Genomic DNA, 57264 nt, shown 5'->3' on the forward strand with positions numbered 1-57264 from the left:
GGTGGCGCCGTGTGCCCCGAACTGGGGGCCGAGGACGAGGGGTTCGCAGGTGTCGGTGGCGGCGTTGGGGTCGCCGGTGAAGCCGTACGCGGGGAAGCCGGACTTCAGCACGAGCTGGGGTTTGGCGCCGAAGTACTCGGGCCGCCACAGGACGATGTCGGCGAGCTTGCCGGGCTCGATGGAGCCGATCTCGTGGGAGAGGCCGTGCGCGATGGCGGGGTTGATCGTCAGTTTGGCGAGGTAGCGCAGGACGCGTTCGTTGTCGTGGTCCCCGGGTGCGCCGAACTGGGCCTTCATCTTCCCGGCCATGGCGAGGGTGCGGCGGACCGTCTCCCCCGCGCGGCCCATGCCCTGCGCGTCGGAGGAGGTGATGCCGATGGCGCCCAGGTCGTGCAGGACGTCCTCGGCGCCCATGGTCCCGGCGCGGATGCGGTCGCGGGCCATGGCGGCGTCGCCGGGCAGGTCGGTCTTGAGGTCGTGGACGGAGACGATCATGCCGTAGTGCTCGGCGACGGCGTCCCGGCCGAAGGGCAGGGTGGGGTTGGTGGAGGAGCCGATGACGTTCGGGACGCCCGCCATCTTCAGCACGTTGGGGACGTGTCCGCCGCCGCAGCCCTCGATGTGGAAGGCGTGGATGGTGCGGCCCTCCAGGACGCGCAGGGTGTCCTCGACGGACAGGCACTCGTTCAGTCCGTCGCTGTGCAGGGCGACCTGCACGTCGTGCTCCTCGGCGACGCGCAGCGCCGTGTCCAGCGCCCGGGTGTGGGCGCCCATGTCCTCGTGCACCTTGAAGCCGGAGGCCCCGCCCTCGGCCAGCGCCTCGACCAGTGGCGCCGGGCGGGAGGAGGAACCCCGGGCGAGGAAGCCGATGTTGACCGGCCAGGCGTCGAAGGCGCCGAACGCGTGCCGGAGCGCCCAGGGCGAGTTGACGCCGACGCCCCACACCGGCCCGAACTCCTGCCCGATGACCGTGGTCACCCCGGAGGCGAGCGACGCCTCCATGATCCGCGGCGACAGCAGGTGGACGTGGGTGTCGACGGCCCCGGCGGTGGCGATCAGCCCCTCACCGGAGACGATCGAGGTGCCCGTGCCGACGACGACGTCCACCCCGTCGAGGGTGTCCGGGTTGCCCGCGCGCCCGATCCCGCTGATCCGGCCCTCGCGGATGCCGATGGAGACCTTGCGGATGCCCTGCACCGCGTCGACGACGACGACGTTGCTGATGACGACGTCGCAGGTGTCGCGGACGGCGGCGGCCTTGAGGTGCAGGCCGTCGCGGGCCGTCTTGCCGAAGCCGGCGAGGAACTCGTCGCCGTGGCGCTGGGAGTCGGACTCGACCCGGATCACCAGTCCCGAGTCGCCGAGCCGGACGCGGTCGCCCGCGCGCGGGCCGTGCGCTCCGGCGTACGCGTACGGATTCACCGCCGCACCCCCAGGTATCCGCAGGCGGCGGCCCTGCGCAGGGCCTCCTCCTTCGCTCCCGGCGCGTCCAGTTCCCCGTCGACCAGTCCGGCGAAGCCGATCACGACGCGGTCGCCCCCGATCGGCACCAGACCGACCTCGACGCTCTGCCCCGGGCCGAAGCGCACCGAGGACCCGGCGGGTACGGCGAGCCGCATGCCGTAGGCCGTGGAGCGGTCGAAGTCGAGCCGCGGGTTCGCCTCGAAGAAGTGGAAGTGCGAGGTCACGGAGACCGGCACGGTCGCGGTGTTGGTGACGGTCAGCCGGACGTCCGGCTCGGGCTCGGTGTGTGCGGGCCCCGGAAGCAGCGCGCCCGGGCCCCGCTCCCCCAGTCCGCCGCCGATGGGGTCCGAAACCACCGCGAGCCGGGAGCCGTCGTCGAAGACGGCCTCGACATGGACCTCGGTGACGACGTCGGCGACGCCCGGAAGGACGTCGTCCGGGCCGAGCACCGACCGCGCGCGCTCGATCGCCTCGGCCAGGCGGGCGCCGTCGCGGGCTGCCTCGCACACCGTGTCGGCGACGAGCGCGGTGGCCTCCGGCACATTGAGCCGCAGTCCGCGCGCCCGGCGGGCCCGGGCCAGTTCGGCGGCCGAGAACAGCAGCAGCCGGTCGCGCTCGGTGGGGGTCAGTCGCACGGGGCCCTCCTCGCCCGGGACGATATTTGAGCACCACTCTAAACACGCTGGGGAAAGATGCAAATATGCGGCGCTGAACCTCTTGAGCGACACTCAATTGACCAGGTGCGCGCAGAACGCCGTCAGGGCCGCCCCGACACGGAAGTCGGGAACGGCCCTGACGGACGAGCGCTGCGGTGCGGCGCGGTGTGGCGCGGCGCGGTGTGGCGCGGCGCGGTGTGGCGCGGCGCGGTGTGGCGCGGCGCGGTGTGGCGCGGCGCGGTGTGGCGCGGCGCGGTGTGGCGCGGCGCGGTGTGGCGCGGCGCGGTGTGGCGCGGCGCGGTGTGGCGCGGCGCGGACTAGCCGAGGCGGTGCATCCAGCCGTGCTTGTCCTCGGCGGTGCCGCGCTGGATGTCGAGGAGGGCCTGGCGCAGCCGGACGGTGACCTCGCCGGGCTCGCCGCCGCTCTGCCGCCACTCGGCGCCGGCCCGCTTGACCGTGCCGACCGGAGTGATGACGGCCGCCGTGCCGCAGGCGAACACCTCGGTGAGGGTGCCGTTCTCCGAGTCGCGCTGCCACTGGTCGACGGAGACCCGGTCCTCGACGGCCTCGTAGCCGAGGTCGCGGGCGACGCCCAGCAGGGAGTCACGGGTGACACCCTCCAGGATGGAGCCGCTGAGAGCCGGGGTGACGATCTTGTCGCCGTACACGAAGTACAGGTTCATGCCGCCCAGTTCCTCGACCCAGGTGTGCTCCACGGCGTCGAGGTAGCAGACCTGGTCGCAGCCCTTGGTGGCGGCCTCGGCCTGGGCGAGCAGGGAGGCGGCGTAGTTGCCGCCGGTCTTGGCGTCGCCCATGCCGCCGGGGACGGCGCGGACCCGGTCCTCGGAGACCCAGATGGAGACCGGCTTCACACCGCCCGGGAAGTAGGCGCCGGCCGGGGAGGCGATCACCAGGAACAGGTACTCGTTGGCGGGCTTGACGCCGAGGCCGACCTCGGTGGCGATCATGAAGGGGCGCAGGTAGAGGGACTCCTCGCCGCCGTGCGCCGGCACCCACGCCTTGTCCTGGGCGACCAGGGCGTCGCACGCCTCGATGAAGGTCTCGACCGGCAGTTCGGGCATGGCGAGGCGCCGGGCGGAGCGCTGGAAACGCTCGGCGTTCTTCTCCGGGCGGAAGGTGGCGACGGAGCCGTCGGGCTGCCGGTAGGCCTTCAGGCCCTCGAAGATCTCCTGCGCGTAGTGCAGGACGGTGGTGGCGGGGTCGAGGGAGATCGGCGCGTACGGGACGAGCTGGCCGTCGTGCCAGCCGCGGCCCTCGGTCCACTTGATCGTCACCATGTGATCGGTGAAGTGGCGGCCGAAGCCGGGGCTGGCCAGGATCGCCTCGCGCTCTGCGTCCGAGAGCGGGTTCGCCGAGGGCTTGAGCTCGATCGTGGGCGTCGTCATGAGTGGTTGTCCTTCACCGGTTGTAGTGACGGGCCGCGCACACGCCCGCACGGCCGGTGGCCAGTACTAGGACGTCCGAGCATTCCCTCATTCCGCGGCTCCGTGTCCGATTATCGCCCGGGGGCGACGGCGGAAGAAACAGGGTGAATGCGGCCCGTTGGTCGATGGTGGCACCCGGCGGGGACATGCGGAAGCCGCCGGGAGCGGATGCGGCCCGGCGGCTTCGAGTGGTGTCGAGTGAGCGCGCCGGGTCAGCCGGCTACTCGTGCGGCGAGCGCGTCGCCGATCTGAGAGGTGCTGCGGGCGGGCAGGTCGCCGCGCTCCGCGAGGTCGGCGGAGACGGCGTCCTCGATACGGGCCGCCTCGGCGTCGTGGCCGAGGTGGCGCAGCAGGAGGGCGACGGACAGGACCGTGGCGCTGGGGTCGGCCTTGCCCTGGCCGGCGATGTCCGGGGCCGAGCCGTGCACGGGCTCGAACATGGACGGGTACACGCGGTCCGGGTTGATGTTCCCGGAGGCCGCGACGCCGATGCCGCCGGAGACGGCCGCGGCGAGGTCGGTGATGATGTCGCCGAAGAGGTTGTCGGTGACGATCACGTCGAAGCGGGCCGGGTCGGTGACGAGGTAGATCGTCGCGGCGTCGACGTGGATGTAGTCGGTGGTGACCTCGGGGAACTCCTCGGCCACCTGGTTGAAGATGTTCGTCCACAGGTGGCCGGCGAAGGTCAGCACGTTGTTCTTGTGGACCAGCGTGAGCTTCTTGCGCGGGCGGGCCTGGGCGCGGGCGAAGGCGTCGCGGACCACGCGCTCGACACCGAAGGCGGTGTTGACCGACACCTCGGTGGCGACCTCGTGCGGCGTGCCCTTCCTGATGGTGCCGCCGTTGCCCGTGTACGGGCCCTCGGTGCCCTCGCGGACCACGACGAAGTCGATCTCCGGCTGCCCGGCGAGCGGGGTGGCGACGCCCGGGAGGAGCTTCGACGGACGCAGGTTGACGTGGTGGTCGAAGGCGAAGCGGAGCTTGAGCAGGAAGCCGCGCTCGAGCACGCCGGACGGCACCGACGGGTCGCCGATGGCGCCGAGCAGGATGGCGTCGTGCCGCTTGAGGTCGTCGAGGTCGGCGTCGGTGAGGGTCTCACCGGTGGCGTGGTAGCGCCTGGCGCCGAAGTCGTACTCCCTGGTCTCCAGCTTCACATCCTGCGGAAGGACGGCGGAGAGGACCTTCAGGCCTTCGGCCACGACCTCCTGGCCGATGCCGTCACCGGGGATCACTGCGAGATTGATGCTGCGAGACATGCGGGCACCCTACTCCTCGTCCCACGGGATGACATGCACCGTCCGGCATACGGACGCCGTGATCGGTTCAGTGGCCGGTCGAGCCGCCGTTGTCCCTGCGGTCGAGGGCGCGCTGGAGGGCGGCGGCGGCATTCTTGCGGTCGGACTCGCTCGTGCGGGGGGTGTGGCGGACGCGGCGGCGGACGGTCGTCTCGGCCATGGGTCATCGGCTCCTTCGGCATGCGGGGCGCACGGGAAAAGGGAGGTGTGCGAGATGCCGGATGGGACGGGGAGCCCCGGGCCGCAGGGGTTGCCTGCGCGGGCCCGGCCCACTACCGCCCTTCGCCCGGTCGAGCGAGACGTTCGGCTCCTACAAAACTAAGGGAGCGTGGAGCGCCTGTCTCCACAATTACTCGGACTTCCTACTATCTGAGACGGCGGCCCCGGCCGCACCCGTCCCGCCTGCGGAAACGCCGGACGGGCCAGGTCGGGGGGAGACCTGGCCCGTCCGGGGTCGGGTGGGCGTCAGCCCATGTGCGGGTAGGTGTAGTCGGTCGGCGGGACCAGCGTCTCCTTGATGGCGCGGGTCAGGGTCCAGCGCATCAGGTTCTGCGGGGCGCCGGCCTTGTCGTTGGTGCCGGAGGCACGGCCGCCGCCGAAGGGCTGCTGGCCGACGACGGCGCCGGTCGACTTGTCGTTGATGTAGAAGTTGCCGGCCGCGTAGCGCAGCTTGTCCATCGTGTACGCCGCCGCCGCGCGGTCGTTCGCGATGACGGAGCCGGTCAGCGCGTAGTCGGAGACGGACTCCATCTGGGTCAGCATCTCGTCGTACTTGTCGTCCTCGTAGACGTGCACCGCGAGGATCGGGCCGAAGTACTCGGTGCGGAACACCTCGTTCTCCGGGTCGGTGCACTCGATGACGGTCGGGCGGACGAACCAGCCCTCGGAGTCGTCGTAGGTGCCGCCCGCGACGACGGTGCAGGAGGCGTCCTCCTTGGCGCGGTCGATGGCGGCCTTGTTCTTGGCGAAGGACCGCTCGTCGATGACGGCGCCGATGAAGTTGGACAGGTCGGTGACGTCACCCATCCTGATGCCGTCGACCTCCGCCGCGAACTCCTCCTTGAAGCCGGAGTTCCAGATCGACGCCGGGATGTACGCCCGGGAGGTCGCCGAGCACTTCTGGCCCTGGTACTCGAAGGCACCGCGGGTCAGCGCGGTCTTGAGGATCGCGGGGTCGGCGCTCGGGTGGGCGACGACGAAGTCCTTGCCGCCGGTCTCACCGACCAGGCGCGGGTAGGTGCGGTACTTCTCGATGTTGTTGCCGACCGTCTTCCACAGGTGCTGGAAGGTCTTGGTCGAGCCGGTGAAGTGGATGCCGGCCAGGTCGCGGTGGGCCAGGGCGACCTCGGAGACGGCGATGCCGTCACCGGTGAGCAGGTTGATGACGCCCTTGGGCAGACCGGCCTCCTCCAGCAGCCGCATCAGCAGCACGGCGGCGTGGGTCTGCGTCGGAGACGGCTTCCACACGACGACGTTGCCCATCAGCGCGGGCGCGGTCGGCAGGTTGGCCGCGATCGCCGAGAAGTTGAACGGCGTGATCGCGTAGACGAAGCCCTCCAGCGGGCGGTGGTCCAGGCGGTTCCACACGCCCGGCGAGTTGGCCGGGGGCTGCTCGGCCAGGATGCCGCGCGCGTAGTGGACGTTGAAGCGCCAGAAGTCGACCAGCTCGCAGGGGCTGTCGATCTCGGCCTGCTGGGCGGTCTTGGACTGGCCCAGCATGGTGGAGGCGGCGATGGTCTCGCGCCAGGGACCGGCCAGCAGCTCGGCGGCGCGCAGGATGATCGCCGCGCGGTCGTCGAAGGACATCGCGCGCCAGGCGGGCGCGGCGGCCAGCGCCGCGTCGATGGCGTCCTGGGCGTCCTGCTGCGTGGCGTTGCGGTAGGTGCCGAGCACGGCCCTGTGGTTGTGCGGCTGGACGACCTGGAAGGCCTCGCCGCCGCCCATCCGGCGCTCCCCGCCGATGGTGCAGGTGAGGTCGATCGGGTTGTCGGCCAGCTCCTTGAGCTTGGCCTCCAGCCGGGCGCGCTCGGGCGTCCCGGGGGCGTAGCCGTGCACCGGCTCGTTGACGGGGGTGGGGACCTGGGTCACAGCGTCCATGGGTTCCGTAACTCCTTGACTTGAGCGGTGTGGTGTCAGCCCTTGGTGATCATGCTGCGGACGAAGAAGCGCAGGTTGGCCGGCTTCTCCGCGAGGCGGCGCATGAAGTAGCCGTACCAGTCGGTGCCGTAGGCCGTGTAGACGCGCATGCGGTGGCCCTCGGCGGCCAGCCGCAGGTGCTCGTCGCTGCGGATGCCGTACAGCATCTGGAACTCGTACTCGTCGGGCTTGCGTCCGGCGCGGTGGGCGAGCTCCTGGGCGATGGAGATCAGGCGCGGGTCGTGGGACCCGATCATCGGGTAGCCCTCGCCGTCCATCAGCGTCCGCAGGACGCGCACGTACGCCTTGTCGATCTCGTGCTTCTGCTGGTAGGCGACCTCGGCGGGTTCCTTGTAGGCCCCCTTCACCAACCGTACGCGACTGCCGTTCGCGGCGAGGCGGCGCGCGTCCTCCTCGGTGCGGAAGAGGTAGGCCTGGATGACGCAGCCGGTCTGGGGGACGTCCTTGCGCAGCTCCTCGTGGATGGCGAACATCGAGTCGAGGGTGGTGTGGTCCTCGGCGTCCAGCGTGACCGTGGTGCCGATCTCGGCGGCGGCCTCGACGACCGGGCGGACGTTGGCGAGGGCCAGCTCGTGGCCGCCGTCCAGTGCCTGGCCGAACATCGACAGCTTCACCGACATCTCGGCGCGGGTGCCGAGCTCCAGCGGCTTCAGCCGGTCGATCAGCTCCAGGTAGGCGTCGCGGGCGGCGGCGGCCTGCCCGGGGGTGGTGATGTCCTCGCCGACGACGTCCATGGTGAGTTCCAGGCCGTCGCCCGTGAGCTCCCGGATGATCGGCAGGATCTCGTCCACGGTCTCGCCGGGGATGAAGCGGTCGACGACCGGCCTGGTCACCGGGGCCGCCGAGACCAGGCGTCGCATACGGTCGCTGCGCGACGCGGCAAGAATCACGGGACCCAGCACGGGGCACCTCCACAAGCTGCATGAGGCCGTCACCCGACCATTCGGGTACGGCACGGAGAACCACCGTGAAACCTAAGGATCCCCCCGATCGTCGGCCATCGACAGCTGTCACGCATCCCTGCCGAAGATCTCAGACAGATGTATGAAGGGCTCCCGGTTTTGCGGCAGAATGCCCGGGTGACGTCGGAATACAGGGATGACTACCAGGAGCTGGTGGACGAGATCTCGGAGCTGCTCGGCGCTCCGGCGACCCTGGAGAACCGTGACTTCGAGCTGATCGCCTTCGGCGCGTACGACAGCGAGGGCGACCTCGATCCGTCCGCGCTGGACCCGGTGCGCGCCCGCTCGATCCTGACCCGCCGTTCGACGGCCGCCGTCCGCTCCTGGTTCGAGGGCTTCGGCATCACCCGCGCCACCGGCCCGGTCCGCATCCCGCGCACCCCGGAGGCGGGAGTGCACCGGGGACGGATCTGCCTTCCGGTACGCCATCGGGGGGTCGCCCTCGGCTACGTCTGGCTGCTGGAGGACGAGCCGGGCCCCTCGGAGCAGCAGCTCGGCGCGGCCATGGGGGTGACGGCGCGGATCGGGGCGCTGCTCGCGGACGAGGCGCAGCACGGCGCCGACCTCACCCGGGAACTGCGGGCGGTGCTCACGGCCGACCGGGACTGGCAGCGGGAGATGGCGGTCGCCGAGCTGCGCACCGCCCTCGGCGGCCGCGCCGAGGGCCTGCACACGGTGGTCTGTGTCGCCCCCTGGCCCTCCGCCGACCCCGACGACGCCCCGTCGGTGCGTACGGTCCCGGGCGCGACGGCGCTGTGCACCCTGCCCTGGGGCGCCACCTCCCTGTCGCTCGCCCTGCTGCTGCGGCTGCGCGCGACGGACGTACTGGCCCCGGCGACGACGGCGGCCTCACGGCTGCTGGAGCGGGCGGGACACCGGAACGGCCCCCCGGTGGCCGCCGGGATCGCCGCGCCCCGCGCGGGCCTCGCCGACCTGGGCACGGCGTGGGAGGAGGCGTCGGCGTCGGCGCGGGCGGCGCTGGCCGAACCCCGGCTCGGACCGGTCGCCCGGTGGGCGTCGATCGGCCCCTTCCGGCTGCTGACCGCGCTGCCGCCGGGGGCCGCCCACGACCCCGCCGTCGGCCCCCTGCTCTCCCCCGCGCAGACCGAACTCGCCCGCACCGCCGAGGTCTACCTGGACTGCGCGGGCCAGGCCGGCCGGACCGCCGCCGAGCTGGGCATCCACCGGCAGACGCTGTACTACCGCCTGTCCCGCGTCGAGCGGCTCACCGGCCTGGACCTGGACGACGGGGAGGACCGCCTGCTGCTGCACATGGCGCTCAAGGCGCACCGCCTGTAGCGGCGGCGGCCTCGATCAGGGGGCCGCGGTCGCCGGGGCGGCGGGGCTGGCGGTGGCCGGGCTGCGGCGGGTGCGGGTGCAGGCGCCCACGGAAAACGCCGGACGGGCTGATCCGCTCAGCCCGTCCGGCGTGTGAGTCCGTTCGGCCGGGGGCGGGGCCCCCGGTCGCCTCAGACCAGGTTGACGGAGCGCGCCGAGGTCGCCCCGACCTCCGCGGCCAGCTCGCCCAGCACCGCGGGGTTCACCGTGTCGTCGACCGTCAGCACGGCGAGCGCCTCGCCGCCGACCGCCGCCCGGGCGACCTGCATGCCGGCGATGTTGATGCCCGCCTCGCCGAGGATGCGGCCCACGGTGCCGACGACACCCGGACGGTCCTCGTAGCGCAGGACGACCATGTGGTCGGCGAGGGCGAGGTCCACGTCGTAGTCGCCGACGGCGACGATCTTCTGGACGTGCTTGGGGCCGGCCAGCGTGCCGGAGACGGAGATCTCCTCGCCGTCGGAGAGGGTGCCGCGCACGGTGACCACGTTGCGGTGGTCGGCCGACTCCGAGCTGGTGGTCAGCCGCACCTCGACGCCGCGCTCCTGGGCGAACAGCGGGGCGTTGACGTAGGACACGGTCTCGTCGACGACGTCCTCGAAGACACCCTTGAGGGCGGACAGCTCCAGCACCTTCACATCGTGCTGGGTGATCTCGCCGTACACCTCGACGTCCAGGCGGACCGCGACCTCACCGGCGAGCGCGGTGAAGATCCGGCCGAGGCGCTCGGCGAGCGGCAGACCCGGCTTGACGTCCTCGGCGATGACCCCGCCCTGCACGTTCACCGCGTCCGGGACCAGCTCGCCGGCGAGCGCGAGGCGCACCGAGCGGGCGACGGCGATACCGGCCTTCTCCTGCGCCTCGTCGGTGGAGGCACCGAGGTGCGGGGTGCAGACGACCTGGTCGAACTCGAAGAGCGGGGAGTCGGTGCACGGCTCCTTGGCGTACACGTCCAGGCCGGCGCCGGCGACCCGGCCCTCCTTGAGCGCCGAGTACAGCGCCTCCTCGTCGACGATGCCGCCGCGCGCGGCGTTGATGACGCGCACGCTCGGCTTGACCTTGCGCAGCGCCTCGTCGCCGATGAGGCCGACGGTCTCGGGGGTCTTCGGCAGGTGGACGGTGATGAAGTCGGAGACCTCGAGCAGCTCGTCCAGCGACAGGACCTTGACGCCCATCTGCGCGGCCCGCGCGGGCTGGATGTAGGGGTCGTAGGCGACGACCTTCATGCCGAAGCCGGACATCCGCTGCGCGACGAGGGCGCCGATCCGCCCCAGGCCCACGACACCGAGGGTCTTCTCGGCGAGCTCGACGCCCGTGTACTTGCTGCGCTTCCACTCGCCGTTCTTCAGCGCGGCGTTGGCCTGCGGGATGTGGCGGGCGGTGGCGACGATCAGACCGCAGGCCAGCTCGGCGGCGGTCACGATGTTCGAGGTGGGGGCGTTGACGACCATCACGCCGGCCTTGGTGGCGGCGGAGACGTCGACGTTGTCGAGGCCGACGCCGGCGCGGGCGACGACCTTGAGCCTGTTCGCGGCGGCGATCGCCTCGGCGTCGACCTTGGTGGCCGAGCGGATCAGGATCGCGTCCACGTCGGCGATGGCCGGGAGCAGTTCCGCGCGGTCCGCGCCGTTGCACTGGCGGATCTCGAAGTCCGGCCCGAGTGCGTCGACGGTGGCGGGCGACAGCTCTTCAGCGATGAGTACGACGGGTTTCGAGCTCACGTGAGTCCTCACAAGTCCAATGCGGACGGCCGTCCCGACGGCCGCAGGCGGTGAAGAAGTGCTAGCCGCGTGGAAGACGCACGACGCTGTGGGCCTGACGCGTATGTAGTGCAGCAGTCTAGTGGCGCCGGGGGCGTCGTCTTACGCCGCTTCGGAAGGATCACCCGTCCGTGGCAGGACGGGATGGACAACGCCGTACCACCGACGTTACCCCGGGTTCGGCCGAGGGGCCGGAGCATGCCGCTCCGGCCCCTCGGCCATGAGGCTTACGCCTCCTCGTCGACCCAGCTCATGAGCTTGCGCAGCTCCTTGCCGGTGGTCTCCAGCAGGTGCTCGGAGTCCTGCTGCTTGTACTCGTTGTACTTCTTCAGACCGCCGTGGTACTCGTCCATCCAGTTCTTGGCGAAGGTGCCGTCCTGGATCTCGGCGAGGACCTTCTTCATCTCCGCCTTGGTGGCGTCGGTGATGATCCGCGGACCGGTGACGTAGTCGCCCCACTCGGCGGTCTCGGAGATCGACCAGCGCATCTTCTCCAGGCCGCCCTCGTACATGAGGTCCACGATCAGCTTCAGCTCGTGCAGGCACTCGAAGTAGGCGATCTCCGGCTGGTAACCGGCCTCGGTCAGCGTCTCGAAGCCCGCCTTGACCAGCGCCGCGGTGCCACCGCAGAGGACGGCCTGCTCACCGAACAGGTCGGTCTCGGTCTCCTCGGTGAAGGTCGTCTTGATGACGCCCGCGCGGGTGCCGCCGATGCCCTTGGCGTACGACAGGGCCAGCGCGAACGCGCTGCCGGTGGCGTCCTGCTCGACGGCCGCGATGCAGGGGACGCCGCGGCCCTCCTCGTACTGACGGCGCACCAGGTGGCCCGGGCCCTTGGGGGCGACCATGCAGACGTCCACGCCGGCCGGGGGCTTGATGAAGCCGTAGCGGATGTTCAGGCCGTGGCCGAAGAACAGCGCGTCGCCGTCCTTCAGGTTGTCCTTGATGTGCTCCTCGTAGACCTGCGCCTGGATCGGGTCCGGGACCAGGATCATGATGACGTCGGCCTCGGCGGCGGCCTCGGACGGGGTCACCACGCGCAGGCCCTGCTCCTCGGCCTTGGCCTTGGACTTGGAGCCCTCGTGCAGACCGACGCGCACGTCGACACCCGAGTCACGGAGCGACAGGGCGTGGGCGTGGCCCTGGCTGCCGTACCCGATGACCGCGACCTTGCGGCCCTGGATGATGGACAGGTCGGCGTCGGCGTCGTAGAACAGCTCGGCCACTTTGGGTTCTCTCCTTGAGTGCAGGTGTTGCGTCCCACCGTATGACGGTGGGGGGAGGGGAAGGTTTCGGGTCTCGGCATACGGGCGGCCGGCCGGGTGTTACGCCGACCGGTCCAGGGCGCGCAGCGACCGGTCCGTGATCGAGCGGGCACCGCGGCCGATCGCGATCGTGCCGGACTGGACGAGCTCCTTGATGCCGAACGGCTCCAGCATCTTGAGCATGGCGGACAGCTTGTCGCTGCTTCCGGTGGCCTCGATGGTCACGGCCTCCGGCGAGACGTCCACGGTCTTGGCGCGGAACAGCTGGACGATCTCGACGATCTGGGAGCGCGTCTCGTTGTCCGCGCGCACCTTCACCAGAACGAGTTCGCGCTGGACCGCCTGCCCGGGTTCGAGTTCGACGATCTTCAGCACGTTGACGAGCTTGTTGAGCTGCTTGGTGACCTGCTCCAGCGGGAACTCCTCGACGCTCACCACGATGGTGATGCGGGAGATGTCGGGGTGTTCGGTGACGCCGACCGCGAGCGAGTCGATGTTGAAGCCGCGGCGCGAGAACAGGGCGGCGATCCGGGCCAGGATGCCCGGGGTGTTCTCCACCAGGACGGAGAGCGTGTGCTTGGACATGATCTGCTTCCTCTGCTCCTGAAAGTCCTGACGGCTGTCAGTCGTCTTCGTTGTCGCCGAAGTCGGGGCGGACGTCCCGGGCGGCCATGATCTCGTCGTTGGAGGTGCCGGCGGCGACCATCGGCCACACCATCGCGTCCTCGTGGACGATGAAGTCCACGACGACCGGACGGTCGTTGACGGAGTTCGCCTCCTCGATGACCTTGTCGAGGTCGGCCGGGTCCTCGCAGCGGATCGCGTAACAGCCCATGGCCTCCGACAGCTTCACGAAGTCGGGGACGCGGGTGCCCCTGGCCTCCGGGTTGACGTCGTCGGGACCGGAGTGCAGCACCGTGTTGGAGTACCGCTGGTTGTAGAAGAGGGTCTGCCACTGGCGGACCATCCCGAGGGCGCCGTTGTTGATGATGGCGACCTTGATCGGGATGTTGTTCAGGGCGCAGGTGGTGAGTTCCTGGTTGGTCATCTGGAAGCAGCCGTCGCCGTCGATCGCCCAGACGGTGCGGTCGGGCGCGCCGGTCTTGGCGCCCATGGCGGCCGGGACGGCGTAGCCCATGGTTCCGGCGCCGCCGGAGTTCAGCCAGGTGGCGGGCTTGTCGTACGCGATGAAGTGCGCGGCCCACATCTGGTGCTGGCCGACGCCCGCCGCGAACACCGTGCCCTCGGGCGCGAGCTGCCCGATGCGCTCGATGACCTGCTGCGGGGAGAGCGAGCCGTCCTGGGGCAGGTCGTAGCCGAGGGGGTAGGTCTCGCGCCAGCGGTTCAGGTCGTTCCACCAGGCGGTGTAGTCGCCGTGGTGACCCTCGGCGTGCTCCTTCTGGACGGCCTGGACGAGGTCGGCGATGACCTCGCGGGCGTCACCGACGATCGGCACGTCGGCGGCGCGGTTCTTGCCGATCTCGGCGGGGTCGATGTCGGCGTGGACGATCTTGGCGTGCGGGGCGAAGCTGTCCAGCTTGCCGGTGACGCGGTCGTCGAAGCGGGCTCCGAGGGCGACGATCAGGTCGGCCTTCTGCAGCGCGGTGACGGCGGTGACCGAACCGTGCATGCCCGGCATTCCCACGTGCAGCGGGTGGCTGTCGGGGAACGCGCCGAGCGCCATCAGGGTGGTGGTGACGGGCGCTCCGGTGAGTTCGGCGAGGACCTTCAGCTCGGCGGTGGCCCGCGCCTTGAGGACGCCGCCGCCGACGTAGAGGACCGGCCGCTTCGCGGCGGTGATCAGCTTGGCGGCCTCGCGGATCTGCTTGGCGTGCGGCTTGGTGACGGGCCGGTAGCCGGGCAGGTCCATGGTGGGCGGCCAGGAGAAGGTGGTCTTCGCCTGGAGGACGTCCTTGGGGATGTCGACCAGCACCGGGCCGGGGCGGCCGGTGGAGGCGATGTGGAACGCCTGGGCGATCACCCGCGGGATGTCCTCGGCCTTGGTGACCAGGAAGCTGTGCTTGGTGATCGGCATGGTGATGCCGACGATGTCCGCCTCCTGGAAGGCGTCCGTGCCGATCGACTTGGAGACGACCTGGCCGGTGATCGCGACCAGCGGCACGGAGTCCATGTGCGCGTCGCCGATCGGCGTGACCAGGTTGGTGGCGCCGGGGCCGGAGGTCGCCATGCAGACGCCGACCTTGCCGGTGGCCTGCGCGTAACCGGTGGCCGCGTGGCCGGCGCCCTGCTCGTGCCGGACCAGCACGTGGCGCACCCGGGTGGAGTCCATCAGCGGGTCGTAGGCCGGAAGGATCGTGCCGCCGGGAATGCCGAATACCGTGTCGGCGCCGACCTCCTCGAGAGAGCGGATGAGGGACTGCGCGCCCGTGACGTGCTCGACGGGGGCGGACTGTCCTCCGGATCGGGGCCGCGGCTGAGGGTGAGGGGCCCCGGAGGCCTGCTCGGTCATCGGCATTCTCTTCTCGATGCTGAGGGTTTTTGCGAGGTTTGTACGGGTTACGCGTGCTGCTCGACAGGTGCCTGTGCAACAAAAAACCCCTCGTGCCGTAAGGCAAGCGAGGGGAGCGCGCCGGGAGGTGGGTCGCTGAGCGATCGGGGCTCAGCGTCAGCCGACGCGCTGTCCAAGTACGAGAATTCGGGTGCGCATGGCACTGACCCTCCCCCCGGCGCGCACCCACTGTCAAGTGGGTGGGACGGGAGTCTCATTATGTGAGCGCAGTGCCGTACCGCCCTGGAGTACGGCGGTCACTCCGCCGGAGTACGCCCCGGCCCCACCGCCCGCGAAGGCCGGTTCGGCCGGCCCGTGCGGCAGCGGATAGTGCCCGGCGGTCAGCGCCCTGCGCAGCCGGTACTCGTCGAGCGGTCCGGAGAAGGCCATGCCCTGCCCGTGGGTGCAGCCCATCGCGCGCAGGGCCGCGGCCTGCTCGGGCAGGTCCACGCCGTCGGCCACGGACTGCATCCCGAGGTCGGCGGCGATCCGCAGCAGCCCACTGGTGATCTTGTGCAGCCGCGCGGACTCCACCACGCCGTCGACCAGGCTGCGGTCCAGCTTCAGCACGTCGACGGGGAGCCGCCTGAGGGCCGTGATCGCGGCGAGTCCGCTGCCGAAGCCGTCGAGGGCGATCCGGACGCCGACCCGCTTGAGCACGGCCAGCCGGCGCTCCAACTCGTCCAGGGGGACCCTGGGGTCGGCGTCGGCCAGCTCGACGACCAGCGAACCCGACGGCAGCCCGTGCCGGGTGAGCAGCGCCTCGATCGAGCCCAGCGGCAGCGACCGGTCCAGCAGGCGGCGTGCGCTCAGCCGGACGGCGACGGGCACGGGCAGACCGGTCGCGTGCCGCTCGGCGGCCTGCTCCACGGCCTCCTCCAGTACCCACCGGCCCAGCTCGGCCGTCTTCTCGCTGTCCTCGGCCACCCGCAGGAACTCCGCGGGGGTGAAGAGCACCCCCTGGGACGAGCGCCAGCGGGCCTGGGCGCAGACCGACGTGATCCGGCCGTCCGCGAGGCACACCACCGGCTGGTGCAGCAGCGCGAACTCGCCGTGGTGCAGCGCCGCGCGCAGCCGGGTGGCCAGCTCGGCCCGGCGCGCGACGTCCTGCTGCATCTGCGGCTTGTACAGCTCCACCCGGCCCTTGCCGGCCGCCTTGGCCCGGTACATGGCGAGGTCGGCGTTGCGCAGCAGCTCACCCGCGCCGAGACCGGGTTCGGCGAAGGCGACACCGATGGAGGCGTTGACGCGGACATCGTTGCCGTCGATGGCGTACGGCTGGGAGAGCGTGACTCTGAGACGGTCGGCCAGCTCCAGGATGTGCCGCTCCCGGGCGTCCCGGTCCCGCACCCCGTCCCCGACGATCAGGGCGGCGAACTCGTCGCCGCCGAGCCGGGAGGCGGTGTCGCCCTTGCGGACGGCGTCCTGGAGCCGGCGGGCGGCCTGGACGAGCAGTTCGTCCCCGGCCTGGTGCCCGATCGTGTCGTTGACCCCCTTGAAGCCGTCGAGGTCGATGAAGAGCACGGCCGTGCCCAGGAGGGCGGCCCCGCGGTCCGAGGCGCGGCGGCCGGACAGGGCCTGCTGGACGCGCCGGGTGAACAGGGCGCGGTTGGGCAGGTCGGTGAGCGGGTCGTGTTCCGCGTTGTGCTGGAGCTGCGCCTGGAGCCGCACTCTCTCGGTCACGTCGCGGCTGTTGAAGATGAGGCCGCCGTGGTGCCGGTTGACGGTCGACTCGACGTTCAGCCAGCCGCCGTCGCCGGAGCGGAAGCGGCACTCGATGCGGGTGGTGGGCTCCTCGACCGGGTTGGCGGCGAGGAAGCGGCGCACCTCGTGGACCACGCAGCCCAGGTCCTCCGGGTGGATGAGACCGGCCAGCTCCGTGCCGACCAGGTCCTCCGCGGGACGGCCGTACACCCCGGCGGCGGCCGGGGAGACGTAGCGGAGGATGCCGGTGGGCGCGGCGATCATGATGACGTCGCTGGAGCCCTGCACCAGGGAGCGGAAGTGGTTCTCCTTCTGCGCCAGTTCCTGGGTGAGCGTGATGTTGTCGAGCAGCATGATGCCCTGGCGCACGACCAGGGCGAGCACCACGGTGCCGCCGGTGAGCAGGACGACGCGGTCGACGCTGCGGCCGTTGAGGACGTTGTAGAGGATGCCCAGGGTGCACACGGCCGCGGCGAGGTAGGGCGTGAGCGCGGCGAGGGAGCCGGCGATGGGCCGGGAGACCGGATACCGGCCGTGCTCGCCGCCGGGCGCGGGCGGGTGGTGGTCGTGGTGGGGCACGCCGGGCCGCCCCGGCAGGTGCTCGCGGACCACGCGCGAGTGCCCCTCGCCCTCGGGCGGGCCGCCGCGGGGCGCCGTCCACGGGGCGTACGCGAGGAGCAGCGAGCCGGCGAACCAGCCCGCGTCGAGCAGTTGTCCCGAGCGGTAGCTGTCGTGCAGCAGCGGGGAGGTGAACAGGGCGTCGCACATCACGGTCAGCGCGAGCGCGCCGATCGCGGTGTTGACCGCGGACCGGTTCACCGCCGAGCGCCGGAAGTGCAGCGCGAGCACCATGCTCACCAGCGCGATGTCGAGCAGCGGGTACGCCAGTGACAGCGCGGTGTGCGCGACGCCCGGGCCCTCGGCCTGCGCCGCCTGGGCGAGCGCCAGACTCCAGGCGAGGGTGAGCAGGGAGCCGCCGATCAGCCAGGCGTCCAGGGCGAGACAGACCCAGCCGGCCTTGGTCACGGGCCGTTTGGCGAGCACCAGCAGTCCCACGATGGCGGGCGGCGCGAAGCACAGGAAGAACAGGTCGGCGTAGCTGGGGCTGGGCACGGGAAGTCCGAGGACGACCTCGTACCACCCCCAGACCAGGTTGCCCAGGGCGGCCATGGCCGAGGAGAGGCCGAACAGCAGCCAGGCGGGTCGAAACCGGGTGCGCGGGCTGCGGGCGTAGACGCAGCAGGAGACGGCGGCGGCCGCGGCCGCGGCGCTCAGGCCGAAGTCGCCCATGATCAGCGCGAGTTGTTCCGAGCCCCAGCCGAACGCGGCGCCGACGGCGTACGCCGCGCAGACGAGGGCGAGAACGAGTTGCGCGACCGGGCCGGGCCGGCGGCAGGCGGCCGGCGCACCGGTCAGCGGGGACCGCGGAGCGGGCCGCGGTCGCAGGGCTCCCTCGAGCGTGGGGGTGGGGGTGGGCGCGCTCACCGGGGCCTCCCGGTCCGCGCCGCTCCCGGATCCCCCGGTCCCCGGAGCGCCGGGCGGGCCTGCCGCCCGCGGCCCGCGTGCCGGAGGTCGTGGCCGCGGCCGCCGTCACGGCAGCGGTGCCGGAGGTGGTGGCCGCCGTGCTGGCCGCGGCTGCGCGCGGCCGTGCACCAGGGTCGTCGCCGACGGCTCCGCCGCGTGGGATCGCTCGTCCTTAGGCCGTGCATCGCCCGTCGCCCCCCTCACAGTCTGCGTTCCATCCCTCGCGCCGGTGGTCAACGGCGCAGCCCCTTTCGGGACGATACACCAGTCTCGTCACTCAGGGACATAGGTTCTCTACGCTCCGTGACGATCAACTGATATACGAGTACCCACCGCTCCCGTGAAGTCGCGGACGGTACTCGAAACGGACTAGTTGCTTTCCACTCCCGTCACCAGGATCACGTTGCCGAGCTCCTCCTGGTTCAGGAAACGGCGCAATTGGTCCACCAGCAATCGCTTCGCGCGCGGCAGGAAGGCGGACGTGGGGCCCCCGACGTGCGGGCTGATGAGCACACCCGGCGCCCGCCACAAGGGGTGTTCAGCGGGCAGCGGCTCGGGATCGGTGACGTCGAGGGCCGCGGTGATCCGGCCGCTCTCCAGCTCGCTGAGCAGTGCCTTGGTGTCGACGACGCCCCCGCGGGCCACGTTCACGAGCAGCGCGCCGTCCTTCATCCGGGCCAGGAAACCGGCGTCCACGAGGTGCCGGGTGGTCTCGGTGAGCGGAGTGGAGAGGACGACGACGTCCGCCTCCGGCAGCAGGGAGGACAGGTCGGTGAGCGGAAGCACCGGGCCGCGCTCCGTGGTGCGCGCGGAGCGCGCGACGCGCGCCACCCGCGCGAGTTCGAACGGCGCGAGCCGGTCCTCGATGGCCGCGCCGATCGATCCGTAGCCCACGATGAGCACGTTCTTGTCCGCGAGCGCGGGCCGGAACCCGCCGCGCCACTCCCCCTTGTCCTGCGCCCGCACGAAGTCGGGGATGCCGCGCAGCGAGGCCAGGATCAGCGCGAGGGTCAGCTCGGCGGTGCTGGCCTCGTGCACACCGCGCGCGTTGCACAGCCGCACGCCGGGGGGCAGGTGCCGCAGACCGGGCTGCACGTGGTCGACGCCGGCCGACAGGGTCTGCACGACCCGGACCGAGCGCATCAGCGGCAGCGGGCGCACACCGATGCCGACGGGCTTCATGTACGGCACGACGTAGAAGACGCAGTCGGCCGGGTCGGCGGGGAACTCCTCCTCACCGTCCCAGTGGCGGTAGCGCGGCCCCTCGGGGAGCCCCTCGATCTCGTCCGGCGGAAGGGGAAGCCATACGTCAGCAGTCATGCCCGGGAGGCTAGTTCAAGCACGCGGGACGGCAGAGGTTAGGTTGGGGGCCACAGAGGGAGGGTCACGAGCAGGTGGAGCGCAGGACGATCGGCGCGGCGGCGCTCGCGGTGGGGGCCGTCGGACTCGGATGCATGCCGATGAGCTGGGCCTACAGCACGTCCCGGCAGCGCGGCGAGGAATCGCTCAGGACGGTGCACCGGGCGCTGGACGCCGGTGCGACGCTCCTCGACACCGCCGACATGTACGGCCCGTTCACCAACGAGCTGCTGCTCGGGCGGGTGCTGAAGGAGCGGCGCCGGGACGCCTTCGTCTCCACGAAGGTCGGTCTGCTGGTGGGCGACCAGCACATCGTGGCCAACGGCCGCCCCGGATACGTGCGCAGGGCCTGCGACGCGTCGCTGCGCCGGCTCCAGACCGATGTCATCGACCTCTACCAGCTGCACCGCGCCGACCCGGAGGTCCCGGTCGAGGAGACCTGGGGCGCGATGGCGGACCTCGTACGGGCGGGCAAGGTACGGGCGTTGGGGCTGTGCGCGGTGGGGGCGCGCGCGTCCCGGCGGGCGGGGGCGCGGCTGCACGACACGACGGTCCGGCAGCTGGAGCGGGTGCAGCAGGTCTTCCCGGTGAGCGCGGTGGAGGCGGAGCTGTCCGTGTGGTCGCCGGAGGCGCTGGAGACGCTGCTGCCGTGGTGCGAGCAGCGGGGCATCGGGTTCCTGGCGGCGATGCCCCTGGGCAACGGCTTCCTGACCGGGACGCTGACGCCCGGCGTGGGCTTCGAGGCGGACGACCTGCGCGCCCGGCACCCCCGGTTCACGGCCGAGATGATGGCCGCGAACCAGCCGATCGTGGCCGGCCTGCGCCGCGTCGCGCGCCGGCACGGCGAGCACGTCACCCCGGCCCAGGTGGCGCTGGCCTGGGTGCTGTCCCGGGGCCGCCAGGTGATCCCGGTCCCGGGCGCCAAGCGGGAGCGGTGGGTCGTGGAGAACGCGGCGGCGGTGGACCTGCGCCTGACGGAGCACGACCTGGCGGAGATCGCGGACCTGCCGGCGGCGCTGGGGTCGTGGGACTGAGCCCGGCGCCGGAGCCCCACGCGGGGCGGCGGGGGTGGCGCGGTTCCCCGCTTCCTGGGTTCGGTACCGGCCGATCGGGAACCTGGCAGGCGCGAGCGGTGTATGACAGGGAGAACCCGCCGCGTCGAAGGGACGACATCGTGCGACATCGAGCCGTGACGGCCGTGCTGGCCGCCGCCGCGCTCCTGCTGACGGCCGGATGCTCCTCCGACGGCGGGGGATCCCCGGGCGATGGCGGCAGCGCCTCCCCGAGTGATCCGTCCGCGCGGTCGTCGTCCCCGGGACCGACCGCGCGGGAGACCCCGCCCGCCAAGGGCTCGGTGAAGGTGGTGCGCACGGTCGCCACGGGCCTGAGCACCCCCTGGGGCCTGGCCCCCCTGCCGGGCGGCGACCTCCTGGTGTCCTCCCGGGACGAGGCGACGATCACCCGGGTCGACGGGGAGACCGGCGAGAGGACCGAGCTGGGCGAGGTGCCCGGGGTGTCGCCGGCCGGTGAGGGCGGCCTCCTCGGCATAGCCCTCTCCCCGCGGTACGCCTCGGACCACATGATCTACGCCTACTTCACCTCCGCCTCGGACAACCGGATCGTCCGCATGATCCACGACGAGGACAAGCCCGCCGGCGAACGGCTGGGCGCGCCCGACACGGTCCTCCGGGGCATCCCCAAGGGCGTGATCCACAACGGCGGCCGGATCGCCTTCGGCCCGGACGGCATGCTGTACGCGGGCACGGGCGAGAGCGGTGACACCGGGCTGTCCCAGGACCGGGAGTCGCTGGGCGGCAAGATCCTGCGGCTGACCCCCGAGGGCGAGCCGGCCCCGGGCAACCCGTTCGCCGGCTCCCCGGTGTACTCGTACGGCCACCGCAATGTGCAGGGCCTGGCCTGGGACGGCGAACAGCGGCTGTTCGCCTCGGAGTTCGGCCAGAACACGTGGGACGAGCTGAACGCGATCACGCCGGGCGACAACTACGGCTGGCCTCGGGCCGAGGGCAGGTCCGACGACGGCGGCTTCCACGACCCGGTCGGCCAGTGGACCACCGACGAGGCCTCCCCCAGCGGCATCGCCCACGCCGGGGGCTCGGTCTGGATGGCGGGCCTGCGCGGCGAGCGGCTGTGGCGCGTCCCCCTGAAGGGCACCGAGGCGGCGGCGGACCCGCAGGCCTTCCTGGAGGGCGAGTACGGGCGGCTGCGCACGGTGGTCCCGGCGGGCGACGACAGGCTGTGGCTGGTCACCAGCAACACGGACGGCCGGGGCGACCCCCAGGACGACGACGACCGCGTTCTGGAGCTTCGGGTGAGCTAGGGCCTGTCGTTCGGAGCAGGTCGGCTGAGAGAGAGCGCGCCTCTCAGCCCACCCGAGCGGGGCGTGGTACGTGCTTCTGCAAGGCGGAGGAGGGCGGCGACGCGGAGCATCGGCAACCGACGACAACGCGGCAGATGCGCGTGCCACGCCCCGCGACGCCGACATGATCCAAACGACAGGCCCTAGGGGTGCTCCCCGTCGGGTTCCTCCTCGGGTCCGGCCGGCGGGCGCACGGTGACCTTTCCGGACGCGAGGTCTATCGGCCCGCGTCCGGGGTCGGCGTCCCCGACGTCCTCCCGGGTCAGTTCCAGGCGGTTCTGCTCGTCACGGGTGTGCTTGCGGCCGGGTGCGAACAGGTCCTCGAAGGCGTTGAACATCGCTCCCCTTCCCAGGGGCCTCGGGGTCGTACACCGATTGTCCCGCCGCCGGCCGTTCCCCGGGCTCCGCGGGGAACAGGCCGAGCCGGTGGGCCACCGCGGCCGCCTCCCCGCGGCCGGAGACGCCCAGCTTGGCGAGGATGTTGGAGACGTGGACGCTGGCCGTCTTCGGGGAGATGAACAGGGTCTCGGCGATCCGGCGGTTGGTGTGTCCGGCGGACACCAGGCGCAGGACGTCGCGCTCCCGGCCGGTGAGTCCGAGCGCGTCGGCCGGATCGGCGGGGGCGGTGGCCGCGCCCCCGCCGGCGGGTGTCAGCACGAGGCGGGCGCGCCGGGCCAGCGCGGCGGCGGACCGGGCCAGCGGTACGGCGCCGAGGTGGGCGGCGACGGCGTCGACCAGCCGCAGCAGTTCCGTGGCGCGGGCCCGCTCGTCGTCGCCCGCCCCGGAGGCGAGCAGGGCCTCGGCGAGCCGGAACCGGACGCGGGCGAGATCGTAGGGCCGGCCCAGGGGTTCCACCGCCTCGACGGCGGCCGACCACGCGTCGGGTGCGGGCCTGCCCTCGGCGCGCCGCAGTTCGGCGCGCAGCCACAGGTCGTGGGCCCGCCACACGGGTACGCCGGTCGCCAGGTTCCGGGCCGCCCCGCGGACGCGTGCGAGGATCCCGGGGCGGCCGGGGCCGGCCGCCGGGTCGCCGTGGGCGTCCGCCTCCGCGCCGGTGGCGGCGAGCAGCAGGGGCCAGCCGTAGCGCTGGGTCCCGGGCGGGAGTCCGGTGTCGAGGGCGGCGAGCAGTTCGGCCCGGGCGTCGGCGAGGCGGCCCTCGGCGGCGGCGAGGCCGACGGCGACCCAGGTCATGGGCAGGGCGTACTGCGGCATCGGGTCGTGGGTGCCGAAGTGGGCGCGGGCGGCGGCGAGATGGCGGGCGGCCCCGGCCAGGTCGCCGCGGTCGTGGGCCAGCAGGGCCAGGCGCATGGAGGCTCCGGCGCGGGGTTTGGCGCTCTGTTCGATGCGCTGCGCGTTGGCCGCGGCCTCGGCCGCCTCGTCCCAGCGGCCGAGGGAGTGGAGGGATTCGGCGAGGTTGCCCCACACCCAGCCCTCGGAGTCCAGCAGTCCGAGCCGGCGGGTGATGCGGACGCCCTCGGTGAGGAGCCGGGCGGCCTCCTCCGAGCGGCCGACGCCTTCGAGCGCGGAGGGGAGGTTGACCTGGGCGCGGCCCACCACCATGTCCACGCCCAGTTCGGTCGCCCGGTCCTTGACCTCGTACATCTCGGCGAGTCCGGCCTCGATGTCACCGGCGTCGACCATGAGGCCGCCGAGGGTGAGGCGGGCGTTGAGCTCGATGTCGTGGGCGCCGACCATACGGGCGTACTCGACGGCGCGTTCGGCGGCGGCCATGGCCTCCGGGCCGGGTTCGTGCAGCATCGACCAGCCGGCCGCGGCGGCGAGGACCTCGGCGTGCACCTCGGAGGGCGGCAGTCCGCGCACCAGGTCCTGTGCGGTGCCGAGTTCGGCCCAGCCGTCACCGCGGGCGAGGGACTGGGTGAGCCGGGAGCGCTGCACCCAGAACCAGGCGGCGCGCAGCGGGTCCGGTTCCTCGCCGAGGAGGCGCAGCGCCCGCTTGGTGATCTTCATGGAGCGTTCGCGTTCCCCGCAGAGGCGGCCGGCGACGGCGGCCTCCGCCATCAGGTCGAGGTAGCGCGGCGGCTGCGGGGCCGGGTCGGCGCGGTCGAGGGGGCGCAGACCGGCCCGTACGGTGTCGGGGACGGCGTCCCACAGCTCCATCGCCCGCTCCAGCAGGCGCAGTTGTTCGGAGTAGGCGTGCCGTCGGCGGGCCTCGACGGAGGCGTCGAGGACGGCGGGCAGGGCCTTGGCGGCGTCCTGGGCGTGATACCAGTGGCTGGCCAGCCGTGTCACCCGCTCGTCGGCGCGGACGAGGGTGGGGTCGGCCTCCAGGGCCTCGGCGTAGCGGCGGTTGAGGCGGGAGCGTTCGCCGGGCAGCAGGTCGTCGCCGACGGCCTCGCGGACCAGGGAGTGGCGGAAGCGGTAGCCGTCACGGTCGGGCGCGGGGGTGAGGATGCCGGCGTGGACGCCGGCCCGCAGGGCCTCGATGAGGTCGTCCTCGGTAAGTCCGGCCACGGCGGCCAGCAGCCGGTCCTCGACGGTGGAGCCGCCCTCGGCGACGATCCGGGCGACCCGCTGGGCGCTCTCGGGGAGGCTTTCGACCCGGACCAGGAGCAGGTCGCGCAGGGAGTCGGTGAGTCCGGTGCGGCAGCCCGCGTCGGCGGCGACGGCGAGTTCCTCGACGAAGAAGGCGTTGCCGTCGGAGCGTTCGAAGATGTCGTCGACGCGGTCGGGTTCGGGGTCGCGGGCGATGATGCCGGCGATCTGCCGGTGGACCTCCTCGCGGTTGAAGCGGCCGAGTTCGATCCGGCGGACCGTGCGCAGCCGGTCGAGTTCGGCGAGGAGGGGGCGCAGCGGGTGGCGGCGGTGGATGTCGTCGGAGCGGTAGGTGGCGAGGACGACGAGCCGGCCGGTGCGCAGGGTGCGGAACAGGTAGGCGAGCAGGTGGCGGGTGGAGGCGTCGGCCCAGTGCAGGTCCTCCAGGGCGAGGACGACGGGGTGTTCGGCGGCGACGCGCTCCAGCAGGCGGGCGGTGAGCGCGAAGAGCCGGGCCATGCCCTGTTCGTCGCGGCGCGCCTCGCGGGCGGCCGCGGTGCCGAGTTCGGGCAGCAGACGGGCGAGTTCCTCCTCCTGGCCGGCGGCCGCGGCGGAGAGCCGGTCCGGCAGTTCGCGGCGCAGTTGGCGCAGGGCGGTGGAGAACGGGGCGAAGGGCAGTCCGTCGGCGCCGATCTCGACGCAGCCGCCGAGCGCGACGACCGCGCCGCGGCGGCGGGCCGCCGCGGCGAACTCCTCGACCAGTCGGGTCTTCCCGACGCCCGCCTCACCACCGATCAGCAGCGCCTGTGGTTCGCCGGGACCGGAGAGGGCCCGGGCGAGCGCGTCGTTCAGCGTGTCGAGTTCAGTGGTGCGGCCGACGAACACGGGACTCACGGACCTGGTCTCCACGCCCCCGAGCATCGCACGCACCACCGTCGGCGGGGCACCGCTTTTCCGCCCGGCGGACGCGCGGGGCGCACCCGTGGTCCGGGAGCGGCGGACGCCTCCCGGACCACTCTTCCCGGCGTTCACACGGCTCGGGCGGACCCGGGTCGGCGGCGGCGCGTATGGCTCTCCGGCTCGGCGGCTCCCGTCGCGGCTTCGCGGCGGGCGGCGCGGCGCAGGCGGAGGGCCTCACGCGCCCGGCGCTCGTGCTCGGCACGGCGGAGGAGGTCGTCGTGACGGTGGTGGTGGAGGGCGTACGCGAACATGGTGGATCCCCCGGAGGATTCGGTGTCGGACATCGCTGTGCGCGATGCCTCCACCTTCGTCCCCGAGGTGGTGCGGCCGCATCGGGAGAGTTCCGTATCTTCCGGGGGCCCGGGGCCTCAGAAGTCGCCCCTCAGGGCGCCCGGGGGCACTAGGACCCCTCCTCGGCCCCGGCTAAGCACTCAGTTGCCGCGCCACCAGGATCACCGCGCCGGCGACCGCGAGCGCCATGGCCGCGGTGCGTGTGCGGTCCGCGTTCAGGCGGCGGGTCAGCGGGCGGGCGAGCAGGACGCCGGCGGCCGCCGCGGGGGCGAGCAGCGCGGTGCGCTGGAGGGTGTGCGCCCCGACCGCGCCGGCCGCCGCCAGCGCGGCGAGGCTCATCACGGAGCCGGCGAGGAAGAAGGCGCTCATCGTGGCCCGCAGCCGCGGCCCGGTCAGCCGCTGCCACACCATCGCCATCGGCGGGCCTCCGATGGAGGTGGCCGTGCCCATCACCCCCGACGCCAGGCCGGCCAGCAGGACCGAGGAGCGCCGCGGCCGCGGGGCGTACCCCGCCGCGCCGGCGGCGACACCGGCGAGGACCACCGCCGCGATGAGCAGCGCGAGGTGGCGGGCGGGCAGGAGCACCACGAGCAGCGCCCCGGCCACCACTCCCGGCACCCGTCCGACGAGGGCCCAGCCGCAGCCGCGCAGATCCGCCCGGCCCCCCTCGCGCACCAGCACCGCCGCCGTCACTCCGGCGGCGAGCAGCAGCACCACCGGCGGTGCCAGGGCCGGGTCGACCAGGGAGAACACCGGCGCGGCGATCATGCCCAGGCCGAAGCCGACGGAGACCTGGAGGACCGCGCCGATGCCGACCGTGAGGGAGAGCAGGGCGAACTCCCCGCCGGTCATGCCCACGCAGACCGCGCCTCCAGCGGGAAGTGGCACAGGGCGGTGTGGTCGTCGCCCGCGCCCCCGGACTCCCGGACGACGACCGGAGGCACCTCGGTGGCGCACTTCTCCTCGGCGCGCCAGCAGCGGGTGCGGAAGCGGCAGCCGGAGGGGATGTCGAAGGGCGAGGGGATCTCCCCCTTGAGCCGGATCTCCTGGTCGTCGGTGGCGCGGGAGGTGTCCAGGACCGGTGCGGCCGACATCAGCGCGGCGGTGTAGGGGTGCTGCGGGCGGTCGAACACGTCGTCCGTCTCCCCGTGTTCGACGACCTTGCCCAGGTACATCACCGTCACCCGGTCGGAGATGTAGCGCACCACGGACAGGTCGTGGGAGATGAACACGTAGGCGACGCCGAGCCGGGACTGGAGTTCGGAGAGCACGTTGAGGACCTGGGCCTGCACCGACAGGTCCAGGGCGGACACCGGTTCGTCGCACACGATGACGTCGGGGTCCAGGGCCAGGGCGCGGGCGATGCCGATGCGCTGGCGCTGGCCGCCGGAGAACTCGTTGGGGTAGCGGTGGGCGTCGCTGTCGCGCAGTCCGACCAGGGAGAGCAGTTCGCGGATCCGCCGGTCGCGGGCCCGGGCGTCCGGGACGACGTCCCGGTGGGTGCGCCAGGGTTCGCCGATCAGGTCGGCGGCCGACATGCGGGCGTTGAGCGAGGCGAAGGGGTCCTGGAAGACCATCTGGACGCGGCGGCGCCAGTTCAGCAGGTCCTTGCCGCGCAGGGCGAAGGGGTCGACGCCGTCGTAGCGGACGGTGCCGGCGTCGGGCCGCTCCAGGCCGAGCAGCACCCGGGCCAGGGTGGACTTGCCGCAGCCGGACTCGCCGACCAGGCCGAGGGTCTCGCCGCGGCCGAGCCGCAGGTCCACCCCGTCCAGGGCGGTCAGCCGGCGCCGGCCGCCGCCGAAGCTCTTGGTGACCCCGCGGACCTCCAGCAGCGGCGGGTGTGCGCCGGAGCGGGGCCCGGCGGTGTCGGTGGTGGTGCGGGACTCAGGCACGGTCGAGCTCCTCGGAGAAGTGGCAGGCGGCCATCCGTCCGTCGCCGGTGCTGCGCAGCGACGGCCGTTCCCGGACGCAGCGCTCCCGCACCAGGGGGCAGCGGGCCTGGAAGACACAGCCGGGCGGTACGGCGCTCAGCTCGGGCGGGCTGCCGGGGACGGCGGGCAACGGGCGTCCGCGCTCGGCGTCCTCGGGGACGGAGTCGAGCAGTCCGCGGGTGTAGGGGTGGCGGGGGGAGGAGAAGACGTCGCGCACCGGTCCGTTCTCCACGACCGTGCCGGCGTACATCACCACCACGTCGTCGGCGCGCTGGGCGACCACGGCCAGGTCGTGGGTGATCAGGACGACGGCCATGTCCCGCTCGTCCTGGAGGTCCCGCAGCAGCCGCATGATCTGCGCCTGCACGGTGACGTCGAGGGCGGTGGTCGGCTCGTCGGCGATGAGCACGTCGGGGTCGAGGGCGACGGCCATGGCGATCAGCAGCCGCTGGCGCATGCCGCCGGAGAACTGGTGCGGATAGGACTTGGCCCGCTGCCGGGGCTCGGGGATGCCCACGCGGGTCATCAGCTCGACCGCCTTCTCCTCGGCCTGGCGCCGGGAGAGTCCGCGGTGGATGCGGAACGGCTCGCCGATCTGCCGGCCCACCGGCTGCACCGGGTTGAGGGCGGTCAGGGCGTCCTGGAAGACGATGGACAGCACGGGCCCCGCCAGCTTGCGGCGTTCCGCCGCGCTCAGCCGCAGGGTGTCGCGGCCCCGGACCCGTACGGCGCCGCCGGTCACCTCGGCCGCGGGGTCCAGCAGGCCCACGACCGACAGCGCGGTCATCGACTTGCCGCAGCCGGACTCGCCGAGCAGGGCCAGGGTGCGGCCGCGGCGGACGCTGAAGCTGACGCCGTCCACGGCGCGCACCGTGCCGGAGGCGGTGCTCAGGTCGACGCACAGCCCCTCGACGTCGAGGGCGGGCTCGGTGGCGGCGGGGGCGGGGGCGGAAGGGGTCGTCACGGGATCATCTCCGGGGGAACGGCGGCGGAGGCACCGCGGCGCTTGCGGGGCAGCGTCAGCCGCCAGCGCTGGGCGGGGTCGGTGGCGATGCGGGCCCAGGCGGCGAGGACGGTGGCGGACACGGTGGTGAGCACGATGGCGAGGCCGGGCAGCACCGTGATCCACCAGGCGGTCTGCAAGTACTGCCGGCCCTGGGCGACCATCAGGCCCCAGCTGACGTCCGGCGGCTGGATGCCGATGCCCAGGAAGCTCAGCGAGGACTCGGTGAGCATCACGAAGCAGAAGTCGAGCGTGGCGACGGTCAGCAGGGTCGGCAGGGCGATCGGCAGGATGTGCCGGTGGATGATGTGCCGGCTGGGTGTGCCGAAGGTGCGGGCCGCGTCGACGAAGAGCCGGCTGCGCAGCTCGGCCGCCTCCGCCCGGGAGGTGCGCAGGTAGACGGGGATGCGGGCGACGGCGAGGATCAGCACGATGTTCAGCGCCGAGGGGGAGAAGACGTAGAGGACGACCACGGCGATGAGCAGGGAGGGGAAGCTGAGGATGACGTCGGCGACGCGCATCACCACGCTCTCCCGGCGTCCGCCGTGGTAGCCGGCCCACAGGCCGAGGGCCGAACCGATCAGGAGCGAGCACAGCACGGCGGGGACGGCCACGGACAGGGTCGTCGCGGCCGCGTCGATCAGGCGGGCCAGCACGCTGCGCCCGAGGACGTCGGTGCCGAGCAGCCCGTACACCCCGTCGCCGAGGGACGGGGGCCGCAGGGAGGCGTCCAGGTCCTGGCGCTGGGCGCGGTCGCCGATGAACAGCCGGCCGAAGAGGGCGACGAGGACGACCACGGTGAGGACGACGGCCGCGACGGCGGCGGCGCGGTCCCGGCCGAGCAGCAGCCACCAGCGCGGCGGGCGGGGGCGGGCGGGGGCGGTGTCCCCGGCGGGCGGCGCGGAGGTCTCTGCTGTCGTCATGCTGTTTCCTTCGCTCACGCCGGCACCGCCTGACGCACTCGGGGGTCGGTCAGCGCGTGGCAGACGTCGACGAGGATGTTCAGCGCGAAGATCGTCACCGCGGTGAGCAGCACGGCTGCCTGGAGGACCGCGAAGTCGCGCTGGAGGATGGAGTCGATCATGAGCTTGCCGATGCCGGGCCAGCCGAAGATCGTCTCCACGATCACGGCGCCGTTGACCAGGCCCACCGTCAGGTCACCGGCCACGGTCAGCACCGGCGTCACCGCGTTGCGCAGGGCGTGGCCGAAGATCACCCGGCGGGGTGTGGCGCCCTTGCTCCGGGCGATCTTGACGTAGGGCGCGGAGAGCGCGGAGACCATGCTGCCGCGCACTACCTGGACCAGCACGCCGAACGGGCGGATGAGCAGGGTGGCGATGGGCAGGACCCAGACCTCGGGTCCGCCCAGGGTGCCCGAGGTGGGCAGCCAGGCGAGGCTCACGCCGAAGACCAGGACGCCCATGACGGCGAACCAGAAGTCGGGGATGCTGGCGGCCGTCATCGACAGCAGGCTGGCGACCCGGTCGACCAGGGAGTTGGGCCGGTAGGCGGCCAGGCTGCCGATCAGCACCGCTCCGGTGATCGCCAGCAGCATGGTCACGCCGGCCAGCTGGAGGGTGACGGGGAAGGCGTCGAAGACCATCTCGGTGGCGGACTGCCCGGTCCGCAGCGAGGTGCCGAAGTCGAACTGCGCGGCGTCGACGAGGTAGTTCCACAGCTGTGCCGGGATGGACAGGTCGAAGCCCTGCGCGGCGGAGAACTCCGCGCGCTGCTCGGCGGTGGCGCTCAGCGGGAGGTAGAGGTCGACCGGGTTGCCCGTCATCCGGGCCAGGAAGAACACGCCCAGCACCACGCACACCAGGGGGATGGCGCTGGAGAGGATGCGTTTGCGCAGAAAAGGAACCATGTCAGTGCTTCGCCTTCGCCGGGCTGACCTCTGCCAGCCGCATCTCGTCGCCGGTGGCGGAGTTCGGTTCGTACCGGATCGACCGTGACAGGCCGAGCAGTCCGCTCATGTGGGCCAGGTGGGTGTACTGGACGACCGTCCTGTTCTGGTCGGCGAGCAGGTCCGCGAAGGCCTTCTGGCGCTCCGCGCCGGAGAGCGCGCCCGCCTCGGCGATCCTCCGGTCGAGCTCGCCGGTGCCGAACGCGGACTGCGGTCCCTCGCTCAGCAGGTACTGGCTGGTGGTGAAGGCCGCGTCACCGGCCTGGTTGCCGTGCATGATCAGCAGGGCAATGGGGCCGACGCCCTTGGGCAGCGGCCGGAGCTGGTACTGGAGCTGGGTGGCCGTGTCGGCCATACGGACCTTGACGTTCAGCCCGATCTCCTGCATCTGGTACTGGAGGGCCTCGGCGGTCTCCGACACCCCGGCGAACATGCCGTTGCGGGCGACCAGGGTGATCTGCCGGCCGACGGGCACCCCGTCGGCCTCGGCCTCCGCGACGAGCGCCCGTGCCCGGGCCACGTCCTGCGGTACGGGCTCGATCGCGTCGTTGTGGCCCACCACGCCGGGCGGGACCAGCTGGCCGGCCGGTTCCGCGAGCCCGCCGAGCAGGGCGTCGACGATGCCCTCGCGGTCCACGGCCAGGTCGACGGCCCGGCGTACCCGGATGTCGTCGAGCGGCGCCTCGCGGCCGTCCAGCCGCAGCGCGGTCGTCTCGTTGTTGGGGAAGGAGGCCGTCGTGTCCTTCTCCGCCTCGATCGGGTCGAGGGCGACCGCGATCTCCGCCTCCCCCTTGTCGATCATGGCGGCGCGGACACTGGCGTCGCTGCGCCAGACGTAGCGGGCCCGGGGGAAGGCGGGGGCCTCGCCCCAGTAGTCGTCGTGGCGGCGGAGGGAGATCGCCGCGCCGGGCTGCCAGGAGTCGACGGCGTAGGGGCCGGTGCCGACGGGGATGCGGACCTTGGCCTCGGCGTCGGTCGTGCGCGGCACGACCTCCACGAAGCTCAGGCGCAGCGGCAGGATCGGGTCGGGCTGCTCGGTGGTGACGGTCAGGCGGGTGTCGCTGACCGCCTTCACCTCCAGGTCCTCGTCGCCGAAGACATAACCCTCGACGTTGCAGGCGAGGTCGGAGTTGACCGCGCGGTCGATGGAGAAGGCGGCGTCCTCGGCGGTGAACGGCTCGCCGTTCTGGAAGGTCACCCCGGAGCGCGTGTCGAAGGACCAGGTGCGTTCGCCGGTCTGCTTCCAGCCGGTGGCGAGCAGGGGGTGCAGCTCGCCGGAGTCCGGGTCGCGCTCGACGAGCGGTTCGGTGATGTTGGACCGGACGACGACGCCGGTGCCGGTCAGGGAGGCCTCGCAGGGTTCCAGGGTCGGCGGTTCCTGGGTGAGCACCACCCGCAGGGTGCGGCCGTCGGCGCGGCCGGCGTCACCGGCGGCGCTGCCCGCCACCGCGCAGCCGCTGGACACCAGCACCGTGCAGGCCAGGAGCATCGCAGTCGTCGCGCGGCGCCGCCGTCCGGCGGGCGGGATGGGGGAAACGGAGAACTTCATTGTCGGCTCGTCTCCGGTGAGTGCTGATGTGTCGCGTTCCACGTACGGGCGACTGCGAGAGGCTGTCTACACTTGCGTACCCGGTCCGCATCTGTGAACGCCGAAGCTAAACCGGCACCGTGGCAGCGTCAAGAGATCCGCAGGATCGGATCCGTCCCGCGACCTTCCCGCACGACTCCCCCACTTCCGGCCCGTCCGGGCCCGGCCGTCCGCACCGGGCGTCCCGGAGTCCCTCGACGACGACAGGAGATCACATGCCCATTCCCGGCACCACGACCGAAATCACTCCCGGCGCCCCGGCCTCGCCGGCCACCGTGCTCCAGGTGTCACCCCTGCTCCCCGGCCTGGAGCGGGCCCTGGCCGGGCGGTACCGCACGGTGCGCCTGCACGAACTGCCCGACCGGGACGCGTTCCTGCGCGACCACGGGGACGAGGTGGTCGCCGCCGTGACCAGCGCGCGGTTCGGGGTCGGCGACGACCTGATGGACGCGCTGCCGCGGCTGGGCGCGATCGTGCACTTCGGCGTCGGCTACGAGACCACGGACGTGGTCCGCGCCCGGGCGCGCGGCATCGACGTCAGCAACACCCCGGACGTGCTCACCGACTGCGTGGCCGACCTGGCCGTCGGCGGGCTGATCGACTCGATGCGCCGGCTGTCGGCGGCCGACCGGTTCGTCCGCGCCGGAGGCTGGACGGCGGCGCCGTTCCCGCTGGCTACGCGGGTGAGCGGGAAGCGGGTCGGCATCCTCGGGCTGGGCCGCATCGGCCGGGCCGTGGCGCGGCGCCTCGAAGGCTTCGGCACGGAACTGGCGTACTGCTCGCGCACCCCCGTGCCCGGGGTGCCCTACCGCCACCTGCCCACCGCCGAGGCGCTGGCCGCCGCGTGCGACGCGCTGGTCGTCACCGTCGCGGGCGGCGCGGGCACCGAGGGGCTGGTGTCGGCGGCGGTGCTGGAGGCGCTCGGCCCCGAGGGGCATCTGGTGAACGTGGCGCGCGGCAGCGTCGTCGACGAGCCGGCGCTGGTGGCGGCGCTGGAGGCCGGACGGATCGCGGGCGCGGCGCTGGACGTCTTCGCCGACGAGCCGCACGTGCCCCGGGCGCTGCTGGAATCGGACCGGGTCGTCCTGCTCCCGCACATCGCCAGCGCCACCCACGAGACCCGTGAGGCCATGGGCGACCTGGCGCTGCGCAACGTGGACCGCTTCATGGCCGAGGGGGTGCTGCTGACCCCCGTACCGGGGGCCGCCCATTGACACCGCCGCCCGGAGCTGTCTACAAATGAGAACGCCGACTACATATGAGGATGGCATTCATGGTTCGGACCTCAGAGCGGATCGCCGGCGTCACCGTGACCCCCGTGGCCTTCCGGGACTACCCCCTGCTGAACACGGTCGGGGTGCACGAGCCCTACGCCCTGCGCACCATCGTGGAGATCACCACGGAGGGCGGTGTCAGCGGCGTCGGCGAGACCTACGGCGGCACGGTGCACCTGGAGCGACTGCGCCGCGCCGCCGACGAGCTGGTCGGCATGGACGTGTGGAGCCTCAACGACCTGGTCGCCCGCACCACCCGCGCGCTGGGCGCGGACACCACGGGCGGCGACGGCATGTCCGGCATGGTCACGGGCAGCTCCGCCGTGGACCGGGTCATGTCACCGTTCGACGTCGCCTGCCTCGACATCCAGGGCAAGCTCGTCGGCCGGCCCGTCAGCGACCTGCTCGGCGGAGCGGTGCGCGACGCGGTCCCCTACAGCGCCTACCTCTTCTACAAGTGGGCCGGGCACCCGGGCCAGGAGGACGACGACTGGGGCGCCGCGCTCGACCCGGCGGGACTGGTCGAGCAGGCCCGCCGCATGATCGACGCCTACGGGTTCACCTCCATCAAGCTCAAGGGCGGCGTCTTCCCGCCCGACGAGGAGATCGCGGCGATCAGGGCACTGCGCGAGGCGTTCCCCGGCCTCCCGCTGCGCCTCGACCCCAACGCCGCGTGGAGCACCGAGACCTCCCTGCACGTCGCCCGGGAACTGGAGGGCGTCCTGCAGTACCTGGAGGACCCGGCCGAGGGCATCGACGGCATGGCCGCCGTGGCCGCCGGGACACCCACACCGCTGGCCACCAACATGTGCGTCGTCTCCTTCGACGACCTCGCCCCGGCCGTGGCCAAGGGCGCCGTGGGCATCGTCCTGTCCGACCACCACTTCTGGGGCGGACTGCGGCGCTGCGGCCACCTCGCCGCGATCTGCGAGACGTTCGGGCTGGGCATGTCGATGCACTCCAACTCGCACCTGGGCATCAGCCTGGCCGCGATGACCCACCTCGCCGCCGCGACCCCGCGGCTGACCTACGCCTGTGACACGCACTGGCCCTGGAAGCGCCCGGACGAGGACGTGATCGACCCGACGCCGCTGAAGTTCACCGAGGGACGCCTGGCCGTGCCGACCGCCCCCGGCCTCGGTGTGGAGCTGGACCGGGACGCCCTCGCCCGTCTGCACCAGCAGTACCTCGACTGCGGGCTGCGCGACCGCGACGACACCGGCTACATGCGCCGCTTCGAGCCCTCCTTCTCCACCAAGACCCCCCGGTGGTGAGCGGCTCATGCGCATCATGCTCGACCACCGCATCCTGAGCCGCTTCCACGACCGGCTCAAGGCCTCCACCCAGGGCGAGCACGACTGGCTGGAGTCCTTCGACTGGGACCCGGACCGGCTCTCCGAGGCCATCGCCGACGTCGACGTCTACGTCGGCTCCAAGCTGCGGGCCGAGGACGCGCGCCGCGCCGCACGGCTGCGGCTCGTCCACGTCGTCGGCGCCGGCTACGACGGCATCCCGCTGGACGCGCTGCACCCGCGGGTGACGGTCGCGACCACGCACCACCACGGCCGCTCCATCGCCGAGCACGTGCTCATGTCGGTCATGATGCTCTCCCGGGACGTCCTGGGAGCCGACCGCGCGCTGCGCGCCGGACGCTGGCGCAACGTGGCGGTCGATCCCACGCTCCCCTTCGGCACCACGGTGCGGGGCCGCCGGGTGGGCGTCATCGGCTTCGGCGAGACCGGCACCGAGGTCGCCCGGCTGTGCCAGGCGGCCGGTATGCGGATCCGCGCCGTACGGCGCGACCCCTCGGCGCCGTACCCCGCGGATCTGCGGCCCGACTGGGTCGGCGGCGACGACCGGCTGCCCGACCTCCTCGCCGACTCCGACGTCGTGGTGGTCACCGTCCCCCTCGGCGCCGCCACCGAGGGCCTGATCGGCCCCGCCGAACTGGCCGCCATGGGCCCCGGGGCGCTGCTGGTCAACGTCGCCCGGGGGCCGGTGGTGCAGGAGCAGGCGCTCTACGAGGCCCTGCGCTCGGGCACCATCGCCGGTGCCGCACTGGACGTGTGGTGGTCGGGCCCGCCCGACGCGCCGAGCCGGCTGCCCTTCCACGAGCTGCCGAACGTGCTGATGACCCCGCACCACTCCGGCCACACGACCGACACCTTCGCCGCCCGCGCGACCGAGATCGCCGCCAACATCGACCGGCTGGAGCGAGGCGACGCGCTCGGCAACGTGGTGCGCGCCCCGGCGCCCGCCCCGGGCGTCGCCGCGGCACCCCCGTCCCCCGCCCCCGCTGTCCCTCACGATGAGTAGGAAACCACCCATGCTCGAAGGCGTTCTCTTCTTCCCCGTCACCCCGTTCACCGCGACCGGTGACGTCGACCTCGACGCCCTGCGCCGGCACGTCGCGGCCGGGGTCGACGCCGGCCCCGGCGGCGTCTTCGTCGCCTGCGGCACCGGCGAGTTCCACGCCCTGGACCTCGAGGAGTTCGACGCGGTCGTGCGGACCGCCGTCGAGGCGGCCGGGGGCCGTGTCCCGGTGTACGCCGGGGCCGGAGGTGCCCTCGGCCTGGCGCGGCGGTTCGCGCGGACCGCGGCCGAGGCCGGCGCGGACGGCCTGCTGCTGATGCCGCCCTACCTGGTCGAGGCGCCCGCCGCCGGGCTGGTCGCCTACACCCGGGAGGTCGCCGCGGCGACCGATCTGCCGGTGATCGTCTACAACCGGGCGAACGCGCGCTTCGACGAGCATTCCGCGGCGGAGGTCGCCCAGGTGCCCACCGTCACCGGCTTCAAGGACGGGACCGGCGACCTCGATCTGCTGGCGCGGATCATCCCGGCCGTGCGCGAGGTGCTCGACGGGACCGGCAAGGAGTTCCAGTTCTTCAACGGCATGCCCACCGCCGAGGCGAGCCAGCCGGCGTACCGGGCGCTCGGCGTGGAGCTGTACTCGTCGGCCGCGTTCGCCTTCGCGCCGGACGTCTCCCTCGCCTTCCACCGCGCGCTGGAGGCGGGCGACCACAAGCGCGTCGACGCGTTGCAGCGCACCTTCTTCCACCCCCTGGTCCGGCTGCGCAAGCGGGTCCCGGGGTACGCCGTGGGGCTGGTGAAGGCCGGGGTCACGCTGGAGGGCCTGGACGCCGGGCCGGTCCGCCCGCCGCTGACGCCGCTGACCGCGCAGGAGACCGAGGAACTGGCGGCCATCATCGCCGAGGGCCGCGCGGTACTCGCCTCCTGAACCGCGCGCCCGCGTGCGTGAGGGGTCTTCGGACCTCCGAAGACCCCTCGTGACACGCGCCGGCTCAGCCGGTGGCCGGCAGCCCGAGAAGAACGTCGGTGTACTTCAGGACGGCCAGCAGCAGTCCGATGACGCCGAGCGCGACACCCGCCCAGGCGACCGACTTGATCCACGGCGCCTGGGCCGTCCGGCCCGGCGTCCCGAACGCGGGCCGCGCCAGCACCACCACGCCCACGACGAGCGCGGTCAACGCGAACAGGCCGCCCCACAGCGCACTGGTCTGCCAGGCATCGCCGTACACCTCCTTGACCTGGGTGGCGACGCCGGCGTCCGCGGCGGTCTCCAGCTGGCCCACGAGGGTCTCGCGCGCGGCGGCCACCGTGCCCAGCCAGCTTCCGGTGAGCGAGACGAGGCCGAGCGCCGCGGAGACGACGGCGGCCGCGCCCTGTCCGACGCCGGAAGGGCCGTCCTCCCGCTCGGTCCCGGTCCCGTCCTGCGCTTCCGCTTCCGTTCCGGTCTCCTCCTCGGACGCCATGGTGTCCACGGCCGTCTCGTCGCGCTCGGTCTCCTTGGCGGTCTCGGCTCCTGTGCCGGTCTCGGTTCCGGTTTCGTCCACTGTCCTGGTTCCCATGCACCGCACCGTACGGACGCTGTCTGAGAGTCCGCTTAATGATCCTTGTGGACGCGGTGACCGCCCGGGCGCGTCAGTGACCGTCGCGTGCCCGCCACTCCGGGGCCAGGACCGACCACACCTCCAGGTCGTGCCGCACCCCGTGGTGGAGATGGGCCCCGCGGCGCACCCCGTCCCGGGTCATGCCGAGCCGGCGGGCGACGTCGAGGCTCGGCACGTTGCCCGCCGCGGCGACCCATTCGACCCGGTGGATGCCGCGCTGCCCGACGGCCCAGTCGATGAGCACCCGCATCGCGCGGGTGACGAGCCCCCGCCCCGTGGCGGCGGGCTCCAGCCAGCAGCCGACCTCGCAGGTACCGTTCGCGGCGTCGAAGTTCAGGGTGAGCACCCCGCCCACCAGCGTGCCGTCCAGCCACAGCCCGTGCAGCGAGGCCGTGTCCGCGGCACGCCGGTCGGCGTACCGCTGGAGCACCTCGCGGGCGCCGTCGACGTCCGTGGCCCGGGAGCCGAAGGGGACGTACTGGTTGATGAAGTCCCGCCCCCGGTCCAGGTGGGCCAGGAACTCCTCGGCGTGCCAGGGCTCCAGGGGGCGCAGTTCCGCTCCGTCGTCACCCAGCCGTATCGCGTACATCCCGCTGCCGCCCCTCGCTCGCCAGCACGTCCGCCACCTCGGCGTCCGTGGCAGCGGCCAGCCTCTCATGGGCGGCACGGCACTCCGGCGGTTCGATGCTGATCCGCGGCAGGATCCGGTCCAGCGACCGCGGCAGCCACCAGTTGGCGCCGCCGAGCAGGTGCATCAGCGCGGGGACGAGCAGGGTGCGCAGCACGAACGCGTCGAGGGCGACGGCCGCGGCGAGCGCGATGCCGAACATGGCGATCACGCGGTCGCCGCTGAGGACGAAGGCGAGGAACACCGAGATCATGATCACGGCCGCGGAGTTGATCACACGGCTGGTCTCGGCCAGGCCGACGCGGACGGCGCGCCGGTTGTCGCCGGTCTCCAGCCACTCCTCGTACATTCGGCTGACCAGGAAGACCTGGTAGTCCATGGAGAGGCCGAAGAGGACCGACACCATGATCACGGGCAGGAAGGGTTCGATGGGTCCCGCCCGGCCGAGGCCGAGCAGTTCGCTGCCCCAGCCCCACTGGAAGATCGCCACGACGACGCCGAAGGCGGCGGCGACGGCGGCCACGTTCATCGCGGCGGCCTTCAGCGGGATGCCCACGGAGCGGAAGGCCAGCAGGAGCAGCAGACAGCCCAGGCCGATCACCACGCCGACGAAGACCGGCAGCTTGTCCACGATGACGTCGGCGAAGTCGTCGTAGCCGGCCGTCACGCCGCCGACCTGCACGTCGAGGGAGGTGCCCGACTCCGCCCGGGGCAGCACGTCGGAGCGCAGCCGGTCGACCAGGTCGCTGGTCTCCCGGGACTGCGGGGAGGACTCCGGTACGACGGTGAGGTACGCGGTGTCGCTGCCCGTGCCGTAGGTCACCGGCGACACCGACGCGACGCCCTCGGTCGCGCGCAGGGTGGCGTCGAGGTTGTCCAGGGCGAGCCGGTCCCCGGCGCCGTCGACCTCGGTGACGAGGGTGAGGGGGCCGTTCACCCCGGGGCCGAATCCGTCGGCGAGGAGGTCGTAGGCCTGGCGGGTGGTGGAGGTCTTCGGGTCGTTGCCCTGGTCGGAGGTGCCCAGGTGGAGGGAGAGGGTGGGCAGCGCGAGGACGGCCATGACGACGATCGCGACCGCGCCGAGCAGCTTGGGGTGGCGCTCGACGAACGCCGACCAGCGGGCGGCGAACCCGGTCGGCACCTCCGGCTCGGGCCCGTGCTCCACCAGCCGGCGCCGCTCCCGGCGGCTGAGCGCGCGCATGCCGATGAGGGACAGCAGGGCGGGCAGCAGGGTGACGGAGGCGGCGACGGTCAGGACGACGGTGAGCGAGGCCGCTATGGCGACGCCGTTGAGGAAGTTCAGCCGGAGGATCAGCATGCCCAGCAGGGCGATGCACACGGTGGCCCCGGCGAAGACGACCGCGCGTCCGGTGGTGGCGACGGCGTTGACGGCGGCCTCGGTGACGCCGAAACCGCGTTTCAGCCCGCGCCGGTGCCGGGTGACGATGAACAGCGCGTAGTCGATGCCGACGCCGAGCCCGATCAGCATGCCGAGCATGGGCGCGAAGTCGGCGACGGTCATGACGTGCCCGAGCAGCACGATCCCGGCGTAGGCCGTGCCGACGCCGACCAGGGCGGTGGCGATGGGCAGCAGGGAGGCGGCGAGCGAGCCGAAGGCGAGGAAGAGGACGACGGCCGCGACGGCCACGCCGACGATCTCGGCCGTGTGCCCGCCGGAGGACTCGCTGAGCTCGACGGCGCTGCCGCCCAGCTCGACCTGGAGTCCGTCGGTCTCGGCGGCCTCGGCCGTCTCCACCACGGCGGCGGCCTCGCCGGCGTCGATGTCCTTGGCCTGGTCGTCGAAGGTGACCGTGGCGTAGGCGATGCTGCCGTCCTGGCTGATCCGGCCGGCGCCCTGCTCGTCGTAGGGGCCGCTCACGGCGGCGACACCGGGGAGGTCCTCTATCCGGTCCAAGGTGTCGCTCATGGTCTGCTCGACGCCGGTGTCCCGGACACCGCCGGACGCCGTGTGCCAGACCACGGTGTCGCTGTCGCCGCCGAGGTCCGGGAAGCCCTCCCTCAGCAGCTGCGTGGCCCGCCCCGACTCGGTGCCGGGCACCTTGTAGTCGTTCGAGTAGGCGGTACCGGCGGCGAAGGCGCCGGCGGCGACCCCGCCGAGGGCGAGGAGCCAGAGCAGAACGGCGATGAGACGGCGTTGGACACACCAGCGTGCGAGGGCTGCCACGAATGTGCTCCCAGAGTGACTGAGTGTGGATCTTTGACCGGGAGCAGTCGCACATGAACCGAACAGCCCGCAAAGAACGCATGAGCAATGCACTGCCACTGTTGCAGGCAAAAGTGATCGATTGTCGGTTTCGTGGACTTAGTCACACCCATGCGACGCAGCTCACAGCCGGGGCACACCGGATCCGCCACCCGGCGTGACCCCCCTCACACCCACCGGACTCCACGACGGCCGGAAAATCCGGGTGCGGACGGGAGCGGCCGCCTGCTAGCGTCCGCCGGTCCGATGTTCCGCGGCCGTGCGCCGCCGGCCGAAGCAGGTGCTTTGATGCTTGTCCGCCCGATCTCCGACGCGACCCCTTCCCCCTTCACGGCCCCAAGGAGCCCGTTCACCGATGTCGGACATCACCTCGAACACCCCGCACGAGACCCTCGCTAGCCGCCTCACCCTGCCGCGGTACCCGCGCAGCAGCGCCTACGACGCCCGCTGGGCCGTCGAGAACGCGATGGGCCCGCACCCGCTGTGGCTGCTGGAGTGGCTCGCCCCGGCCCTCGGCCTCGACACCCTGCGCCCCGGCGCCCGCGTGCTCGACCTGGGCTGCGGACGCGCCATGACGTCCGTCTTCCTGGCCAGGGAGTACGACGTCCAGGTCGTCGCCCACGACCTGTGGATCACGCCGGACGAGAACGCGCGCCGCATCGCCGCGGCGGGCGTCGCGGACCGGGTGCTGCCGGTCCGGGCCGAGGCGCACGACCTGCCCTTCGGGGAGGAGAGCTTCGACGCGATCGTCTCCGTCGACGCGTACCAGTACTTCGGTACCGACGATCTCTACCTGCCCACGCTGGCACGGCTCCTCAGGCCGGGCGGGCGGATCGGCGTCGTCGTCCCCGCGCTGGCCGCGGAGATCGAGGGCAGCGAACCGCCGGAGCACCTGGAGCCCTTCTGGGACCCGGCGTTCTGGTGCTTCCACAGCCCCGCCTGGTGGCGCCGCCACTGGACCCGCGGTGCGGCCGTGGAGGTCGAGACGGCCGACTGGCTGGCGGACGGCTGGCGGGAATGGCTGCTCTGGTGCGACGTCGTCGCCGAGGAGAGCACGGAGGAGTTCCCCGTGCGGGCGAGCCGGGAGAGCGCGGAGATGCTGCGCGTGGACCGGGGCCGCACCCTGGGCTTCGCACGCGTGGTGGGCCGCCGCCCCACCGCGTGACCGCGTGACCGCGTGACCGCATGGGAGAGGGGGCGCATCGAACCCGATGCGCCCCCTCTTCGTGCTCTGCGCCGCTCAGCCCGCGGCGACGCCCAGCTTCTGGAGGATCAGCTCCTTCACGCGGGCCGCGTCCGCCTGCCCGCGCGTGGCCTTCATGACGGCGCCGACCAGGGCACCGGCCGCGGCCACCTTGCCGCCGCGGATCTTGTCGGCGACGCCCGGGTTGCCGGCGATGGCCTCGTCGACGGCGGTGCCGAGGGCACCCTCGTCGGAGACGACCTTCAGACCGCGCTGGTCAACGACCTCGTCGGGGCCGCCCTCACCCGCGAGGACGCCCTCGATGACCTGACGGGCCAGCTTGTCGTTCAGGTCGCCGGAGGCCACCAGCGCGGTCACCCGCGCCACCTGCTCCGGGGTGATCGCCAGCTCGTCCAGGGCCTTGCCCGACTCGTTGGCGCTGCGCGCCAGCTCGCCCATCCACCACTTGCGGGCGGAGGCCGCGTCGGCACCGGCGTCGATCGTGGCGACGATCGGGTCCAGCGCACCGGCGTTGAGGATCGCCTGCATGTCGGTGCCGGAAATCCCCCACTCCTCGCGGAGCCGGTTGCGCCGCACCAGCGGCAGCTCGGGCAGCGAGGCGCGGATCTCCTCGACCCACTCGCGGGACGGGGCGACCGGCACCAGGTCGGGCTCGGGGAAGTACCGGTAGTCCTCGGCCTCCTCCTTCACCCGGCCCGAGGTCGTGGACCCGGTGTCCTCGTGGAAGTGCCGGGTCTCCTGCACGATCGTGCCGCCGGACGACAGCACGGCCGCGTGCCGCTGGATCTCGAAGCGCGCGGCGCGCTCGACGGACCGCAGCGAGTTCACGTTCTTCGTCTCGGAACGCGTACCGAACTTTTCGGTGCCGTTGGGGCGCAGCGACAGGTTCACGTCGCAGCGCATCTGGCCCATCTCCATGCGGGCCTCGGAGACGCCGAGCGCGCGGATGACCTCGCGCAGCTCGCGCACGTACGCCCGCGCGACCTCGGGAGCGCGCTCACCGGCGCCCACGATGGGCTTGGTGACGATCTCGATGAGCGGGATGCCGGCGCGGTTGTAGTCCAGCAGCGAGTGGGACGCGCCGTGGATACGGCCGGTGGCGCCGCCCACGTGCGTGGACTTGCCGGTGTCCTCCTCCATGTGGGCGCGCTCGATCTCCACGCGGAAGGTCTCGCCGTCCTCCAGCTGCACGTCGAGGTAGCCGTTGAAGGCGATCGGCTCGTCGTACTGGGAGGTCTGGAAGTTCTTCGGCATGTCCGGATAGAAGTAGTTCTTCCGGGCGAAGCGGCACCACTCGGCGATCTCGCAGTTCAGCGCGAGACCGATCCTGATCGCCGACTCGACGCCGGTCGCGTTGACGACCGGGAGCGCGCCGGGCAGGCCGAGGCAGACGGGGCAGGCCTGCGAGTTGGGCTCGGCGCCCAGCTCGGTGGAGCACCCGCAGAACATCTTGGTCTTGGTGCCGAGTTCCACATGGACTTCGAGGCCCATGACGGGGTCGTACGACGCGAGCGCGTCCTCGTACGACACCAGGTCGGTCGTGGTGGTCACGGTGAAACTTCCCTCTCAGCCCAGCAGGACGTCGTCGTCGCCCAGCCGCTTCAGCTCGCGGTAGAGGATGGCGAGGCCGGTGACGATGGCGGCGGCGGACACGGTGGCGTCGATCAGGACCAGGGTGTCCTTCTCCAGCCGCGCCTTCTTGACACGCTTGGCGACACCGACCGCGCCGAAGGCGGTGGCGGCCATGGACAGGTACGTACCGGACTTGGACTTCTTGAAGCCCTTGGCCTTGGTCAGTGCACTCACAGCGACGGAGCCTCCTCGAGCAGCGGGTGGCCCCACTTTTCCACGAAGGCGGCCTCGACGGCGGCACCCACCTTGTAGAGGCGGTCGTCCTTCATGACCGGGGCGATGATCTGCAGTCCGACCGGCAGGTTGTCCTCGGGCGCCAGGCCGCAGGGCAGCGACATGGCGGCGTTGCCGGCCAGGTTGGTGGGGATGGTGCACAGGTCGGCGAGGTACATCGCCATCGGGTCGTCGGCGCGCTCGCCGATCGGGAAGGCGGTGGTCGGGGTCGTCGGGGAGACGATCACGTCGACCTGCTCGAACGCCGCGTCGAAGTCCTGCTTGATCAGCGTACGGACCTTCTGGGCGCTGCCGTAGTACGCGTCGTAGTAGCCGGAGCTGAGCGCGTACGTGCCGAGCATGATGCGGCGCTTGACCTCGTCGCCGAAGCCGGCCTCACGGGTCAGCGAGGTGACCTCCTCGGCGGAGTGCGTGCCGTCGTCGCCGGTCCGCAGGCCGTAGCGCAGGCCGTCGAAGCGGGCGAGGTTGGAGGAGCACTCGGAGGGCGCGATCAGGTAGTACGCCGACAGCGCCAGGTCGAACGAGGGGCAGTCCAGCTCGACGATCTCGGCCCCGAGGTCCTTCAGCAGCGCGACGGCCTCGTCGAACCGCTGGACGACACCGGCCTGGTAGCCCTCGCCGCGGAACTGCTTGACGACACCGACCCGCATGCCCGCGACCGAGCCGTTGCGCGCGGCCTCGACGACCGGCGGGACCGGCGCGTCGATGGAGGTGGAGTCCAGCGGGTCGTGCCCGGCGATCACCTCGTGCAGCAGGGCCGCGTCCAGGACCGTACGGGCGCAGGGGCCGCCCTGGTCGAGCGAGGACGAGAAGGCGACCATGCCGTACCGGGACACCGCGCCGTACGTCGGCTTCACGCCGACGGTGCCGGTGACGGCGGCGGGCTGGCGGATGGAGCCGCCGGTGTCGGTGCCGATGGCGAGCGGCGCCTGGAAGGAGGCGAGCGCGGCGGACGAACCGCCCCCGGACCCGCCGGGAATCCGGGTGAGGTCCCAGGGGTTGCCGGTCGGCCCGTAGGCACTGTTCTCCGTCGACGACCCCATGGCGAACTCGTCCATGTTGGTCTTGCCGAGGATGACGACGTCGGCGGCCTTCAGCCGCTGGGTGAGCGTCGCGTCGTACGGCGGGATCCAGCCCTCGAGCATCTTGGAACCGACGGTGGTCGGGATGCCCTCGGTGGTGAAGATGTCCTTCAGCGCGAGGGGGACGCCGGCCAGCGGGCCGAGCTTCTCCCCCCGCTCGCGCTTCTCGTCGACGGCGCGCGCCTGGGCGAGGGCGCCCTCGCGGTCGACGTGCAGGAAGGCGTGCACCTTCTCGTCGACGGCCTCGATCCTGGCGAGGTGCGCCTCGGTGACCGCGACGGCCGTGAGCTCGCCGGAGGCGATCCTCGCGGCGGTCTCGGCGGCCGTGAGCTTGATGATGTCCGTCATGGTTGCTTACTCCTCCCCCAGGATCTGCGGCACCTTGAAACGCTGCTGCTCCTGGGCCGGGGCGCCGGAGAGCGCCTGCTCGGGGGTGAGCGAGGGACGGACCTCGTCCGGCCGCATGACGTTCGTCAGCGGGAGCGGGTGCGAGGTCGGCGGTACGTCTTGGTCGGCGACCTCGCTGACGCGGGCGACCGCGCCGATGATGTCGTCGAGCTGGCCTGCGAAGTGGTCGAGCTCTTCGGGCTTCAGCTCCAGACGCGCCAGCCGGGCGAGGTGGGCGACCTCCTCGCGCGTGATGCCAGGCATGCAGCGATCCTCTGGGGTGAGTGTGTGTGGTTTGGCCCAATCCTATGGGTCGGGAGGCCGTGCCCGTGAAACCCTTTGCCTCACCCGGCTTTCCGGGCACCTCCGGGCGGCGGTGCCCCGCGCGGCCCGGCACTCACGGAACGCCGCCGCCCCCACCCTTGCCCACCGCCCCGCACGACTGCCCGCGGTGGCGCCGATGTGCCGCCCACGGCGAGGAGGGGACGGGGCGGGGGTGCCCGCCCGCAGCGGCCGGCGCGTCCGCGCCCTCACCTCACGGAGTCACCGATTCCGCGCCGGACCGACGACGGACACCCCCGCCCCGGCCCCGACCCACCCACCGGGCCGTGGGCGCGGCAGCACCACCTAGTCGTCGGTCCCCGTCGTCGCCGCGGGCAGAGCCGCCGCCGGCCGCTGCCACCCCCGCGACCCCCGCGCCAGCAGCCACGCCGTCGTCTCGTCCGGCGGCATCGCCGCGGCGACCAGCCACCCCTGCACCGCGTCGCAGCCGAGATCGCGCAGCCGCTCCCAGGTCTCGTCGTCCTCCACGCCCTCGGCCACGACGAGCAGCCCGAGCGAGTGGGCCAGATCGACCGTGCACCGCACGATCTCCGCGTCCTCGTTGTCGATCGCCAGCCTGGCCACGAACGACCGGTCGATCTTCAGCTCGCTGACCGGCAGCCGCCGCAGGTGCACCAGCGACGAGTACCCGGTACCGAAGTCGTCCAGCGACATCTTCACGCCGTGCCCGGTCAACGCGTTCAACGTGTCGGCCGCCCGCTGCGGATCCTCCAGCAGCACGTGCTCGGTGATCTCCAGTTGCAGCGCGCCCGCCGGCACCCCGTGCCGCGCCAGCCGCGCCGCCACCGACCCGGCGAACCCCGGAATGTGAACGTCGCGCGGCGAGACGTTGACGGCGACCGGCACGAACAGCCCCTGCGCCCGCCACCGCGCGACCTGCCCGAGCGCGGTCTCCAGTACGTACTCGGTGAGGTGCGGCATCAGCCCGGACGACTCGGCGATGGCTATGAACTCGTCCGGCGGCACCTTCCCCCGCTCCGGGTGCACCCACCGGACCAGGGCCTCCAGCCCCGCCACCTGCCCGTCGAAGCGGACCTTCGGCTGGTAGTGCAGCTCGACCTCGTGGGCGTCCAGCGCCCGCCGCAGGTCCCCCAGCAGCCCCAGCCGGTCCGGCGTGTTGGAGTCCCGCTTGGACTCGTACGCCTCGACTCCCGTACGGTCCCGCTTCGCCTGGTACATCGCCACGTCCGCCCGCCGCAGCAGCCCCTCCGCGTCGACCGCGTGGTCCGGGAAGACAGCGACTCCCGCACTCGCCTCCAGGACGAGGGTGAGCCCGTCGAGGTCGAGCGGGGAGCTGAGGGCGGAGACCAGGTTGCGGGCGACGCGGGTCGCGGAGGTCGTGGAGTCGGCGACGGGCAGTAAGACGGCGAACTCGTCACCGCCGAGCCGCGCGGCCTCCGCCCCGCGCGGCAGCGCCAGTCTCAGCCGGTCGGCGATCTGCAGCAGCAGCCGGTCACCGGCGAGATGCCCGAGGGTGTCGTTGACCGACCGGAACCGGTCCAGGTCGATCAGCATCAGCGCGGCGCGGGCTCCGATCCGCTCCGCGTCGTCCAGCGCGGTCCAGATCCGCTCCAGCAGCCACTGCCGGTTGGGCAGTCCGGTGAGGGGATCGCGCAGCTGCTCCTCGGCCCGCGCGCGGGCTATCCACAGGGTGGAGTCGAGGGCGATCAGCGGAATGGAGAACAGCGGCAGCAGGACGGGCTTGGCGTCGGCGACCACACACACCAGGGGCGCTATGCCGAGCAGGGCGACCGCCACCAGTCCCTGCCGGACCAGCGCCGTGCGGGCCACGGTGGGCAGTCCGGCGCGCGGGGTGTGCAGGTACCAGAGCAGGGTGCGGGTGACCGCGAGGTAGACGGCGGCGACGAGCACCACCCCGGGTGCGGTGTACGGGGTCCAGCTGTCCGGCGTCGAGGGCGCCTCCACGGACGGTACGGAGCCGAAGGCGGCCAGCACCAGGGCGCCCGCGCCGATGCCGAGCAGGTCCACCGCGCCGTGCAGCACGCCCTGCCGCCAGCGGCCCCGCCGCGCCACGCCGACCAGCACGACGACGGTGAGGCTGACCATGCCGGCCGCGATCCAGCCGTAGAGCAGCAGCACGGCGAGGGTGAGGGCGGCGCCCGAGCCGGTGCCGCCCCACCAGCGGGAGCGGCCCAGCATCACCAGATGGCCGACGATGATCCCGGTCAGTACGGCGAGGGACCAGCCGACGGTGCCGGACGGGAAGAGCGCGTGCCCCCCGGTGAACGCCCGCAGGAAGCCGGCGCCCAGCACGAACGCGGCCGCCGCGACGACCGCCGTGGGCAACGCGGGCCAGGCCGGGTGCCGTTCCGTCTCCGCGTCGGACAGCCCATGCCCATGCCCATGCCCCCGCCCGGCCCCCGACTGCCCGGCCCCGGACCGCCCGACGCCCGACCGCCCGATCCCCGACCGCCCCGAACCCGAGCCCCGCACACCCGCCGCACCACCCGCACGTCCCGCGCGCCCCCCAGGACCTGAAGCACCCCCGGACCCGAAGGAACCCGAAGCACCCGCCGCGTCCGCACTCGCCGAGGCCCCCGCGGTCCCCGCGTTCCCCCCGGCACCCACGACACCCGTCCCGGCGCGCCCCCGCGCACCCGGCTGTCCCACGGCCCGCCCGTCCACCCGGCCGCGCCGCCATGCGGCCGCCATCCGGCGCAGGCGCAGCCGGGAGCCCGGCGCGGCGCTCTCGGTCGGTTCCATTCCCGTCCCTCTCACAGCCGGCGGTGCCCACGCCACGCGGCCCGATGCCCGACAACCCTCAGCGGCTCCGCGGTGGAAAGCCCTTCCCCGGCCCCTTCACGAGTACGGGGTTGCCCCGACCGCAACTGGGCACGGCAGGCGCACCTCTCAACAGTAGGCCGCGGAAGGCCCGTACGGGCACCGGTCGCCGACGGTTGCCCGAATGCGCCCCAGCCACCCGTATGCATCTGGTATGCGCCGATCGGGTGGCCTTCAACCGCTACTCCTCGGCCGAAAGAGCGACATCGGCCGCAGCCTCGGGCCCTTGCTCCAGAAGGACGTTGAAGCCTTCTTCGTTCAGAACGGGCACCTTGAGCTGCATCGCCTTGTCATATTTTGACCCGGGATTATCACCGACCACAACGAACGACGTCTTCTTGGACACCGATCCGGTCACCTTCGCGCCCTGACTCTGCAGCGCCTCTTTCGCGCCATCCCGGGTGAAATGCTCCAGCGTTCCGGTCACGACGACGGTGAGCCCTTCGAGCGGACGCGGGCCCTGGTCCTCGCCGGCGCCCTCCTCCTCCATGCGGACGCCGGCCGCCTTCCACTTGCGGATGATCTCGCGGTGCCAGTCCTCGGCGAACCATTCCTTGAGCGAGGCGGCGATGATCGGACCGACGCCCTCGGTGCCCGCCAGCTCGGCCTCGGTGGCCTCCTGGATGCGGTCGACGGAGCGGAACTCCCGGGCCAGCGCCTCCGCCGCGACCGGTCCGACATGGCGGATCGACAGACTCGTCAGGACGCGGGCCAGCGGACGCTCTCTGGCCGCCGCGATGTTCGCCAGCATCGCCACCGCGTTCTTCTTCGGCTCGCCCTCCTGGTTGGCGAAGACGGTGGCGACCTTCTCCTCACCGGTCTTCGGGTCCCGCTTGGGCAGCCCGCTGTCCTGGTCGAGGACGTACGCCTTGATGGGCAGCAACTGCTCGACGGTGAGGTCGAACAGGTCGCCCTCGTCCTTCAGCGGCGGCTCGGCGGGCTCCAGCGGCCTGGTCAGCGCCGCCGCGGCGACGTACCCGAAGTGCTCGATGTCCAGCGCCCTGCGCCCGGCGAGGTAGAACAGGCGCTCCCGCAACTGGGCGGGGCAGGTACGCGCGTTGGGGCAGCGCAGGTCGACGTCGCCCTCCTTCATCGGCCGCAGCGGCGTCCCGCACTCGGGGCACTCCGCCGGCATCACGAACTCCCGCTCGCTGCCGTCCCGCAGGTCGGCGACCGGCCCGAGGATCTCGGGGATGACGTCACCGGCCTTGCGCAGCACCACCGTGTCCCCGATGAGGACGCCCTTGGCCTTGACCACGTCCTGGTTGTGCAGCGTGGCGAACTCGACCTCGGACCCGGCCACCGTGACCGGCTTGACCTGGGCGTACGGCGTCACCCTGCCCGTACGTCCGACACCCACCCGGATGTTGACCAGTCTGGTGTTGACCTCTTCGGGCGCGTACTTGTACGCGATGGCCCAGCGGGGGGCGCGCGAGGTGGTGCCGAGGCGGCCCTGGAGCGGGATCTCGTCGAGCTTGACCACGACCCCGTCGATCTCGTGGGCGACGGAGTGGCGGTTCTCGCCGTAGTACGCGATGAACTCCCGTACGCCCTCCAGGCCGTCGACCACCCTGTTGTGCCCGGAGGTCGGCAGGCCCCAGGTCCTGAGGAGGTCGTACGCCTCGGAGAGCCGGGTCATGCCGTCGAAGCCCTCCAGGGCCCCGATGCCGTGCACCACCATGTGCAGCGGGCGGGTGGCCGTCACCCGGGGGTCCTTCTGGCGCAGTGAACCGGCCGCCGCGTTGCGCGGGTTGGCGAAGGGCTTGTCACCGGCCGCGTTCAGCCGGGCGTTGAGCTCCTGGAACTTCTCCATCGGGAAGTAGACCTCGCCGCGGATCTCCACCAGGTCGGGGACCTTCTCCCCCGTCAGCCGGTCCGGGATCTCGGCGATGGTGCGGACGTTGGGCGTGATGTCCTCGCCGGTGCGGCCGTCCCCACGGGTCGCCGCGCGGGTGAGCCGGCCCCGCTCGTAGGTGAGGTTGACGGCGAGGCCGTCGACCTTCAGCTCGCACAGGAAGTGGTGCTTCTGGGTGCCCAGCTCCCGGCGGATGCGCTCCACCCAGGCGGCGAGGTCGTCGTCGTTGAACGTGTTGTCGAGGGAGAGCATGCGGGAGCGGTGCTCGACGGAGGTGAACTCCGTCTCGTAGGCCCCGGCGACCTTCTGGGTCGGGGAGTCCGGGGTGCGCAGCTCGGGATGCTCCTCCTCCAGCGCCTCCAGTGCGCGCAGCAGGCGGTCGAAGTCCGCGTCGCTGATGACGGGGGCGTCGTTCACGTAGTACCGGAAGCGGTGCTCCTCGATCTGCTCAGCGAGCCTGGCGTGCTTCTCCCGTGCCTCGGCGGGCACGCTCGTCGTCTCCGCTTGCTTGTCGCCGGCCACCGTGTGTCCTCCCGTTACTCTGGGTTGTCCGCGAGGGATCTCGCCGCCCGGACGCAGTGGGCGTAGGCCCTGCGCGCGTACTCCGGGGAGGCCCCCGCGAGTCCGCACGCCGGGGTGATCGTGACCGCCTCCGGGAGAAGCCCCGGCCGCAGCCCCAGCCTGCGCCACAGCGTCCTGACACCCATGACGCTACCCGCAGGGTCGGACAACGGGCCGTCCGTGCCCGGGACGACACCGGCGAACAGCCGGGTACCGCTCTCCACCGCCTCCCCGATCGCCTCGTCGTCACGCTCGGTGAGGAGGGAGAAGTCGAAGGAGACCCCCGCCGCGCCCGTCCGGCGCAGCAGGGCGAACGGGACGTCCGGTGCGCACGAGTGGACGACGACGGGCCCGCCGTCGTGCACCCCGACGACGTCGCGCAGCGTGGCTTCGACGATCTGCCGGTCGACCGCGCGGTGGGTGCGGTAGCCGCTGGCGGACCTGACCTGTCCGCGCAGGACGGCGGTGAGGGAGGGTTCGTCGAGCTGGAGGACGAGCCGCGCGCCGGGCACGCGCCGCCGCACCTCGGCGAGGTGCAGGCGCAGCCCCTCGGCGAGGGAGGCGGCGAGGTCGCGGCAGGCGCCGGGGTCGGAGAGGGCGGCCTCGCCGTTCCTCAGTTCCAGGGCCGCGGCGAGCGTCCAGGGGCCCACCGCCTGCACCTTCAGCGGCCCCTGGTACTCCTGCGTGAACTCCTCCAGCGCGTCGAGGTCCTCGCGCAGCCAGGAGCGGGCCCGCTTGGTGTCCCGGCCCGGGCGGTCCCCGATCCGCCAGCCGCTGGGCTCCACGCGCGCGTACAGCTCGACGAGCAGGCCGGCGGTCCGGCCGATCATGTCCGCGCCGGGCCCGCGGGCGGGCAGTTCGGCCAGGTGCGGGAAGTCCTCGAAACTGCCGGTGACGGTCTTGGCGGCCTCGCGGGCGTCGTGCCCCGGCAGGGAGCCGACGCCGGTGGCGGGACCGAGGGGAAGGTTGTCGTTCACGGGGGAAGCGTACGCAGGCGGCGGCCGGGGGTGTGCCGCCCCCGCCGCCCTTCGCCGTCCCGTCCCAGGGAGGTGGACGGGCCGTCCGTCACCGGCCCGGCCGCACGGTGAGGTCGTTGACCTCCGCGTCGGCCGGCAGGTCCAGGGCCATGAGGATCGTCGTGGCGACCGACTCGGGGTCGATCCACCGGCCCGGGTCGTAGTCCTTGCCCTCCTGCCGGTGGACCTTGGCCTGCATGGGGCTGGCGGTGCGGCCGGGGTAGACGGAGGTGACGCGGACGCCGTTGCCGTGCTCCTCGTGGCGCAGGGAGTTGGCGAGGGCCTTCAGGCCGTGCTTGGAGGCCGCGTACGCCGACCAGTCGGCGTGGGCGTTCAGACCGGCGCCGGAGTTGACGAAGACCACGTGGCCGCGGTGCGCGCGCAGCTGGGGCAGGAAGTGGCGGGTCAGCTCGGCGGGGGCGACCAGGTTGACGTTGAGCTGGTGCCGCCAGGTCTTCGGGGTCAGCTCGCCGACCGGGCCGAGGTCGACGACGCCGGCGATGTGCAGTAGGGAGTCCACCCGGTCCGGGAGCGACTGGTGGGAGAAGGCCCAGCTCAGCCGGTCGGGGTCGGCGAGGTCGCCGACGAGGGTGCGGGCGCCGGGGAACGCGGCCGCCAGTTCCTTCGCCCGGCCCGCGTCGCGCGCGTGCAGCACGAGCTCGTCCCCGCGCGCGTGCAGACGGCGGGCGACGGCCGCGCCGATGCCGGAGCCGGCCCCGGTGATCACATGTGTAGCCATGCCCGCCATGCTCGCATCACCCGGCGGTCACTCCACGCCCAGGCTCTCCTCCAGATGGGCCAGCGCGCCCACCGGCTCCTCCGCGAAGAAGACCAGCTCGGTGAGCGGACGGGGCAGGAACCCCTCGGTCTCCATGCGGCGGAACTGCTCCTTGAGCCCGTCGTAGAAGCCCGCGGTGTTGAGCAGGACCACCGGCTTGTCGGTGTGTCCGTGCTTCTTCAGCTCCAGGATCTCCGTGGCCTCGTCGAGGGTGCCGGTGCCGCCGACCATGATCACCACGGCGTCGGCCTTCTCCAGCAGCAGCCTCTTGCGCTCGGCGAGGTCCTTGGCGACGACCATCTCGTCGACCCCGGTGCGCGCCTTGGCCGCGAGGAACTCCACGGAGACGCCGAGGAGCCGGCCGCCCGCCTCCTCCACACCGTCGGCGACCACCTTCATCAGGCCGACGTCCGAACCGCCCCACACCAGCGTGTGCCCGCCCTTGCCGAGCAGGCGCGCGAAGTCCCGCGCGGGGCGGGTGTAGCGGTCGTCGAGGTCGGCGGCGGAGAGGAAGACACAGATGTTCACGGACCCACCGTACGGGCCCGGTCGGACACCGCGGTCAGCCGCATCCTGGACTGCTTGTGCGGCAGCTCCTCCCAGTCGTCCATGAACCGCGCCGACAGTCCGTGCCGGGCGGCCAGTTCCGTCAGGGTCCGGGTGCGGTAGTAGAAGTCCTCGTGCAGCACGTGGTGTTCCTCGCCCTCGGTGCGGTCGAAGGTGAAGTCGAAGAAGCCGCCGGGTGCGAGCACCCTTCCGACGTGCGCGAAGCACTCCTCGATGACGTGCCGGGGCGAGTGCGAGAAGACGCTGTGCGCGTGCACCACGTCGAAGTGGCCGTCGGGCAGGAAGGCGAACGTCAGGTCGTCGGACAGGGTGAGGTAGGGCATCTTGGCCTGGAGTCCTTCGCGGACCACGGTCTCCTGGGCGGCGAGCAGGATGTCCGGCGAGATGTCGATGCCGTAGTAGTGGCCGGGCTCCAGGTGGTCGATGAACAGACGCCCCGCGCGGAGGTTGCCGCAGCCGATCTCCAGCATCCGGTGGTGCGGCCGCAGCCCGTGCCGCAGCAGGTAGTCGAACTGCATCCGGCCGATCCGCGCCCACTGCTCGCGCGAGGGGTTGTGACCGACCGCCGCCTCGGCGCTGCGGGCCGCGTCGGAGGCCATCACCGCGCGGTAGTAGGCGATGTGGTCGCGGTGCCGCAGCCGCAGCCAGGCGTCGCGCAGCGCGCGCCGGGCGTGCGCGGGCACGCGTCGCGGGTGGCGCAGGGCGTACCGGGCCCGGTGGGCGAGGGTGCCGCGGTTCCTGACGGTGTCCTTCGCTCCCATGGGCGCCTCCTCGGGAAGAACTCCGCTTCAGAGTGCGCTGTAACCGGTGAGTCGGCTACCCGAGGAGGGCGATCGTGACCACAGGCCACCGCATCACCGTCGAACCCAGTGACCGATCCGTGCGCGTGGTGCACGGCGGGCAGGTGCTGGCGGAGAGCACGCGGGCGCTGGTGCTGCGCGAGACGGGCTGTCCGGACCGGTACTACATCCCGCCGGAGGACGTACGGCTCGACCTGCTGACCCCGTCCGGCACCACCACGCACTGCCCGTTCAAGGGCACGGCGTCCTACTGGTCGCTGCCGGACGCGCCGGATCTGGTCTGGGCGTACCGGGAACCGAAGCAGGACGTCGCCCCGATCAAGGGTCACCTGTGTTTCTACGAGGTGGAAGTGGGGTGATCGTGTAGAAGGGTTGCGTCCGCCGGACGCGCCGCCCGCCTCACCGACGAAACCGGCGCCGTGCGGCAGTCTTCTCAGGCATGGACAAGAACACCCTTTCGCACGATGGCACTTACCTCGCGTACGAGAGCGCCGGGCGGGGCCCGGTGGTCGTCCTCGTCAGCGGCGCGATGTCGACGGGCGCCACGGTGGCGCCGCTGGCGGCGCCCCTCTCGGAGCGGTTCCGGGTGGTCGTGTACGACCGCCGGGGCCGGGGTGCCAGCACGGACGCGGGGCCGTACGCGGTGGAGCGGGAGGTCGAGGACCTGGCCGCGGTGATCGAGGCGGTGGGCGGCGGGGCCTCGCTGTACGGCATCTCCTCGGGCGGCGCGCTGGCGCTCAGGGCGGCGGCGAGCGGGCTGCCGGTGCGCCATGTCGCCGTGTACGAGACGCCCTACGCGATGTCCGAGGAGGAGCTGGCGGCACGCGCCCGGTACACCGAGAACCTGACCCGGGCGCTGGCCGAGGGCCGGCGCGGCGACGCGGTCGAGCTCTTCCTGCGGCTGACCGGGCTGGGCGAGGCGACGATCCAGGGGGCCCGGCAGTCCCCGATGTGGGCCGGGATGGAGTCGATCGCGCCGAGCCTGGCGTACGACGACGCCGTCATGGGCGACGGAGGCGTCCCGCGCGAGCTGCTGGCGGAGATCCGCGTGCCGGTGCTGTCCATCGCGGGCGACGCGAGCCCGGGGTGGATGCGTGAGGCCGCGCGGGCGATCGCGGAGTCGGTCCCCCGGGGCACGTACCGCACCCTGGAGGGCCAGACCCACATGGTCGAACCGGATGTCCTGGCGCCGGTGCTGGCGGACTTCTTCGCGCGGTGAGCGACGGCGCCGGGACCCGGGCGCCTCAGGCCACGTCGGCCGTCGCCCGCACCGTCGACGCGATCGTCGCCGAGCCGACCACGCGGGTGCCGTCGTACAGCACGATCGCCTGGCCGGGCGCGACGCCGCGGACGGGCTCGGCGAAGCGCACGCGCAGTTCGCCGTCCACGACCTCCGCCGTCACCTCGGTCTCGCCGCCGTGGGCGCGCAGCTGGGCGGTGTAGGTGCCGGCGCCGGTGGGGGCGGCGCCGCACCAGCGGGGCTTGACCGCGGTGAGGGCGCCGACGTCGAGGGAGGCGGCCGGTCCGACGGTGACCGTGTTGGTGACCGGGGAGATGTCCAGGACGTAGCGGGGCTTGCCGTCGGGGGCGGGGGTGCCGATCCGCAGGCCCTTGCGCTGGCCGATGGTGAAGCCGTACGCGCCCTCGTGGGTGCCGAGCTTCGTGCCGGACTCGTCGACGATGTCGCCCTCGGCCCGGCCGATCCGGTTCGCGAGGAAGCCCTGGGTGTCGCCGTCGGCGATGAAGCAGATGTCGTGCGAGTCGGGCTTCTTGGCCACCGCGAGCCCGCGGCGCTCGGCCTCCGCGCGGATCTCCTCCTTGGTGGTGACCGTGTCACCGAGCGGGAACATCGCGTGGGCGAGCTGGCGGTCGTCGAGCACGCCGAGGACGTAGCTCTGGTCCTTGGCCATGTCGGAGGCGCGGTGCAGTTCGCGGGTGCCGTCCTCGCGCAGGATCACCTGGGCGTAGTGGCCGGTGCAGACGGCGTCGAAGCCGAGCGCGAGCGCCTTGTCGAGCAGCGCGGCGAACTTGATCTTCTCGTTGCAGCGCAGGCACGGGTTGGGGGTGCGGCCGGCCTCGTACTCGGCGACGAAGTCCTCGACGACGTCCTCGCGGAAGCGGTCGGCGAGGTCCCACACGTAGAAGGGGATGCCGATGACGTCGGCGGCGCGGCGGGCGTCGCGCGAGTCCTCGATGGTGCAGCAGCCCCGCGCGCCGGTGCGGAAGGACTGCGGGTTCGCGGAGAGCGCGAGGTGGACGCCGGTCACGTCGTGGCCCGCTTCGGCCGCGCGGGCGGCGGCGACGGCGGAGTCGACTCCGCCGGACATGGCGGCCAGGACGCGGAGGGGGCGGGTGCGCTGCGGGGTGTCAGTCATAGCCCCTCCAGGGTACGGGGCGCGGGAACCACGGTGGCCGGGTAAGCGTTCACGATCACATGGGGGCGAGAAGAGCATCCGAGGACACCGGCCGGCGCATCGGGCGACGGGCCCTGCTCGTGGGCGGGGCGGTGGCCGCGACGGGCACGGCGGTGCTGGCGCGGGACGAGCTGGCGCGCCTGTGGTGGCGCATACCGGGTGTCGAGAAGCCCCGTGAGCAGGGCGTGGTGGACTTCGCGGGCGCCCGCTGGGTGTCGGCCTCGGAGGCCAACTGGCGGCGCGCCGACCGGCCGGACGACTTCGGCATCGACATGGTGATCGTCCATGTCACGCAGGGCAGCTTCGACAGCGCGGTGCGGGCCTTCCAGGACCCGGACCACCAGGCGGCCTCGCACTACATCGTCGGGCAGGACGGGCGCGTGACCCAGATGATCCGCGAGCTGGACGTGGCGTACCACGCGGGGAACCGGGACTACAACGAGCGCAGTGTCGGCATCGAGCACGCGGGCTTCGTGGACCGGCCGCAGGACCTCACGGACGAGATGTACGAGGCGTCCGCGCGGCTCACGGCCCGGATATGCGCCCGCTACGACATACCCGTCGACCGGGAGCACATCATCGGCCACGTGGAGGTCCCGGGCACGGACCACACCGACCCGGGCCCGCACTGGGACTGGGACCGCTATCTGAAGCTGGTCGGCCGGGCCCGCACGACGCAGCGGGCCTGAAGCCGGTCCGCCGGGCCCATGCGGTCCCAGGCCGTACAGCCCAGGTACACGTTCGGCCGGGACCTCGGACGCGCCCCTGCCCGGCTCAGCCCCGCTGTGGCGCCGCCGCGAACTCCTCCGCGCTCGGGAGCAGCTCGGTGATCATCTGCCAGACCTCCTTGGCCTCGACTCGGACCAGTTTGAGCGCGGAGGTGTCGTCCACCTGGCCGGCCAGGAGCGGCTCGGCAGGCAGCTCACGGTGCCAGTAGCCGAGCGGTCCGCAGTCCCACACAGCGAATCCGCGCACCCGCGGGGCTGGGACCCCGTCCTCGTGCCCCTGCCAGGCGGCGGTCATCCGCCAGCTGGCACGCATCCCGGTGATCAGCTTGGCGAGCGTAGTGGCCTGCGGCTTCCTGGTGAGCCCGGAGCCTCTCAGCGCCTCGGCCACCCGGTCGACGCCCTCCTCGGCCGTCAGGCCGTGGAGGCTGTCCAGGGTGTCGAGTCCCGCGTCGAGGACGGCAGTGGTGGCCTCGACCACGGGCGTGGCCACCTCCACGGTGTCCTCGCCCTGGAGATTGACCATGCGCGCCAGCGCCCAGACGAGCATGGTCGGCTCCAGGCGTACGTACTCCGACTCCGGTGAGCCGGGCCAGGACTCGTGGGAGTAGGCATAGCCGTCGCCGATGGTGACGCCGTGGTGGAGGGTGCCATGCGCCCCAAGCGCCTCCACGTGGAGAACGACGACAGGGTCCCGCAGGGTGCTGACCAGCGGGGCCAGCTGAAGGTTGAGGTTCCCCTCCTGGTCCGTCAGGCCGGCCTCGCGCAGTTCACGGTCGGCCTCGGCCAGTTCCGGGGGCACCTCCGACCCTTCGACGCGGTGGCGAAGGGCGGCCAGGTG

Annotated in this window: 49 protein-coding genes (2 of these 49 running past the window's edge); 12 read left to right on the plus strand and 37 right to left on the minus strand. The window is 72.6% G+C overall.

The features are described from left to right. Nucleotides 1-1422: the 5' portion of an urease subunit alpha gene (locus FHX78_RS09870; protein WP_145867071.1), read on the minus strand. 249 nt of this gene lie to the left of the window's left edge; the window shows 1422 of its 1671 coding nt (coding positions 1-1422); its start codon is at nucleotides 1420-1422; its stop codon lies off the left edge, out of view. Further along, on the minus strand, nucleotides 1419-2099 hold the full coding sequence (gene ureA / locus FHX78_RS09875; RefSeq protein ID WP_145867072.1) for an urease subunit gamma: 681 nt from the start codon (nucleotides 2097-2099) through the stop codon (nucleotides 1419-1421). The genes FHX78_RS09870 and ureA overlap by 4 nt, the downstream gene beginning before the upstream one ends. Nucleotides 2100-2204: 105 nt before the next feature. Between ureA and FHX78_RS09880 the strand changes: the two genes are divergently transcribed. Next, nucleotides 2205-2441 (plus strand): pentapeptide repeat-containing protein, encoded by a 237-nt coding sequence (locus FHX78_RS09880; protein ID WP_167531729.1) that lies wholly within the window; start codon nucleotides 2205-2207, stop codon nucleotides 2439-2441. Here FHX78_RS09880 and FHX78_RS09885 read toward each other — a convergent pair. From FHX78_RS09885 to FHX78_RS09905, 5 genes are all read right to left on the minus strand, one after another. Beyond that, nucleotides 2438-3526 carry a branched-chain amino acid aminotransferase gene (locus FHX78_RS09885; RefSeq protein ID WP_145867074.1) on the minus strand — a complete coding sequence of 363 codons (1089 nt, stop codon included), beginning with the start codon at nucleotides 3524-3526 and terminating at the stop codon, nucleotides 2438-2440. The two genes, FHX78_RS09880 and FHX78_RS09885, sit on opposite strands and share 4 nt — an antisense overlap. 251 nt (nucleotides 3527-3777) lie before the next feature. Then, nucleotides 3778-4821 carry a 3-isopropylmalate dehydrogenase gene (locus tag FHX78_RS09890; RefSeq protein ID WP_145867075.1) on the minus strand — a complete coding sequence of 348 codons (1044 nt, stop codon included), beginning with the start codon at nucleotides 4819-4821 and terminating at the stop codon, nucleotides 3778-3780. 67 nt (nucleotides 4822-4888) lie between these two features. Further along, entirely contained in the window at nucleotides 4889-5020 is a 132-nt protein-coding gene (locus FHX78_RS37915; RefSeq protein WP_106979167.1) for a hypothetical protein, read from the minus strand. 305 nt (nucleotides 5021-5325) lie between these two features. Then, nucleotides 5326-6957, minus strand: coding sequence for an L-glutamate gamma-semialdehyde dehydrogenase (pruA, locus tag FHX78_RS09900; protein WP_145867076.1), 1632 nt, complete (start codon nucleotides 6955-6957; stop codon nucleotides 5326-5328). A 35-nt stretch (nucleotides 6958-6992) separates the two neighbouring features. Then, the gene (locus FHX78_RS09905) at nucleotides 6993-7919 is read right to left on the minus strand and encodes a proline dehydrogenase family protein (protein WP_145867077.1); all 927 of its coding nucleotides are present in this window, start codon (nucleotides 7917-7919) and stop codon (nucleotides 6993-6995) included. Nucleotides 7920-8057: 138 nt separating this feature from the next. Between FHX78_RS09905 and FHX78_RS09910 the strand changes: the two genes are divergently transcribed. Further along, nucleotides 8058-9278: a PucR family transcriptional regulator gene (locus tag FHX78_RS09910; RefSeq protein WP_189908718.1), complete on the plus strand. Its 1221-nt coding sequence runs from the start codon at nucleotides 8058-8060 to the stop codon at nucleotides 9276-9278. Between the two features lie 170 nt (nucleotides 9279-9448). Here the strand turns inward: FHX78_RS09910 and serA are convergent, their stop codons facing one another. The 6 genes from serA to FHX78_RS09945 all read right to left on the minus strand — a co-directional run bounded on the left by serA (nucleotide 9449) and on the right by FHX78_RS09945 (nucleotide 19399). Beyond that, on the minus strand, nucleotides 9449-11038 hold the full coding sequence (serA, locus tag FHX78_RS09915; RefSeq protein ID WP_145867079.1) for a phosphoglycerate dehydrogenase: 1590 nt from the start codon (nucleotides 11036-11038) through the stop codon (nucleotides 9449-9451). Between the two features lie 266 nt (nucleotides 11039-11304). Further along, nucleotides 11305-12303: a ketol-acid reductoisomerase gene (gene ilvC / locus FHX78_RS09920; RefSeq protein ID WP_145867080.1), complete on the minus strand. Its 999-nt coding sequence runs from the start codon at nucleotides 12301-12303 to the stop codon at nucleotides 11305-11307. 99 nt (nucleotides 12304-12402) lie between these two features. Further along, on the minus strand, nucleotides 12403-12927 hold the full coding sequence (gene ilvN, locus FHX78_RS09925) for an acetolactate synthase small subunit (RefSeq protein ID WP_030216544.1): 525 nt from the start codon (nucleotides 12925-12927) through the stop codon (nucleotides 12403-12405). Nucleotides 12928-12964: 37 nt separating this feature from the next. Beyond that, the gene (locus FHX78_RS09930) at nucleotides 12965-14812 is read right to left on the minus strand and encodes an acetolactate synthase large subunit (RefSeq protein WP_145867081.1); all 1848 of its coding nucleotides are present in this window, start codon (nucleotides 14810-14812) and stop codon (nucleotides 12965-12967) included. Nucleotides 14813-15043: 231 nt separating this feature from the next. Then, nucleotides 15044-18040, minus strand: a complete 2997-nt coding sequence (locus tag FHX78_RS09935) for a putative bifunctional diguanylate cyclase/phosphodiesterase (protein ID WP_145867082.1) — start codon at nucleotides 18038-18040, stop codon at nucleotides 15044-15046. A gap of 408 nt (nucleotides 18041-18448) precedes the next feature. Beyond that, complete coding sequence (locus FHX78_RS09945) at nucleotides 18449-19399, minus strand: 2-hydroxyacid dehydrogenase (protein ID WP_145867083.1); 951 nt, start codon at nucleotides 19397-19399, stop codon at nucleotides 18449-18451. A gap of 74 nt (nucleotides 19400-19473) precedes the next feature. Between FHX78_RS09945 and FHX78_RS09950 the strand changes: the two genes are divergently transcribed. Beyond that, a complete protein-coding gene (locus FHX78_RS09950; protein ID WP_145867084.1) occupies nucleotides 19474-20472 on the plus strand; it encodes an aldo/keto reductase in 999 nt (332 codons plus the stop codon). Between the two features lie 140 nt (nucleotides 20473-20612). Further along, nucleotides 20613-21776, plus strand: a complete 1164-nt coding sequence (locus tag FHX78_RS09955) for a PQQ-dependent sugar dehydrogenase (RefSeq protein WP_229924144.1) — start codon at nucleotides 20613-20615, stop codon at nucleotides 21774-21776. 182 nt (nucleotides 21777-21958) lie between these two features. Here FHX78_RS09955 and FHX78_RS09965 read toward each other — a convergent pair whose 3' ends face one another. From FHX78_RS09965 to FHX78_RS10005, 9 genes are all read right to left on the minus strand, one after another. Then, nucleotides 21959-22153, minus strand: coding sequence for a DUF6191 domain-containing protein (locus FHX78_RS09965; protein WP_145867085.1), 195 nt, complete (start codon nucleotides 22151-22153; stop codon nucleotides 21959-21961). Further along, complete coding sequence (locus tag FHX78_RS09970; RefSeq protein ID WP_145867086.1) at nucleotides 22101-25229, minus strand: helix-turn-helix transcriptional regulator; 3129 nt, start codon at nucleotides 25227-25229, stop codon at nucleotides 22101-22103. Before FHX78_RS09970 ends, FHX78_RS09965 begins: the two co-directional genes overlap by 53 nt. 107 nt (nucleotides 25230-25336) lie before the next feature. Then, a complete protein-coding gene (locus FHX78_RS09975; protein WP_145871822.1) occupies nucleotides 25337-25519 on the minus strand; it encodes a hypothetical protein in 183 nt (60 codons plus the stop codon). Nucleotides 25520-25691: 172 nt separating this feature from the next. Next, the gene (locus FHX78_RS09980; protein ID WP_145871826.1) at nucleotides 25692-26411 is read right to left on the minus strand and encodes a sulfite exporter TauE/SafE family protein; all 720 of its coding nucleotides are present in this window, start codon (nucleotides 26409-26411) and stop codon (nucleotides 25692-25694) included. Further along, complete coding sequence (locus FHX78_RS09985) at nucleotides 26408-27451, minus strand: ABC transporter ATP-binding protein (protein ID WP_189908719.1); 1044 nt, start codon at nucleotides 27449-27451, stop codon at nucleotides 26408-26410. The genes FHX78_RS09980 and FHX78_RS09985 overlap by 4 nt, the downstream gene beginning before the upstream one ends. Beyond that, nucleotides 27444-28454 (minus strand): ABC transporter ATP-binding protein, encoded by a 1011-nt coding sequence (locus FHX78_RS09990; RefSeq protein WP_145867087.1) that lies wholly within the window; start codon nucleotides 28452-28454, stop codon nucleotides 27444-27446. Before FHX78_RS09990 ends, FHX78_RS09985 begins: the two co-directional genes overlap by 8 nt. Beyond that, nucleotides 28451-29416 (minus strand): ABC transporter permease, encoded by a 966-nt coding sequence (locus FHX78_RS09995; RefSeq protein ID WP_145867088.1) that lies wholly within the window; start codon nucleotides 29414-29416, stop codon nucleotides 28451-28453. The genes FHX78_RS09990 and FHX78_RS09995 overlap by 4 nt, the downstream gene beginning before the upstream one ends. A gap of 14 nt (nucleotides 29417-29430) precedes the next feature. Beyond that, nucleotides 29431-30360 carry an ABC transporter permease gene (locus tag FHX78_RS10000; RefSeq protein ID WP_145867089.1) on the minus strand — a complete coding sequence of 310 codons (930 nt, stop codon included), beginning with the start codon at nucleotides 30358-30360 and terminating at the stop codon, nucleotides 29431-29433. Nucleotide 30361: 1 nt separating this feature from the next. Further along, nucleotides 30362-31948 (minus strand): ABC transporter substrate-binding protein, encoded by a 1587-nt coding sequence (locus FHX78_RS10005; RefSeq protein ID WP_145867090.1) that lies wholly within the window; start codon nucleotides 31946-31948, stop codon nucleotides 30362-30364. 254 nt (nucleotides 31949-32202) lie between these two features. On the opposite strand from FHX78_RS10005, the gene FHX78_RS10010 reads away from it, so the two are divergent. From FHX78_RS10010 to FHX78_RS10025, 4 genes are read left to right on the plus strand one after another with little or no spacing between them, the layout of a single operon-like run. Continuing rightward, nucleotides 32203-33201 carry a 2-hydroxyacid dehydrogenase gene (locus tag FHX78_RS10010; RefSeq protein ID WP_145867091.1) on the plus strand — a complete coding sequence of 333 codons (999 nt, stop codon included), beginning with the start codon at nucleotides 32203-32205 and terminating at the stop codon, nucleotides 33199-33201. A 59-nt stretch (nucleotides 33202-33260) separates the two neighbouring features. Next, nucleotides 33261-34535, plus strand: a complete 1275-nt coding sequence (locus tag FHX78_RS10015) for a glucarate dehydratase family protein (protein ID WP_167531732.1) — start codon at nucleotides 33261-33263, stop codon at nucleotides 34533-34535. A 7-nt stretch (nucleotides 34536-34542) separates the two neighbouring features. Continuing rightward, nucleotides 34543-35577 carry a 2-hydroxyacid dehydrogenase gene (locus tag FHX78_RS10020; protein WP_145867093.1) on the plus strand — a complete coding sequence of 345 codons (1035 nt, stop codon included), beginning with the start codon at nucleotides 34543-34545 and terminating at the stop codon, nucleotides 35575-35577. A 10-nt stretch (nucleotides 35578-35587) separates the two neighbouring features. Beyond that, on the plus strand, nucleotides 35588-36499 hold the full coding sequence (locus FHX78_RS10025) for a 5-dehydro-4-deoxyglucarate dehydratase (protein ID WP_145867094.1): 912 nt from the start codon (nucleotides 35588-35590) through the stop codon (nucleotides 36497-36499). 64 nt (nucleotides 36500-36563) lie between these two features. On the opposite strand, the gene FHX78_RS10030 is transcribed toward FHX78_RS10025, so the two are convergent. The 3 genes from FHX78_RS10030 to FHX78_RS10040 all read right to left on the minus strand — a co-directional run bounded on the left by FHX78_RS10030 (nucleotide 36564) and on the right by FHX78_RS10040 (nucleotide 39985). Next, nucleotides 36564-37130 (minus strand): hypothetical protein, encoded by a 567-nt coding sequence (locus tag FHX78_RS10030; protein ID WP_167531733.1) that lies wholly within the window; start codon nucleotides 37128-37130, stop codon nucleotides 36564-36566. A gap of 73 nt (nucleotides 37131-37203) precedes the next feature. Continuing rightward, nucleotides 37204-37761 (minus strand): GNAT family N-acetyltransferase, encoded by a 558-nt coding sequence (locus FHX78_RS10035; protein WP_145867095.1) that lies wholly within the window; start codon nucleotides 37759-37761, stop codon nucleotides 37204-37206. Beyond that, nucleotides 37739-39985 (minus strand): MMPL family transporter, encoded by a 2247-nt coding sequence (locus tag FHX78_RS10040; protein ID WP_145867096.1) that lies wholly within the window; start codon nucleotides 39983-39985, stop codon nucleotides 37739-37741. The genes FHX78_RS10035 and FHX78_RS10040 overlap by 23 nt, the downstream gene beginning before the upstream one ends. A 394-nt stretch (nucleotides 39986-40379) precedes the next feature. On the opposite strand from FHX78_RS10040, the gene FHX78_RS10045 reads away from it, so the two are divergent. Beyond that, nucleotides 40380-41189, plus strand: coding sequence for an SAM-dependent methyltransferase (locus FHX78_RS10045; protein WP_145867097.1), 810 nt, complete (start codon nucleotides 40380-40382; stop codon nucleotides 41187-41189). Nucleotides 41190-41264: 75 nt separating this feature from the next. Here the strand turns inward: FHX78_RS10045 and gatB are convergent, their stop codons facing one another. The 10 genes from gatB to FHX78_RS10095 all read right to left on the minus strand — a co-directional run bounded on the left by gatB (nucleotide 41265) and on the right by FHX78_RS10095 (nucleotide 53245). Beyond that, nucleotides 41265-42779 carry an Asp-tRNA(Asn)/Glu-tRNA(Gln) amidotransferase subunit GatB gene (gene gatB, locus FHX78_RS10050; RefSeq protein WP_145867098.1) on the minus strand — a complete coding sequence of 505 codons (1515 nt, stop codon included), beginning with the start codon at nucleotides 42777-42779 and terminating at the stop codon, nucleotides 41265-41267. Nucleotides 42780-42794: 15 nt separating this feature from the next. Further along, entirely contained in the window at nucleotides 42795-43034 is a 240-nt protein-coding gene (locus FHX78_RS10055) for a hypothetical protein (RefSeq protein ID WP_145867099.1), read from the minus strand. After that, the gene (gene gatA, locus FHX78_RS10060) at nucleotides 43031-44524 is read right to left on the minus strand and encodes an Asp-tRNA(Asn)/Glu-tRNA(Gln) amidotransferase subunit GatA (RefSeq protein ID WP_145867100.1); all 1494 of its coding nucleotides are present in this window, start codon (nucleotides 44522-44524) and stop codon (nucleotides 43031-43033) included. Before gatA ends, FHX78_RS10055 begins: the two co-directional genes overlap by 4 nt. Nucleotides 44525-44530: 6 nt before the next feature. Beyond that, nucleotides 44531-44827, minus strand: coding sequence for an Asp-tRNA(Asn)/Glu-tRNA(Gln) amidotransferase subunit GatC (gene gatC / locus FHX78_RS10065; protein ID WP_004925108.1), 297 nt, complete (start codon nucleotides 44825-44827; stop codon nucleotides 44531-44533). Between the two features lie 363 nt (nucleotides 44828-45190). Continuing rightward, a complete protein-coding gene (locus FHX78_RS10070; RefSeq protein WP_145867101.1) occupies nucleotides 45191-47629 on the minus strand; it encodes a putative bifunctional diguanylate cyclase/phosphodiesterase in 2439 nt (812 codons plus the stop codon). 259 nt (nucleotides 47630-47888) lie between these two features. After that, entirely contained in the window at nucleotides 47889-50084 is a 2196-nt protein-coding gene (gene ligA / locus FHX78_RS10075) for an NAD-dependent DNA ligase LigA (protein WP_145867102.1), read from the minus strand. Nucleotides 50085-50098: 14 nt separating this feature from the next. Beyond that, nucleotides 50099-51100: a methionine synthase gene (locus FHX78_RS10080; RefSeq protein ID WP_145867103.1), complete on the minus strand. Its 1002-nt coding sequence runs from the start codon at nucleotides 51098-51100 to the stop codon at nucleotides 50099-50101. Nucleotides 51101-51188: 88 nt separating this feature from the next. Beyond that, nucleotides 51189-51887: an SDR family oxidoreductase gene (locus tag FHX78_RS10085; protein ID WP_145867104.1), complete on the minus strand. Its 699-nt coding sequence runs from the start codon at nucleotides 51885-51887 to the stop codon at nucleotides 51189-51191. Between the two features lie 18 nt (nucleotides 51888-51905). Then, nucleotides 51906-52445 carry an LOG family protein gene (locus FHX78_RS10090; RefSeq protein ID WP_145867105.1) on the minus strand — a complete coding sequence of 180 codons (540 nt, stop codon included), beginning with the start codon at nucleotides 52443-52445 and terminating at the stop codon, nucleotides 51906-51908. Further along, nucleotides 52442-53245, minus strand: a complete 804-nt coding sequence (locus FHX78_RS10095; protein ID WP_145867106.1) for a class I SAM-dependent methyltransferase — start codon at nucleotides 53243-53245, stop codon at nucleotides 52442-52444. Before FHX78_RS10095 ends, FHX78_RS10090 begins: the two co-directional genes overlap by 4 nt. A 74-nt stretch (nucleotides 53246-53319) precedes the next feature. Between FHX78_RS10095 and FHX78_RS10100 the strand changes: the two genes are divergently transcribed. Both FHX78_RS10100 and FHX78_RS10105 read left to right on the plus strand, forming a co-directional pair. Next, on the plus strand, nucleotides 53320-53643 hold the full coding sequence (locus tag FHX78_RS10100) for a DUF427 domain-containing protein (RefSeq protein WP_145867107.1): 324 nt from the start codon (nucleotides 53320-53322) through the stop codon (nucleotides 53641-53643). Nucleotides 53644-53723: 80 nt separating this feature from the next. Next, nucleotides 53724-54503, plus strand: coding sequence for an alpha/beta fold hydrolase (locus tag FHX78_RS10105; RefSeq protein ID WP_145867108.1), 780 nt, complete (start codon nucleotides 53724-53726; stop codon nucleotides 54501-54503). Nucleotides 54504-54528: 25 nt separating this feature from the next. Here the strand turns inward: FHX78_RS10105 and mnmA are convergent, their stop codons facing one another. Further along, entirely contained in the window at nucleotides 54529-55659 is a 1131-nt protein-coding gene (gene mnmA / locus FHX78_RS10110; RefSeq protein ID WP_145867109.1) for a tRNA 2-thiouridine(34) synthase MnmA, read from the minus strand. A 59-nt stretch (nucleotides 55660-55718) separates the two neighbouring features. Here mnmA and FHX78_RS10115 point away from each other — a divergent pair, with 59 nt between their 5' ends. Further along, entirely contained in the window at nucleotides 55719-56387 is a 669-nt protein-coding gene (locus tag FHX78_RS10115; RefSeq protein WP_145867110.1) for a peptidoglycan recognition protein family protein, read from the plus strand. A gap of 85 nt (nucleotides 56388-56472) precedes the next feature. Here FHX78_RS10115 and FHX78_RS10120 read toward each other — a convergent pair whose 3' ends face one another. Next, on the minus strand, nucleotides 56473-57264 hold the 3' portion of the coding sequence (locus FHX78_RS10120; protein WP_145867111.1) for a hypothetical protein. 48 nt of this gene lie beyond the right edge of the window; only the last 792 of its 840 coding nucleotides appear in the window; the start codon falls outside the window, past its right edge — the gene reads right to left on this strand; it ends in the stop codon at nucleotides 56473-56475.

Origin of the sequence: Streptomyces capillispiralis, assembly GCF_007829875.1 — a bacterium.
Classification (GTDB): Bacteria; Actinomycetota; Actinomycetes; order Streptomycetales; family Streptomycetaceae; genus Streptomyces; species Streptomyces capillispiralis.

What these genes read in the sequence shown, in the direction of transcription:
- FHX78_RS10085 (WP_145867104.1), bottom strand. Translation starts at nt 51,887, where the DNA reads ATGGCGGGCATGGCTACACATGTGATCACCGGGGCCGGCTCCGGCATC.
- gatC (WP_004925108.1), bottom strand. Translation starts at nt 44,827, where the DNA reads ATGCCTGGCATCACGCGCGAGGAGGTCGCCCACCTCGCCCGGCTGGCG.
- FHX78_RS10070 (WP_145867101.1), bottom strand. Translation starts at nt 47,629, where the DNA reads ATGGAACCGACCGAGAGCGCCGCGCCGGGCTCCCGGCTGCGCCTGCGC.
- gatA (WP_145867100.1), bottom strand. Translation starts at nt 44,524, where the DNA reads ATGACGGACATCATCAAGCTCACGGCCGCCGAGACCGCCGCGAGGATC.
- FHX78_RS10025 (WP_145867094.1), top strand. Translation starts at nt 35,588, where the DNA reads ATGCTCGAAGGCGTTCTCTTCTTCCCCGTCACCCCGTTCACCGCGACC.
- FHX78_RS09980 (WP_145871826.1), bottom strand. Translation starts at nt 26,411, where the DNA reads ATGACCGGCGGGGAGTTCGCCCTGCTCTCCCTCACGGTCGGCATCGGC.
- FHX78_RS10000 (WP_145867089.1), bottom strand. Translation starts at nt 30,360, where the DNA reads ATGGTTCCTTTTCTGCGCAAACGCATCCTCTCCAGCGCCATCCCCCTG.
- FHX78_RS10030 (WP_167531733.1), bottom strand. Translation starts at nt 37,130, where the DNA reads ATGGGAACCAGGACAGTGGACGAAACCGGAACCGAGACCGGCACAGGA.
- FHX78_RS09885 (WP_145867074.1), bottom strand. Translation starts at nt 3,526, where the DNA reads ATGACGACGCCCACGATCGAGCTCAAGCCCTCGGCGAACCCGCTCTCG.
- pruA (WP_145867076.1), bottom strand. Translation starts at nt 6,957, where the DNA reads ATGGACGCTGTGACCCAGGTCCCCACCCCCGTCAACGAGCCGGTGCAC.
- FHX78_RS10005 (WP_145867090.1), bottom strand. Translation starts at nt 31,948, where the DNA reads ATGAAGTTCTCCGTTTCCCCCATCCCGCCCGCCGGACGGCGGCGCCGC.
- FHX78_RS10015 (WP_167531732.1), top strand. Translation starts at nt 33,261, where the DNA reads ATGGTTCGGACCTCAGAGCGGATCGCCGGCGTCACCGTGACCCCCGTG.
- FHX78_RS09945 (WP_145867083.1), bottom strand. Translation starts at nt 19,399, where the DNA reads ATGACTGCTGACGTATGGCTTCCCCTTCCGCCGGACGAGATCGAGGGG.
- FHX78_RS09910 (WP_189908718.1), top strand. Translation starts at nt 8,058, where the DNA reads ATGTATGAAGGGCTCCCGGTTTTGCGGCAGAATGCCCGGGTGACGTCG.
- FHX78_RS10105 (WP_145867108.1), top strand. Translation starts at nt 53,724, where the DNA reads ATGGACAAGAACACCCTTTCGCACGATGGCACTTACCTCGCGTACGAG.
- FHX78_RS37915 (WP_106979167.1), bottom strand. Translation starts at nt 5,020, where the DNA reads ATGGCCGAGACGACCGTCCGCCGCCGCGTCCGCCACACCCCCCGCACG.
- mnmA (WP_145867109.1), bottom strand. Translation starts at nt 55,659, where the DNA reads ATGACTGACACCCCGCAGCGCACCCGCCCCCTCCGCGTCCTGGCCGCC.
- FHX78_RS10035 (WP_145867095.1), bottom strand. Translation starts at nt 37,761, where the DNA reads ATGTACGCGATACGGCTGGGTGACGACGGAGCGGAACTGCGCCCCCTG.
- FHX78_RS10095 (WP_145867106.1), bottom strand. Translation starts at nt 53,245, where the DNA reads ATGGGAGCGAAGGACACCGTCAGGAACCGCGGCACCCTCGCCCACCGG.
- FHX78_RS09995 (WP_145867088.1), bottom strand. Translation starts at nt 29,416, where the DNA reads ATGACGACAGCAGAGACCTCCGCGCCGCCCGCCGGGGACACCGCCCCC.
- FHX78_RS09890 (WP_145867075.1), bottom strand. Translation starts at nt 4,821, where the DNA reads ATGTCTCGCAGCATCAATCTCGCAGTGATCCCCGGTGACGGCATCGGC.
- FHX78_RS09970 (WP_145867086.1), bottom strand. Translation starts at nt 25,229, where the DNA reads ATGCTCGGGGGCGTGGAGACCAGGTCCGTGAGTCCCGTGTTCGTCGGC.
- ilvN (WP_030216544.1), bottom strand. Translation starts at nt 12,927, where the DNA reads ATGTCCAAGCACACGCTCTCCGTCCTGGTGGAGAACACCCCGGGCATC.
- FHX78_RS10045 (WP_145867097.1), top strand. Translation starts at nt 40,380, where the DNA reads ATGTCGGACATCACCTCGAACACCCCGCACGAGACCCTCGCTAGCCGC.
- FHX78_RS09975 (WP_145871822.1), bottom strand. Translation starts at nt 25,519, where the DNA reads ATGTTCGCGTACGCCCTCCACCACCACCGTCACGACGACCTCCTCCGC.
- FHX78_RS09930 (WP_145867081.1), bottom strand. Translation starts at nt 14,812, where the DNA reads ATGACCGAGCAGGCCTCCGGGGCCCCTCACCCTCAGCCGCGGCCCCGA.
- FHX78_RS10010 (WP_145867091.1), top strand. Translation starts at nt 32,203, where the DNA reads ATGCCCATTCCCGGCACCACGACCGAAATCACTCCCGGCGCCCCGGCC.
- FHX78_RS10115 (WP_145867110.1), top strand. Translation starts at nt 55,719, where the DNA reads ATGGGGGCGAGAAGAGCATCCGAGGACACCGGCCGGCGCATCGGGCGA.
- FHX78_RS09965 (WP_145867085.1), bottom strand. Translation starts at nt 22,153, where the DNA reads ATGTTCAACGCCTTCGAGGACCTGTTCGCACCCGGCCGCAAGCACACC.
- FHX78_RS10020 (WP_145867093.1), top strand. Translation starts at nt 34,543, where the DNA reads ATGCGCATCATGCTCGACCACCGCATCCTGAGCCGCTTCCACGACCGG.